This is a genomic window from Selenobaculum gibii, assembly GCF_030273445.1.
Classification (GTDB): domain Bacteria; phylum Bacillota; class Negativicutes; order ICN-92133; family ICN-92133; genus Selenobaculum; species Selenobaculum gibii.
In genome coordinates, this window is record NZ_CP120678.1 from 2,558,329 (window position 1) to 2,615,999 (window position 57,671).

65 protein-coding genes, 9 tRNA genes, 1 pseudogene and 1 riboswitch (2 of these 76 only partly in view) are annotated in these 57,671 nt (G+C 35.0%); of the genes and pseudogenes, 11 read left to right on the plus strand and 64 right to left on the minus strand.

Annotated features, from left to right (window positions below):
* The 7 genes from P3F81_RS12190 to P3F81_RS12220 all read right to left on the minus strand — a co-directional run.
* Positions 1-304 carry the 5' end (the start) of a hypothetical protein gene (locus tag P3F81_RS12190; RefSeq protein ID WP_309320472.1) on the minus strand. Its footprint begins 380 nt before the window's first position, so only the first 304 of its 684 coding nucleotides appear in the window; it begins with the start codon at positions 302-304; the stop codon falls past the left edge of the window.
* Positions 305-307: 3 nt separating this feature from the next.
* Complete coding sequence (locus tag P3F81_RS12195) at positions 308-553, minus strand: AbrB/MazE/SpoVT family DNA-binding domain-containing protein (protein WP_309320473.1); 246 nt, start codon at positions 551-553, stop codon at positions 308-310.
* Complete coding sequence (locus P3F81_RS12200; RefSeq protein ID WP_309320474.1) at positions 553-1,236, minus strand: hypothetical protein; 684 nt, start codon at positions 1,234-1,236, stop codon at positions 553-555. The genes P3F81_RS12195 and P3F81_RS12200 overlap by 1 nt, the downstream gene beginning before the upstream one ends.
* 115 nt (positions 1,237-1,351) lie before the next feature.
* The gene (locus P3F81_RS12205) at positions 1,352-2,287 is read right to left on the minus strand and encodes an AAA family ATPase (protein WP_309320475.1); all 936 of its coding nucleotides are present in this window, start codon (positions 2,285-2,287) and stop codon (positions 1,352-1,354) included.
* Between the two features lies 1 nt (position 2,288).
* On the minus strand, positions 2,289-4,253 hold the full coding sequence (locus P3F81_RS12210; RefSeq protein ID WP_309320476.1) for a DNA-binding domain-containing protein: 1,965 nt from the start codon (positions 4,251-4,253) through the stop codon (positions 2,289-2,291).
* Positions 4,254-4,358: 105 nt separating this feature from the next.
* Positions 4,359-4,850: a hypothetical protein gene (locus tag P3F81_RS12215; RefSeq protein WP_309320477.1), complete on the minus strand. Its 492-nt coding sequence runs from the start codon at positions 4,848-4,850 to the stop codon at positions 4,359-4,361.
* Positions 4,851-4,956: 106 nt separating this feature from the next.
* Complete coding sequence (locus P3F81_RS12220; RefSeq protein WP_309320479.1) at positions 4,957-5,154, minus strand: helix-turn-helix domain-containing protein; 198 nt, start codon at positions 5,152-5,154, stop codon at positions 4,957-4,959.
* Positions 5,155-5,256: 102 nt separating this feature from the next.
* Here P3F81_RS12220 and P3F81_RS12225 point away from each other — a divergent pair, with 102 nt between their 5' ends.
* Both P3F81_RS12225 and P3F81_RS12230 read left to right on the plus strand, forming a co-directional pair.
* Positions 5,257-5,916: a hypothetical protein gene (locus P3F81_RS12225; protein ID WP_309320480.1), complete on the plus strand. Its 660-nt coding sequence runs from the start codon at positions 5,257-5,259 to the stop codon at positions 5,914-5,916.
* Between the two features lie 290 nt (positions 5,917-6,206).
* The gene (locus P3F81_RS12230) at positions 6,207-6,905 is read left to right on the plus strand and encodes a DUF2441 domain-containing protein (protein WP_309320481.1); all 699 of its coding nucleotides are present in this window, start codon (positions 6,207-6,209) and stop codon (positions 6,903-6,905) included.
* Between the two features lie 10 nt (positions 6,906-6,915).
* Here P3F81_RS12230 and P3F81_RS12235 read toward each other — a convergent pair whose 3' ends face one another.
* A complete protein-coding gene (locus tag P3F81_RS12235) occupies positions 6,916-7,077 on the minus strand; it encodes a hypothetical protein (RefSeq protein ID WP_309320482.1) in 162 nt (53 codons plus the stop codon).
* 260 nt (positions 7,078-7,337) lie between these two features.
* On the opposite strand from P3F81_RS12235, the gene P3F81_RS12240 reads away from it, so the two are divergent.
* Positions 7,338-7,748 carry a helix-turn-helix domain-containing protein gene (locus P3F81_RS12240; protein ID WP_309320483.1) on the plus strand — a complete coding sequence of 137 codons (411 nt, stop codon included), beginning with the start codon at positions 7,338-7,340 and terminating at the stop codon, positions 7,746-7,748.
* 347 nt (positions 7,749-8,095) lie between these two features.
* On the opposite strand, the gene P3F81_RS12245 is transcribed toward P3F81_RS12240, so the two are convergent.
* Together P3F81_RS12245 and P3F81_RS12250 are read right to left on the minus strand one after the other, a co-directional pair.
* Positions 8,096-10,243, minus strand: a complete 2,148-nt coding sequence (locus P3F81_RS12245) for an isopeptide-forming domain-containing fimbrial protein (RefSeq protein WP_309320484.1) — start codon at positions 10,241-10,243, stop codon at positions 8,096-8,098.
* A 364-nt stretch (positions 10,244-10,607) separates the two neighbouring features.
* A complete protein-coding gene (locus tag P3F81_RS12250) occupies positions 10,608-12,053 on the minus strand; it encodes an NAD(P)/FAD-dependent oxidoreductase (RefSeq protein WP_147669536.1) in 1,446 nt (481 codons plus the stop codon).
* A gap of 722 nt (positions 12,054-12,775) precedes the next feature.
* Between P3F81_RS12250 and P3F81_RS12255 the strand changes: the two genes are divergently transcribed.
* Positions 12,776-13,372, plus strand: a complete 597-nt coding sequence (locus P3F81_RS12255) for a nitroreductase family protein (protein WP_147669535.1) — start codon at positions 12,776-12,778, stop codon at positions 13,370-13,372.
* Between the two features lie 463 nt (positions 13,373-13,835).
* On the opposite strand, the gene P3F81_RS12260 is transcribed toward P3F81_RS12255, so the two are convergent.
* The 24 genes from P3F81_RS12260 to P3F81_RS12375 form a co-directional block, all read right to left on the minus strand.
* Positions 13,836-14,534: an HIRAN domain-containing protein gene (locus P3F81_RS12260; RefSeq protein WP_147669534.1), complete on the minus strand. Its 699-nt coding sequence runs from the start codon at positions 14,532-14,534 to the stop codon at positions 13,836-13,838.
* Positions 14,535-14,536: 2 nt separating this feature from the next.
* The gene (locus P3F81_RS12265) at positions 14,537-14,785 is read right to left on the minus strand and encodes a hypothetical protein (RefSeq protein ID WP_147669533.1); all 249 of its coding nucleotides are present in this window, start codon (positions 14,783-14,785) and stop codon (positions 14,537-14,539) included.
* 151 nt (positions 14,786-14,936) lie between these two features.
* On the minus strand, positions 14,937-15,557 hold the full coding sequence (locus P3F81_RS12270) for an ERF family protein (RefSeq protein WP_147669532.1): 621 nt from the start codon (positions 15,555-15,557) through the stop codon (positions 14,937-14,939).
* Between the two features lie 15 nt (positions 15,558-15,572).
* Positions 15,573-16,307, minus strand: coding sequence for a DUF1281 family ferredoxin-like fold protein (locus P3F81_RS12275; protein WP_147669531.1), 735 nt, complete (start codon positions 16,305-16,307; stop codon positions 15,573-15,575).
* 88 nt (positions 16,308-16,395) lie between these two features.
* On the minus strand, positions 16,396-16,581 hold the full coding sequence (locus P3F81_RS12280) for a hypothetical protein (RefSeq protein ID WP_147669530.1): 186 nt from the start codon (positions 16,579-16,581) through the stop codon (positions 16,396-16,398).
* Positions 16,581-16,889, minus strand: a complete 309-nt coding sequence (locus tag P3F81_RS12285; protein ID WP_147669529.1) for a hypothetical protein — start codon at positions 16,887-16,889, stop codon at positions 16,581-16,583. Before P3F81_RS12285 ends, P3F81_RS12280 begins: the two co-directional genes overlap by 1 nt.
* A 44-nt stretch (positions 16,890-16,933) precedes the next feature.
* Positions 16,934-17,206: a hypothetical protein gene (locus tag P3F81_RS12290; protein ID WP_147669528.1), complete on the minus strand. Its 273-nt coding sequence runs from the start codon at positions 17,204-17,206 to the stop codon at positions 16,934-16,936.
* A 78-nt stretch (positions 17,207-17,284) separates the two neighbouring features.
* Positions 17,285-17,848, minus strand: coding sequence for an ATPase (locus P3F81_RS12295; protein ID WP_147669527.1), 564 nt, complete (start codon positions 17,846-17,848; stop codon positions 17,285-17,287).
* Positions 17,832-18,029: a hypothetical protein gene (locus P3F81_RS12300; RefSeq protein WP_147669526.1), complete on the minus strand. Its 198-nt coding sequence runs from the start codon at positions 18,027-18,029 to the stop codon at positions 17,832-17,834. Before P3F81_RS12300 ends, P3F81_RS12295 begins: the two co-directional genes overlap by 17 nt.
* A 93-nt stretch (positions 18,030-18,122) precedes the next feature.
* Complete coding sequence (locus P3F81_RS12305) at positions 18,123-19,265, minus strand: DUF932 domain-containing protein (protein WP_147669525.1); 1,143 nt, start codon at positions 19,263-19,265, stop codon at positions 18,123-18,125.
* Positions 19,266-19,379: 114 nt separating this feature from the next.
* Entirely contained in the window at positions 19,380-19,784 is a 405-nt protein-coding gene (locus tag P3F81_RS12310; RefSeq protein ID WP_147669524.1) for a PH domain-containing protein, read from the minus strand.
* Between the two features lie 37 nt (positions 19,785-19,821).
* A complete protein-coding gene (locus P3F81_RS12315) occupies positions 19,822-20,025 on the minus strand; it encodes a hypothetical protein (RefSeq protein WP_147669523.1) in 204 nt (67 codons plus the stop codon).
* Between the two features lie 38 nt (positions 20,026-20,063).
* Complete coding sequence (locus P3F81_RS12320) at positions 20,064-20,276, minus strand: hypothetical protein (RefSeq protein WP_147669522.1); 213 nt, start codon at positions 20,274-20,276, stop codon at positions 20,064-20,066.
* A gap of 71 nt (positions 20,277-20,347) precedes the next feature.
* Entirely contained in the window at positions 20,348-21,301 is a 954-nt protein-coding gene (locus tag P3F81_RS12325) for a hypothetical protein (RefSeq protein ID WP_147669521.1), read from the minus strand.
* A 34-nt stretch (positions 21,302-21,335) separates the two neighbouring features.
* On the minus strand, positions 21,336-21,941 hold the full coding sequence (locus tag P3F81_RS12330) for a zinc ribbon domain-containing protein (protein WP_147669520.1): 606 nt from the start codon (positions 21,939-21,941) through the stop codon (positions 21,336-21,338).
* 47 nt (positions 21,942-21,988) lie between these two features.
* Positions 21,989-22,234, minus strand: a complete 246-nt coding sequence (locus tag P3F81_RS12335) for a helix-turn-helix domain-containing protein (protein WP_147669519.1) — start codon at positions 22,232-22,234, stop codon at positions 21,989-21,991.
* A 156-nt stretch (positions 22,235-22,390) separates the two neighbouring features.
* Positions 22,391-23,002, minus strand: a complete 612-nt coding sequence (gene radC / locus P3F81_RS12340; protein WP_147669518.1) for a RadC family protein — start codon at positions 23,000-23,002, stop codon at positions 22,391-22,393.
* Between the two features lie 148 nt (positions 23,003-23,150).
* Positions 23,151-24,149 (minus strand): permease, encoded by a 999-nt coding sequence (locus tag P3F81_RS12345; RefSeq protein ID WP_147669517.1) that lies wholly within the window; start codon positions 24,147-24,149, stop codon positions 23,151-23,153.
* Between the two features lie 110 nt (positions 24,150-24,259).
* Positions 24,260-24,658, minus strand: coding sequence for an arsenate reductase ArsC (locus tag P3F81_RS12350; protein WP_147669516.1), 399 nt, complete (start codon positions 24,656-24,658; stop codon positions 24,260-24,262).
* Between the two features lie 26 nt (positions 24,659-24,684).
* Complete coding sequence (locus P3F81_RS12355) at positions 24,685-24,999, minus strand: ArsR/SmtB family transcription factor (RefSeq protein ID WP_147669515.1); 315 nt, start codon at positions 24,997-24,999, stop codon at positions 24,685-24,687.
* A gap of 121 nt (positions 25,000-25,120) precedes the next feature.
* Positions 25,121-26,875: an arsenical pump-driving ATPase gene (arsA, locus tag P3F81_RS12360; protein WP_147669514.1), complete on the minus strand. Its 1,755-nt coding sequence runs from the start codon at positions 26,873-26,875 to the stop codon at positions 25,121-25,123.
* Positions 26,876-26,896: 21 nt separating this feature from the next.
* Positions 26,897-27,277, minus strand: a complete 381-nt coding sequence (gene arsD, locus P3F81_RS12365; protein ID WP_147669513.1) for an arsenite efflux transporter metallochaperone ArsD — start codon at positions 27,275-27,277, stop codon at positions 26,897-26,899.
* Positions 27,278-27,497: 220 nt separating this feature from the next.
* Positions 27,498-27,788: an ArsR/SmtB family transcription factor gene (locus P3F81_RS12370; RefSeq protein WP_147669512.1), complete on the minus strand. Its 291-nt coding sequence runs from the start codon at positions 27,786-27,788 to the stop codon at positions 27,498-27,500.
* A 29-nt stretch (positions 27,789-27,817) separates the two neighbouring features.
* Positions 27,818-28,321 (minus strand): GNAT family N-acetyltransferase, encoded by a 504-nt coding sequence (locus tag P3F81_RS12375; RefSeq protein WP_147669511.1) that lies wholly within the window; start codon positions 28,319-28,321, stop codon positions 27,818-27,820.
* Between the two features lie 328 nt (positions 28,322-28,649).
* Here P3F81_RS12375 and P3F81_RS12380 point away from each other — a divergent pair, with 328 nt between their 5' ends.
* Both P3F81_RS12380 and P3F81_RS12385 read left to right on the plus strand, forming a co-directional pair.
* Entirely contained in the window at positions 28,650-28,775 is a 126-nt protein-coding gene (locus tag P3F81_RS12380) for a helix-turn-helix domain-containing protein (protein ID WP_147669510.1), read from the plus strand.
* Between the two features lie 153 nt (positions 28,776-28,928).
* Complete coding sequence (locus tag P3F81_RS12385; RefSeq protein ID WP_147669509.1) at positions 28,929-29,123, plus strand: helix-turn-helix domain-containing protein; 195 nt, start codon at positions 28,929-28,931, stop codon at positions 29,121-29,123.
* A 31-nt stretch (positions 29,124-29,154) separates the two neighbouring features.
* On the opposite strand, the gene P3F81_RS12390 is transcribed toward P3F81_RS12385, so the two are convergent.
* From P3F81_RS12390 to P3F81_RS12405, 4 genes are all read right to left on the minus strand, one after another.
* A complete protein-coding gene (locus P3F81_RS12390; RefSeq protein WP_147669508.1) occupies positions 29,155-30,378 on the minus strand; it encodes a tyrosine-type recombinase/integrase in 1,224 nt (407 codons plus the stop codon).
* A 68-nt stretch (positions 30,379-30,446) separates the two neighbouring features.
* Positions 30,447-30,674, minus strand: a complete 228-nt coding sequence (locus tag P3F81_RS12395; RefSeq protein WP_147669507.1) for a helix-turn-helix domain-containing protein — start codon at positions 30,672-30,674, stop codon at positions 30,447-30,449.
* A gap of 51 nt (positions 30,675-30,725) precedes the next feature.
* A complete protein-coding gene (locus P3F81_RS12400) occupies positions 30,726-31,238 on the minus strand; it encodes a relaxase/mobilization nuclease domain-containing protein (RefSeq protein ID WP_309320485.1) in 513 nt (170 codons plus the stop codon).
* Complete coding sequence (locus P3F81_RS12405) at positions 31,198-31,608, minus strand: plasmid mobilization protein (protein ID WP_147669505.1); 411 nt, start codon at positions 31,606-31,608, stop codon at positions 31,198-31,200. The genes P3F81_RS12400 and P3F81_RS12405 overlap by 41 nt, the downstream gene beginning before the upstream one ends.
* Positions 31,609-32,076: 468 nt before the next feature.
* On the opposite strand from P3F81_RS12405, the gene P3F81_RS12410 reads away from it, so the two are divergent.
* Positions 32,077-34,197 (plus strand): hypothetical protein, encoded by a 2,121-nt coding sequence (locus P3F81_RS12410; protein ID WP_147669504.1) that lies wholly within the window; start codon positions 32,077-32,079, stop codon positions 34,195-34,197.
* A gap of 58 nt (positions 34,198-34,255) precedes the next feature.
* On the opposite strand, the gene P3F81_RS12415 is transcribed toward P3F81_RS12410, so the two are convergent.
* Both P3F81_RS12415 and P3F81_RS12420 read right to left on the minus strand, forming a co-directional pair.
* Positions 34,256-34,329, minus strand: a tRNA-Gly gene (locus tag P3F81_RS12415).
* A 109-nt stretch (positions 34,330-34,438) separates the two neighbouring features.
* Complete coding sequence (locus tag P3F81_RS12420; protein WP_147669503.1) at positions 34,439-35,665, minus strand: L-lactate MFS transporter; 1,227 nt, start codon at positions 35,663-35,665, stop codon at positions 34,439-34,441.
* Positions 35,666-35,747: 82 nt separating this feature from the next.
* Positions 35,748-35,830, minus strand: a riboswitch (ZMP/ZTP riboswitch).
* Between the two features lie 264 nt (positions 35,831-36,094).
* Here P3F81_RS12420 and P3F81_RS12425 point away from each other — a divergent pair.
* The gene (locus P3F81_RS12425; RefSeq protein ID WP_177504585.1) at positions 36,095-36,235 is read left to right on the plus strand and encodes a hypothetical protein; all 141 of its coding nucleotides are present in this window, start codon (positions 36,095-36,097) and stop codon (positions 36,233-36,235) included.
* A gap of 62 nt (positions 36,236-36,297) precedes the next feature.
* Here the strand turns inward: P3F81_RS12425 and P3F81_RS12430 are convergent, their stop codons facing one another.
* From P3F81_RS12430 to P3F81_RS12510, 17 genes and pseudogenes are all read right to left on the minus strand, one after another.
* On the minus strand, positions 36,298-36,534 hold the full coding sequence (locus P3F81_RS12430; protein WP_147669502.1) for a DUF2164 family protein: 237 nt from the start codon (positions 36,532-36,534) through the stop codon (positions 36,298-36,300).
* An 81-nt stretch (positions 36,535-36,615) separates the two neighbouring features.
* Positions 36,616-36,691 (minus strand) — tRNA-Val (locus P3F81_RS12435).
* A gap of 9 nt (positions 36,692-36,700) precedes the next feature.
* Positions 36,701-36,775, minus strand: a tRNA-Glu gene (locus tag P3F81_RS12440).
* Positions 36,776-36,779: 4 nt separating this feature from the next.
* A tRNA-Lys gene (locus P3F81_RS12445) sits at positions 36,780-36,855 on the minus strand.
* 12 nt (positions 36,856-36,867) lie between these two features.
* Positions 36,868-36,943: transfer RNA gene (locus tag P3F81_RS12450), tRNA-Phe, on the minus strand.
* 4 nt (positions 36,944-36,947) lie between these two features.
* Positions 36,948-37,024, minus strand: a tRNA-Asp gene (locus P3F81_RS12455).
* Between the two features lie 18 nt (positions 37,025-37,042).
* Positions 37,043-37,118: transfer RNA gene (locus tag P3F81_RS12460), tRNA-Val, on the minus strand.
* A gap of 9 nt (positions 37,119-37,127) precedes the next feature.
* A tRNA-Glu gene (locus tag P3F81_RS12465) sits at positions 37,128-37,202 on the minus strand.
* Between the two features lie 4 nt (positions 37,203-37,206).
* A tRNA-Lys gene (locus tag P3F81_RS12470) sits at positions 37,207-37,282 on the minus strand.
* A 130-nt stretch (positions 37,283-37,412) separates the two neighbouring features.
* The gene (locus P3F81_RS12475) at positions 37,413-38,696 is read right to left on the minus strand and encodes an adenylosuccinate synthase (RefSeq protein ID WP_147669501.1); all 1,284 of its coding nucleotides are present in this window, start codon (positions 38,694-38,696) and stop codon (positions 37,413-37,415) included.
* Between the two features lie 40 nt (positions 38,697-38,736).
* Positions 38,737-40,029: an adenylosuccinate lyase gene (gene purB, locus P3F81_RS12480; protein WP_147669500.1), complete on the minus strand. Its 1,293-nt coding sequence runs from the start codon at positions 40,027-40,029 to the stop codon at positions 38,737-38,739.
* A 287-nt stretch (positions 40,030-40,316) separates the two neighbouring features.
* Complete coding sequence (dnaB, locus tag P3F81_RS12485) at positions 40,317-41,648, minus strand: replicative DNA helicase (protein WP_147669499.1); 1,332 nt, start codon at positions 41,646-41,648, stop codon at positions 40,317-40,319.
* 81 nt (positions 41,649-41,729) lie between these two features.
* A complete protein-coding gene (gene lonC, locus P3F81_RS12490) occupies positions 41,730-43,661 on the minus strand; it encodes a Lon family ATP-dependent protease (protein WP_147669498.1) in 1,932 nt (643 codons plus the stop codon).
* 13 nt (positions 43,662-43,674) lie between these two features.
* Positions 43,675-44,121 (minus strand): 50S ribosomal protein L9, encoded by a 447-nt coding sequence (rplI, locus tag P3F81_RS12495; RefSeq protein WP_147669497.1) that lies wholly within the window; start codon positions 44,119-44,121, stop codon positions 43,675-43,677.
* A pseudogene (locus P3F81_RS12500) lies at positions 44,072-46,106 on the minus strand (DHH family phosphoesterase). Before P3F81_RS12500 ends, rplI begins: the two are co-directional and overlap by 50 nt.
* A gap of 53 nt (positions 46,107-46,159) precedes the next feature.
* Positions 46,160-47,113, minus strand: a complete 954-nt coding sequence (locus P3F81_RS12505; protein WP_147669495.1) for a YybS family protein — start codon at positions 47,111-47,113, stop codon at positions 46,160-46,162.
* A 4-nt stretch (positions 47,114-47,117) separates the two neighbouring features.
* Entirely contained in the window at positions 47,118-47,420 is a 303-nt protein-coding gene (locus P3F81_RS12510; RefSeq protein ID WP_147669494.1) for a MazG-like family protein, read from the minus strand.
* A 165-nt stretch (positions 47,421-47,585) separates the two neighbouring features.
* On the opposite strand from P3F81_RS12510, the gene P3F81_RS12515 reads away from it, so the two are divergent.
* Positions 47,586-48,092: a flavin reductase family protein gene (locus P3F81_RS12515; protein ID WP_147669493.1), complete on the plus strand. Its 507-nt coding sequence runs from the start codon at positions 47,586-47,588 to the stop codon at positions 48,090-48,092.
* Positions 48,093-48,626: 534 nt separating this feature from the next.
* Positions 48,627-50,663, plus strand: a complete 2,037-nt coding sequence (locus P3F81_RS12520; protein ID WP_147669492.1) for an OPT family oligopeptide transporter — start codon at positions 48,627-48,629, stop codon at positions 50,661-50,663.
* 115 nt (positions 50,664-50,778) lie between these two features.
* On the opposite strand, the gene rpsR is transcribed toward P3F81_RS12520, so the two are convergent.
* The 4 genes from rpsR to P3F81_RS12540 all read right to left on the minus strand — a co-directional run bounded on the left by rpsR (position 50,779) and on the right by P3F81_RS12540 (position 53,261).
* Positions 50,779-51,009 (minus strand): 30S ribosomal protein S18, encoded by a 231-nt coding sequence (rpsR, locus tag P3F81_RS12525; RefSeq protein ID WP_147669491.1) that lies wholly within the window; start codon positions 51,007-51,009, stop codon positions 50,779-50,781.
* Positions 51,010-51,024: 15 nt separating this feature from the next.
* Positions 51,025-51,432, minus strand: coding sequence for a single-stranded DNA-binding protein (locus tag P3F81_RS12530; protein ID WP_147669490.1), 408 nt, complete (start codon positions 51,430-51,432; stop codon positions 51,025-51,027).
* Between the two features lie 24 nt (positions 51,433-51,456).
* Positions 51,457-51,741 (minus strand): 30S ribosomal protein S6, encoded by a 285-nt coding sequence (gene rpsF / locus P3F81_RS12535; protein WP_147669489.1) that lies wholly within the window; start codon positions 51,739-51,741, stop codon positions 51,457-51,459.
* Between the two features lie 155 nt (positions 51,742-51,896).
* Positions 51,897-53,261, minus strand: a complete 1,365-nt coding sequence (locus P3F81_RS12540) for an MFS transporter (protein WP_147669488.1) — start codon at positions 53,259-53,261, stop codon at positions 51,897-51,899.
* A gap of 388 nt (positions 53,262-53,649) precedes the next feature.
* Here P3F81_RS12540 and P3F81_RS12545 point away from each other — a divergent pair, with 388 nt between their 5' ends.
* Positions 53,650-55,005, plus strand: coding sequence for a YjiH family protein (locus tag P3F81_RS12545; RefSeq protein WP_147669487.1), 1,356 nt, complete (start codon positions 53,650-53,652; stop codon positions 55,003-55,005).
* 149 nt (positions 55,006-55,154) lie between these two features.
* On the opposite strand, the gene P3F81_RS12550 is transcribed toward P3F81_RS12545, so the two are convergent.
* The 3 genes from P3F81_RS12550 to ychF form a co-directional block, all read right to left on the minus strand.
* Complete coding sequence (locus P3F81_RS12550; protein WP_147669486.1) at positions 55,155-55,460, minus strand: flagellin; 306 nt, start codon at positions 55,458-55,460, stop codon at positions 55,155-55,157.
* The gene (locus tag P3F81_RS12555; RefSeq protein ID WP_147669485.1) at positions 55,414-56,646 is read right to left on the minus strand and encodes an Nramp family divalent metal transporter; all 1,233 of its coding nucleotides are present in this window, start codon (positions 56,644-56,646) and stop codon (positions 55,414-55,416) included. The genes P3F81_RS12550 and P3F81_RS12555 overlap by 47 nt, the downstream gene beginning before the upstream one ends.
* Positions 56,647-56,996: 350 nt before the next feature.
* A protein-coding gene (gene ychF, locus P3F81_RS12560) for a redox-regulated ATPase YchF (RefSeq protein ID WP_147669484.1) crosses the window boundary here: on the minus strand, positions 56,997-57,671 show its 3' portion. Its footprint extends 432 nt past the window's final position; only the last 675 of its 1,107 coding nucleotides appear in the window; the start codon falls outside the window, past its right edge — the gene reads right to left on this strand; its stop codon occupies positions 56,997-56,999.

The following is a 57,671-nucleotide window of genomic DNA, read 5'->3' on the forward strand; positions in this document are numbered from 1 at the left end:
CAGCTAAGGTCGAATCCGTGTCATTATCCAAAACATTTTTAAGTTTTTCGTAATTATCCACTTCAAATTTAGTCTTATACGATACTTCGCAACTGCCAGAATCAGAAGCAAATTTGACATATTTGATATTTTTATTCTCAATATCTGCAATTGCTTTGCTCTGAAGCTTTGCTTTCACCATATCCAGCATTTTTTTATGATTTTTGTTCACTCCATCAAGCATAATTGCTACATTAACTAACTTCTCTACATCTTCACATTGATTTATATAGTCAGAAAAACTCTCAACGTTAGTAAAATCCATACCCTACGCCTCCCATACTTTCAATAATTCAAGCGTACATTTACGGCAAAGATACCGACCTTGATACATTTTCACATTATCACTGCATCCACAAAAAATGCAATTACCTTCCGTCCGCTTCATGACGATGCTCCCCTCGTCATTCACGCTCACATTAAATTTGTCCCCTGCTTCCATTCCATAATCACGGCGAAGAGCAGCAGGAACGGAAATCCCGCCTGCTCTCGTCATTTTTTTATTGAAATCCATCAATATTCCTCCTCTTCGCTAGCATATTCAAGTACTATATTATGGTCATCGAGAACCAATTTAGCCCCTGTTGTATAAAGCTTAAATAAAGTTGCTTCAACTCCATATAATCCACCCATGATTGTACGATTGTTAAACTCACAATCTCTAATCCTAACACTTGTAACTATACCCTCTTTATTTACAGTTAACCTATATTTGCATCTATATTCCTCAACATCTTCTTTTGGATCGAAACAAATAAATATTAAGATACCATTAGGGTCTGAGCAATGGAAAGACATCTCTTTTCCCCAATAATCATCGTCATATTCTGTAACATGATCTTTCATTTCTCTAATGATCTCCGATAACTTATATTCAGTTTTGGTATCGCATAACAAAGCATTCATTTCATTCTTTATTTTTTCGATTCCACATATACTAACCTCTTCTTGTAAATAATCGTTAATTGCGTTCATCACCATTACGTTGTAACTACTAATATTTAATTCTTCTAAATTAATATTAAGTTTTTCTTTAATTTTAGACTCTAAATCTTTACTAAAATCACTATAGGAAGAAAATAGATCAGAAACAACACTCGAAATTGTTTCCTTTAGTCTTTTTTCAACAACTTCTTCAAGATACCCGTCGGCTTCAATTTTAGCCAATTTATCATTTACGATTTTATTTAAATCCATTAATAATCCCCCTTCTACTTGAATAGCAACCTTTTCACCCAACCAATAAATCCTTTTCGCCTAGCTCCCATATGCAAATTTTCTATACTATAGCCGTTTTTCGTAAGTTTCTTCATCATACGCTGATAATCACTTTCTTAGCTGAACGTATATGCTCAATTGCTATAGCTTCCTTACATTGATTTGCAATTGTCCAAGCAAAAAGAAATAATTTGACCATGATTCTAAATGCCCCAATAGAATTTGCCACCTTGTAAAGCTCGTTTAAACAATCTTCGTCAAGCTCAACTCCATTTTGCAATACAATTGCCTTTACATCTTCCATTTTTACCTTCATATCTAACGCAATTCGTACTGCACGACTGAAAAATTGACCAGTGATTGTTTTATTTCGTTCTGTAATACTTTCCATAATTGCAGGATTTCCAACTAAAACAAGTGGACATTTCGTTGCATCATAGATACGTCTAAGCGTTTCAAGTCCATCTAAGCGTAAAAAATGTGCTTCATCAATGAGAATCGGTCTATTTGTATTTTTAAGAATAGCAATAATGTTCTTTTCAAGGCTTTTATTACGACCTTCAGCTTTTTTATTGAGAGCTTCCAATATTTCTTCCATCACATCACGACCACTGCGAATATTAGGACTTGCAGTGAAAAATAAGCTATTAGGATTTTCCGCAACCCATTTATTTATCGTCACTGTTTTTCCAATGCCTGGCGCACCGTAGATTACAATTACATCATTTCTATCATTTGCATATTGAAGACCAAACCACATTTCTTTCATCACTGCCGTCACTACGCGTTCAGGTTCTTTTACCGAAAACACTGCTTCTTTACGTGTTTCCTCAATTCCAAGCACTGCCATAATCTTTTTCGCTACATTTTCAACGCGTCCATGGTATTTATTTGCTAAGAAACTAGATAATGAACCGCCTGAAATTCCTGCCATCTTAGCAAATTTCTCCTGAGAAATTTCTTTATGCATATCTAAATAAGCATTCACTTTTTCTATGATGATAGAAATATCTAACTCTTGATTTTCCATACTAAAAATCCCCTTTCCGCTTTTCTATTTTTGCCTTTGCCATAATCTCAAATGGATTTATATCATCCGTTCCTGTCGCTTTCATTGCCCGAACTGCCTCTCTACCTGCTTGCGGTAATGGAACCATTTCAACAACTTTATTTGGTGTAACATCAGCAGCAATATTGCCATATAGCTTGTAAAGTTCAGTAATATCAGCCGGTGCAAGCGGTTTTACTTTCTTTGTCGCTTGATAAGACGGATGATTTAACACTGCTTTTTTCTCAATTGCTTTACGTGCCATTTCCGCGCCCAATACTTCTTTATCTGCATTAATCGCAGCTATCGCCTCAATTCTATTTGCTTCACCCAAATATTCATCCTTCGTTGTATATAACCAAATCTTACTTAAATCTTCCTCACGATACCGCACGTAAACAGCTTGTCCTTTTTTGAGAATCGAATCTTTTAAGTAGTATTCACTACCTTTGAAGGCAACACCGTTACGTCCAATCTTGAATGGATTCGTTGATTTCATGAAAAATAACCGCATTACACTTGGATCAGCTGTACGCATTGGAAGTCGCGTCCGCATAAAGGTTGCATCTGGACATTCCCCTTCACGCCCTTTACCTTGCGAAACCTGTTTATTTAGTACGTTTTTCGCCCAATCATTAAAGATTTGCTTGAACTCATCCAAGCTAACTCCGTATTTTTTCGGCTGTTTGAGTTTCTTTTCTAAATCGTCAGGACGCTCTTTTGCATTACGTCCGCAATAGGTCGGAAAAGGCTTGGAAAACCATTCGACAACGTTTCTAAATTCACGTTCAACTACTTTCGCCCTTGCATTTTCAACTATGGCAAAATGCGTTTTTACTTTTAGTCGTTCCATGAGCGTTGCCGTTCGTTTCCCTTCTTCGATCAGCAATTCCTTATCTTCTTCGGTTAGCTTTTTCCCCCGATTGCCCCGGCCTGCAAATTTATGCGAACAATAATCACGTCCGTTATCTATATAGATATCTCGTGGCAAGCCAATCGCTGGATCAAGTGCAGCATTTGCAAAAGCTGCAATAATTTCATCCGTGCATGGGGAAAGATTTACCGTCCAGCCAACTAGCTTCCGACTTCTCATATCCATCCAAGCCGTCAGCCAAGGTCTTGTCCATTTTGGCTTTTCAACTGAACCTGTATTAATAAATAAATCAAACACATGATGATCACCGACAAAAACCTCACCTGCTGAAATGCTTTCATAGTCACGCTGCGTATATGCTTGGCTGTTATCATAGAAGTTCTTTTCTCCGAAGCGTTTGAGTCTGCGAACCGCTTCGGGAATATCCTGCTTTGCCATGCGTGCTACCGTCTTCAAAGAAGGAATCTCCCAGCTTTCTTTTTTCGCTTCAAGTTCAAGTAACCGATAACAAAAACCAATACTAGGTCTTGTTAGTTGTAGATACTGTCCGCAGAAAAAATCCCATGCGTTAGCATCTATTGCCCGTTGCTCTTTTCGCTTGCCGTAGCCTGTGAGTAGTCCCATCAAGCCATCTTTTTTATATTGACGACCCCAATTATACAGCGTTGATTTAGATATCACTTCATCTGGATGCGCTTCGTTCCACACCGTTACAAAGTTGTCCGTCAATACCGTTTTCTTACCAGCCACGGCGATATATGCTTCATATTGCTTTAGAATTTGATATCTACGATTTGCTATATCTCGTTGCCACTGCGCCGCAGTATCATATTCGTTTGATACTACGCGTTCTGGTTCATCAATTAGCTTATTAGCTACCATATACTTAGTTTGTGCTTCAAGTTTCAAGCTAGATAGTGCTATTTTAGCTATTTGTCCGCTTTTTCCACCCCGTACCCCCTCAACATATTGAACATTTTCATATTTTCCTGACGAAATATTCTTTTGAACAGCCCGCTCGCTTATCCCAAGTAATTCAGCAGTTTCAGCTGTATTTAAAAAGTATTCAGCCATTTACAGCACGTCCTTTAACAAAAGACTGCCGAATATAAGCTTTACCGTCCATGATATACTTGATTTTCTTTATTCCGTTGATAATAGAACAAACCATGATTACTTTCACTGTACATCACCCCGCAAACCATTCCATTCATTTGTAAGTTGACGCTTCTTTTTTTGTATCGCCTTTTCTGCCTGGGACAATCGCCCAAGTTCTAATAGATAGATTTCATCTGATTTCACCATTCGTCCACCCGATGCAGAAACTAAGATATCCAGCATGGTATAGTCCTTCGTTATCTTGCAAAAAATCGGGAAGTATTCGGCAGGCATCCGATACCCTTCTTTTGATTCTGCCGTATAGGCATTTAGCATACTTTCTGTTATCTCCATGCCCAAGTATTCTGACATTCTCCCTGCAATTTCATATCGCTTTAACCCGCAGTTTTTAATTGCTTCTGAAATTGCATCCTTTATCCGTAAGCCCAACGGCTTAGTTTCTTTTTGATAATCTTCTTTAGCAAATTTTTTAGGATTGATTTCTTCAATCATTTCAAATAAATTTAGCTGATTTTCTTTAGCCACATCTATTTTTGTTTTACGTTTTGCCATTTTCAAAACCGCCAATCTAAGGTATACTTTGTTTAAAGTAATTTATTCAATTACTTTATTGTAGTGAATGTAAAGTAACATGCGTCCAAACATACGTACTTTACATTCACGCTACATAAGATGACCAAATTTCATCAATGTCCTTGCCAAGGATTCTAGCAATTTCTTCTTGAATCCGACGGCTCTTCGACCGTCCATGAATAACTTGATGTATCATCACATGAGATACATCAAACTTACGAGCAATAGACATCTGCGTAACCCCCTTTAACCGAAACACCGCCAAAATTTCATTTGCCGTCATACTACCACCTTCTTATTAAAATTTTCTTTGCTATCCACTCTACTCCATCGAACTTTTTATATGCGTACTATTTTCTACCTATAATTATATTTGGAGAATAAAATGAAAACAGAATCAAAACCTACAAAAATTAAACTTCCACCCGTCAGATTAGACGTTGAAACCTTGTTCAACATTGAAGAACTTGCAAATAAATACTACAAAAAAATAACATTCAAATTAGAGAATACAACTCATACATATTCTTTTAACTCCATAACAGAGATAAACTCTATAAAAGACTATCGTTTTCACAACATGTATATCACTTTTGATGAATATCCTCATCCAATATCAATTAATCTTTCTAATTTACATGGTGAAATTATCATCTCTACAGATTCACCCCAAGACTTAGGTACAGCTGCAAAATTGAAAGCATTATTCACCGATACTTCTTCAATATTTATAAAACTTCTTTATCACAATGAAAGTATAATTTTTATACCTCTACTTTTTGCTTGTTTGTCTTTAATTTCTTGTTATCTATTTTTTTCTACACAAACCATAATCTCTATTTCATCATTCGTATACTTACTAACTACGATGATTATCACTATAAAGACTGTAAAATTTCCCAATTATTCTATAATATATATTAGAAAAAAGCCTCTTACTTTTATGCAACTTATAAAAATAGAGAAGAAAACATTAATAATATATTTTATTTTTCCTATAGTAATTGCAGTACTTAGTTTTTTATTGGGCAAACTTTTTAAATAAAATTTTTTAGCATAACTACTATAGCCCAAGAAATAATTATTGATATTAATGGAATAATTATAAAAAAACTAATAAATTCCTCACTGGTTTGTAAATATTTAAAATCTGAACCAATCCAAGAAAAACTACAAGAAACTAACCACATAAAAATTATTTTTTTTAACAAATGTATCACCTTTCCAAAACTTTAACTTACACTTCCATACATTCAACAACCCCCAATTTTTAAACCTACCGCCGACACAAATTTCACTCTAATTTTTTGCCCGTAGATGTAAAAATTCAGAAAGGTGCTGATTGTCATAGAATATATACAAGATAAAGAATTTTTTCATATCAGCGTACCAAAATTTTATTCTCAATTTCCAGAATGGTCTCTTAATGAGACTCGATTTATTGGGAAAACTACTAATCCCTTTTTTTCTTATTATGATAAAACAAGCTATCAAGTTCTAGACAAAACCAAGACTACTGCTTATCCATTTAATAAAATTGCAAATGTAATGAATGAAATTATATCCGGACGAACCCAAATACCACATGATTTACCGAACTTTTATCACTGCAATCCCAATCGCTGTTTTTCTGAACTTTACAGTTATTTCAAAGATTATCTACTCTTAACGAGGGAATGGATATATGAAGAAGTACGGAAAGAATCGTTTCCACATCTACCTTCAAGGCAAAAAGGCCTTTGGGTTATTCCTATAAACGAAAGTCTTAAAGCTTCCTTAACCTTCTGGGAAAAAAACCTAGTCTCTAATGAAAATGCTAAATTTTTAAAATTAAAATTAACTGGAAAATTACACTTAACTAGTGAAGAGTTTCTTTTAAGTGACTCACTATCTTTAGATCAATTTCGACAAACTGCATTTAAATACTGGCTTGGTTGTAATAATCCTAAAAATCCAGAACAATTAGAATGTATTTTTGAAGGTTTTGCCTCTGTAACCCATATCTATGACTCCCTAGAAGAAATTAATTTTTAATATTAATTTCTTAAACACTATGATTATTGTTAGAAATATCTGTCCGTTTTAAAGCTTCTTGAAAAGATATCGATGGTTTATTTTCCATCTCTACTATAACAGGCAGAATCTGTTTTATAACTTCCGCAGTAATCAACGATGCAATTTTTACAATTCTATTTTCTTCTATCACATTATCATCCCTTCGCCTATTATTTTGTGCTATATTCAATTTTCAGTAAGCCAACCCACTTCTCCACTCTGCCGACGCGTATTAAAAATTTTCCGTCCATTTGGACAAGCTTCAGTTATACAATTATTTTTTTCCCTTGCCCTGCACCGTTTCAAAGTTGGGCTTTATGGGAATACTTAACTTATATATTCAACTTACATTTTTATTCTACTCTAATATATGAGTAAAGTCAACTCTTTTATATGAGTGAGGTGATTTATTTGCAAATTACAAATGAAAATAAGATTATAATAGATAGGATTCGTGATTTACGTATAAAAAACGGACTATCCCAAGCTAAATTTGCTCAATTAATTAATGTATCATCTGGCAATGTAGGTTCATGGGAAACATATAAAACTCTCCCCGGTGCTATTGCTTTAAAAAACATTGCTCTAAAATTAGAGTGTTCGTTAGATTGGCTTATATTAGGCAATGAAGAAAAAAAACTTATTTTACCAGAACAAAAAAACGAGGTCATTTTCGACCCCGAGCTAAAGCGTATGATAGACATTTTAAAAGAATTAATGACAAATGAAAATCCACATATGAGAAGTTGGGCAATTATCCAATTTGAAAAAGCCTTCTCCGAAGTTTGTGCAACTTACGACGAAAAAAAACAACACGCTTAATGCTTTTTCTGTACAACAAAATAGACAGACCCGCCCCGCCTATCTTCAATTAATTAAATAATATATTACATAAAAGTAAAAATAAAGTGGTTCGTCAATCAGTCTTGCTAAAAATGACTTTAAATCCTTGTTCTGCCTAGCTTTATCCACATTTTATAAAAGTTCGTCAATAGGTTCGTCAATTGACTTATCGTGTGCGCATGTAGTGTACACGTTTTTTTATTTTAAAAGCCTTTGAAAGCAATTCCGAAGGGCATTTGAAGGTTTTGAAAACGACAACTTTTAAAAAGCCGAAATTATCCCCAAATGTTTTTCAAACGACTTTTTCCAAAACTAACTTGCTGAACTTATCCACACGAAAAAATCCCCATCAAGCTAGATAAAACATGATGTCTCGGGTTATCCCGTTTAATCCCTGTTTTTCCTAAACTAAATGGGGTGTTATATGTAGCTCCTGAGGCACCTGTTGCACCTGAGGCACCTGTTGCTCCTGTTGCTCCTGTTGCTCCTGTTGCTCCTGTTGCACCGGTGGCTCCTGTAGCTCCTGAGGCACCTGTTGCACCTGAGGCACCTGTAGCACCTGAGGCTCCTGTAGCTCCTGTTGCACCTGTAGCTCCTGAGGCTCCTGTTGCACCTGTAGCTCCTGTTGCACCTGTAGCTCCTGAGGCACCTGTTGCTCCTGTTGCTCCTGTTGCACCGGTGGCTCCTGTTGCTCCTGTTGCTCCTACACCTGTAGCACCTGTTGCGCCTGTAGCTCCGGTAGCACCTGTTGCGCCTGTAGCTCCGGTAGCACCTGTTGCTCCTGTCGCACCTATACCTGTAGCGCCTGTAGCTCCGGTAGCACCTGTTGCGCCTGTAGCTCCGGTAGCACCTGTTGCGCCTGTAGCTCCGGTAGCACCTGTTGCGCCTGTAGCTCCGGTAGCACCTGTTGCGCCTGTAGCTCCGGTAGCACCTGTTGCTCCTGTACCCGTTGCACCTGTTGCACCTGTTGCCCCTGTTGCGCCTGTCGGTCCAGTGGGGCAAATTGTACAAATCGAGTTTATAACAATAGTATCAACTGAATTACTTACTGTCGTAATATTTCTAATATTTCCTTCTACATCTCTAAACTTATACTGGAGTGCTCCCGTATTTTCAATACTTGTTCCATTTTCGACATTATCATTGATTGTCGCCCGAAACTTAATTGTAACTGATTTATTCGCCTCAACATCGGCAATTTTAACTCCAGATCCAATTATTCTTTCATCGGCCTGCAAATTATTAACGATCAGAGAATTTTTTTCAATTGTAAGATAGCTTGGAAGTTGATCTTTAAATTCTACGTTTGTCAAAACTTGATTACTTGTGTTTTTAAAAGTAATTGTATATGTTAATACATCTCCTGGTTCGGCAACTACTTTGCTTACCTTTTTATCAATACTTATAACCGGGGTCCCTTCTAATTCATAAAGTCTTATATCATCAATTAAATAATCATTCCCATTCGCTGGTCCACCTTCACTAATAAAGCTTACTGTTAAGGATTTATGATCACCACTATTAAACATTGCTCCCACCTGCTTCCATGTTGGAATTTTCGTTGTACCTAAATCGTTATTTAATAACTGATCGAACAATGCAGTTGCTCCCTCTACCAATACACGTAATTGTGGTAACACCTGCCCCTGCCTTGAATCAACATTCATCACCCATGTTGAAAATACATAATCGGTATTTGGCCTAACATTAACATTTGCGGTAAATATATATTGCTTTGGATAACTTCCATTGACAATCATCATTCGCCCATTTTCATCCCCAGTAGTATGGTCAGCAACATTAAACCAGGTACGAAAATTTGTATTTGTTATTATATTAGCAATTGAATATTGCCCATCTGTCGGATACCCAGTTTGATAACGAACATAACTAAAGTTTGTTTGAAAATCATTATATGGAGGATTTAAAGTTGGTTGACTAGTTTGCACCGCTGTCCCATTTGCTAATGCCCCAAAGGATCCATTACTACCCGCTTTAATTAAATTATCACCAATTGTTACATAATGATTTAAATCTAATTCAATATCCTGCGCAGGTGCATCGACAAATTGAATGTTTGTAACATTACTAAAAGCAACCGATACATAAACAGTATTTGGAGATAGAGAATTTACCCGATTCGCTTCACTTGGCGGCGATGTTATAGTTGCTATTGCAGGATCAGCTGGCGTAACTATAATCTTCTGCGCATTGCCCCAATCTCCACTGGTAGATATCGTTCCCATATAACTAGCAGCTTCTACCACACGGTACTTTCCTTGTGGTACAGAAGTAAATTTGAATTTTCCCGAACTATCTGTTTTTACAACGATTCCCTTCCCCTCAAACGTACCGATGACAGTTTTAGTCCCCTCAACTTGCAATGCAACAGGTATATTTTTTATTGGCTGATTTCCCGATAATTGACTGGGCTGACTATTGATGTTAAACACAATACTCCCTGATATATCCATATGCCCTCCTAAAAAATTATTTAATTTACTAAGATTTCTTTAATGAAATTTAGAAATTTAGAAATAATCAATAGTATATTTCTATGTGCTTCTTTACATAATACAAGAACTCAAAATCATAGCATAATACAATATATGAATTGCAATAAAATTATGGAACGCTATAATATCGTCTTCTTACAAGTAAAGCGTTTTCAATTACTTATATAACCGCTTTATTTACTTTACATAATTTATATAAATCTACATAAAAACAGCCCTCACGCTAATTCCGTGAAGGCTGTCTTTATGTGTAACTTTTTAATCATTAAAACTCTATTTTCTTTTTATAATATCACCGTATTTATTAATATAAAAATTCTATTTAATGAATTTTCGTTATATCTAAACGCTTTACTCTTGTTACTATTTCTTCGAATCTATTTACCCTGCCTTTTATTTCATCAGGTTCTACATTAAGCTCACGAGCAAGAATTTTTCTTACTCTCGGACCACAAAATGCTCCTTGACATGGCCCAAAACCAGCTCTAGTTCGCCGTGCCACACCATCTAAGGTATTTACTGGTAACCCTCGATGAAGCGCATCCATAATTTCCGCTTCCGTTACAGATTCACACCGACATATGATATGCAGATTAGGATCTTTGGAATCTATACTTCCTTTAAAATCAGCAGTTTTTTTCTTTATAATTGGGGCCCGATAGGAACGAAACTCTGTTTTTGGTAGCAAGTTTAATCCACTTACTTTTAAAATTTCTACTACTTTTAATGCGATAGCTGGTGATGAAGTTAATCCTGGAGAATCTATTCCAATAAGATTAATAAATCTTTTTACCCTGCTCTCCTCAATTACCCAATCCTTTTTATTCGATTTAGGTCTATTCCCCGCAAATGATTTTAATGCCCTTTTTAAAGATATCTCAGGTACCGATTTTTTCGCTAATTCAGCAATATGAATTAAAGCATCCTCATCTGTACTTAAATCTTCTTTGTCGTTAATTTCTTCAGCATTTGGTCCAATTAAAAGATTTCCATGATACGTAGATGTCACTAAAATTCCCTTTCCTAATTTGGTTGGGACTTGGAATATGACCGCATTCGCTAAATTATTCTGTGTTTTATCTAAAATAATATACTGTCCTCTTGAAGCATGAATGTCGTATTCATCTATTCCAGCCATTTTAGCAATAGCATCACTATAAATTCCCGCTGAATTAATTACATACTGGCTTTTTATTATTTCCTTTTGGTTTATTTCAACTTCAAAATATTCTTCTTTTTGTACTATCTTCGTTACTTCACTATTTAATTTTATCTCTACGCCATTAGCAATAGCATTTTCAGCCAAGGCAATAACAAATTCATAAGGCGATGTTACACCCGCATTTTCACAGTATAATGCTTTTGTTACCGTTTCACTTAAATGAGGTTCCATTTGCCTTGCCTTGTCTCCATCTATAATCTCTAGCCCTTCGACTCCATTTTTTATCCCTTTATGATATATCTCATCTAATTTTTCATTTTCTTCCTCATTAAATGCCAAAACAAAAGAACCCGTTTTTCGATAACCGAAGTTTAGTTCTTTTTCCATTTGTTCATACATTCGATTGCCCTTTACACATAGCTCGGCTTTTATCGTTCCAGGTTCATCTGAATATCCACCATGTACAATTCCACTATTTGCTTTAGAACAACCACAGCCAACATCTCCCAATTTTTCAATTACACATACTTTTAGTTCATACTTTGCCAATTCACGTGCAATATTTGTTCCAACTACACCTGCACCAATAACACAAATATCATACATCTAAAAACCTCCCTATATTTTTATATTTTGATGAAGTAATCCTGAATTCCGTGGAATTTCAACTCTATATGAATCTTATTCATATCTATCCGGAGCTTAGCGTTTCTAAATTCCCTTTTATAGAAGATAGTAATTCTATCAACAGAGAAATAAAATCTTTGCTTTTGTCAGAATTGCTATTACGTTAGATAAGTGGGGCAATCATTAGCTAAACGCGAAATATAAAATATTCATTTTATATTTTGTCCAAGATAAACATTAATTTGCAATTGATATCCACGATATTCTGTTATTTTCCCTTACATAATAATCAACTTCTCTTTATCTTAGATTATCATAATATTTAACATTTTTAAAGGCAAAATATTTTCACCTAATTTTCATACTTCCTTTTTTTATTTAGCGACAAAGAAAGAAATTTATATAATAATCATTCTAAATCTTTATTGAAAATATATTATTGAGGGATTACGCTTATCTAGCGCCATTGATAGTGCAATTTATGTCCATACAAACCAAATTTAAAAGCAATAAAAGATTATTTTTTATCCGTACAAATCATCCTTTTTGCAATTGTTATATTTCATCAAAGAATTCTTTTATTGAAAGACTCATATTTTTACTTAAGTTAACAAAATACAAGGTTTGACAGAAAAATTTCTCTGTTATATATTTAAAGCGTAAATAGTAAGTATGATTAAATGAAGAAAGAAGGCATTAAAATGAAGTGTTTTCAGGAATCGGTTATTCACCGTCGTACAAACTATGCATTAGGAAAATCAATTCCAGTATTGCCATCGCAAATTATTGCTGTAGTAGAGCGTATGACCCGAGAGGTTCCATCAGCTTTCAATATGCAATCGGCACGTGTGATAGTGGCTATGGGAAAACATCACAAAAAAATTTGGCAGATAACAAAGGAAACATTGAAGAAAATTGTTTCTCCAGAAAGTTTCTCAGCAACAGAAACTAAGATCGATGGTTTTTCGTCTGCCTATGGCACGGTGCTTTTCTTTGAAGAAATGAACATCATAAAAGATATGCAGGAAAAGTTTGCAGCTTATGCGGATAATTTTCCGGTTTGGGCACAACAAGCGAATGGAATGCTGCAATTTTCCATTTGGACAGCTCTTGACGATATCGGAATTGGCGTAAATCTTCAACATTACAATCCATTAATTGATGCTGAGATTAAAGAATATTTTACTGTACCGGATAGTTGGAAACTCATTGCACAGATGCCTTTTGGAGAAATAAAACAGCCTCCAATGCCAATAGAAAAAATCTCTATAAGTGAACGGGTAAAAGTATTTAGTTAATATTTCAACAAGCCATTATTTAAACATTTTTATTATAACCATTAAAAAGAGTTGCAAAAACAGCAACTCTTAATTTTTTAAAGAAAATCCTCGGAATTGGGCTGTTCTCTATCTTTTGAGAAGCTGATGCTCTATTCAACCCACATTCTCCACGATAGTGCAGACACGCAAAAAAGCCCTCACAGAACGTGAGGGCTTGTATTCTCTATGGAGCGGGCGAAGGGAATCGAACCCTCGTATTCAGCTTGGGAAAACTATTATTTTAAAAATCACTATTTTAATAACATTTAAATAAAGATGCTATAGCCCTTGATATATCAAGGGCTATAGCTTATTGAGCAGTTACTTTACATTCCATTTATTTTCCAATATTTTATTATTTTATGCCTTATTTTTTATCATTTTTACCGCGATAAGGTGCAAATAAGGTGCAGCACCTCATTTACTATTTTAAATAAAACGATTATTCTATCCCATCCTTTTTTATCGTTATTTTAACTTTAATACAATCCGCATTGTAGTTATTCTCCACAACTTGGCAGATAACATTCTTATTTTTAACCAATAAGTAACTGATATCCTTAGATAAATATCTCGGCAGATAACCGAATAATTGATTACTTTGTGTTAATACTTGCACTGCATATTCATCATATTGATTATTAGGTTCCATTTTAAAAATTAAAATATCTCCTTTTAATACTCTTATCGCCTGACTACAATGTTCTAAATCACCTTTGCAACCTAAATGAAAACTTGTTCCCGCTATATATACGTCGCGCTTCTGCTCAGCATCATCTAGTATTGGATCAATAAATTCTAATTTATCAATAGGAAGTCTAGCCCCACTCTTCTTTAAAAGCTCATATGCATTATATTCTTGCAAATTATACTTTTTTAAAATTTTATCAATTCCTTTACGCTTAGGATCAGGCAGTCGACTAGCAAATACCGAAAATAAAGCTTCACTTTCATATATTTTATCTATATCAGGGAACTCAATTAAAGGTTCAAACCCAGCTAACATTGCTAATTTAATCTCATGTCCATATTGAAATCTATATTTTGCATTTTTTGATAATTCAGCAACAGTATATCTTCTTTTGCTTTCTTGCTCTTTCCAAATCAGATATAAATAATCACGACCATCTTTTAAAGACAATGCTAATCCTCCTCTCCTTTATCTAGTTGATACATTAGCTTGACCTTTTCTGCTAAAAATTTCTTTATTAGGATCTTTTTATTATTGTTTAATATATCTTTTGGATATTTACTTAAAATTTTATTTACCGTCGTTTCATTTATTTCTACTTTTATTAGCTCTACAAAACCCGCTATCTCTTTATTATAATTCTTCCATATATAAGATAATACTTCGTAATGTCTCGGAGTCCTTTTTGCTTTTTTATCCAATCGTAGAATAGACCTTGGGTTTGTATCCACTAAAGACTTATTATTCATAATACCATTTAAAATTTTATTAACAATCGCGGCTATTAATAAACTTGCTATTTACTAATAATCTATGTCCATAAAAACGCATCCTTTAAAACCACTACAATGACTATGCAACAACCCTTCCATTATTTAATTTTTGACACTTCATACAAAGCGGTACACCATGTTTACTTAGCGAATATTTATAAACCTTCTCCGTCAGTTTATCTTTACATTTTTTGCAGAGATATTCATTAGCTACAACATTATTCGTTGCGGCTTTATTTTTTGTCGATTTTACCCTATTCTCTTCATGTATTACATTAGATTCATCCGTATTACTATCTGCTTCTGGATCATCGCCGGTAGCAATGGCAAAACTCATCATATACGCATATTTAATTCCTGCTGTTTGTGCTTTCATTATTGCTTTATCTCCTGAATCTTGACCACTTCCAAGTCCTATAAAGCTAACAGTTTCCCCACTATCCCCATCTACCAGCATGACGTCTACTTTTACTGTGGCTAAATGCTCAATACTTCCTTTTACCGTTGTTACTTCATCCATTCTCAGTAATTCAGATAATACAACGGAACATAGATTCTGTTTTACTAAGGCTTGATTTATTTTTTCTAATACATCAGCACTTGTTGCATAGGAATAATTATGAAAGGTATTTCTGCCTTTCTTTTCTATATAGGACACTTCTTTCATGATTTCTACTAGTTTTTTTGCAATCTTTTGCATAATATAAGACCACCTCTACTTGCAAAGCTTGCATTCATCACATTTTCTACGGAAATATTGTCCATCATCATCTACATCAATACATTCTGTCTCTCCCCAGCATTTTTCATAGATTTGATAGGCTTCGGAACTAAATCCTTCTACGGTATCTGGTTCAATTATTTCACCTGCTAAATAAGTTTGCTTACCTGTATTTGCTCCTATATCTTCATCTGCCCATAGGTGATGAATTGTTATCGTCGGAAACATTGCAGATAGCTTCATCATTACAGGAAACGGTGCAGTCCATGCAGTATCAAAGTCTATTTCATTTTCGTTAATTTTCTCTGCTACCATTGCATTCCACTTGGTTCCCCACATTTTTCTAGACCAGTCATACCAATCTTTATATCCGTATTTTTCGACGTTTTTATATACTTGCTCACCTAAAGATAAATTTAAATAATAATTTTTTTGCAGATATTCTTCAAATCCTGTATCGGATAAATTTTCTTTATTTGCTTCACATTGATTAACGTACCTTTGATAAAGTCTTGTAAGATTATCTGACATTTTTTTAGATTTTAAATAAACGATATAATCATAAGATACTTCACTACTAGAGCCACTTTCTATATTTAAATTTTCGGGCATAGGGATAATAGTATTAAAATCAAAATCAGCTTCTTTCGTTTTTACTGTTTTAAATAGTTTTTCAATGGTTTGACTATCACCGGTAAAAGTTAAGATATTTTTCACATAGTTTGGCATTCTTTTTTCCTCCTAAATATAGAAAACTCCTGTAACTGATAATAGCTACAGGAGTTTAATTTTGTTTTAATTTTGTTTTTATTTTGCTTTAATTTACTTTTCCATATAAATCATCTACATAATAAAGGCAGGTAATCGGATTAAATATTGCTGTACAGGTTATTCCTTCATATTCAGCAATATATTTATTTCCGTCTACCTGCCTAATTAATGTTGCGACTGCAAAATCTCGTTTACTATGGATAAAGGCTCTTACTTTTTGATTTTCTTTCATCAGCCTACTTTCCTTTCTTTCGTTGGTAACTCATAGGATTGGTTTGAATCTAACAAGATTTTCTCTAAGTAGCTAAATTCAACAGCAATGCTGCCAACATATTCTGTATCTATTTTTTCAATATCCGTATGGGATAACATTGCATAAATGCTATCTGTTAATTCTTTTATTTGAGCGTAGCTTAATGTAAGTAATAATTCTGTATTTTTTGATTTATTGTTTAGCATAATGCCAATAGATTGCTTGTTTTGCATAAGTTTTGCCTGTACTTCACTATAGGTCATAACTACATTGATAGTGCAACACATAATAGATCCTCCTTTTGCTTTAAATTTAATTTTTTTTAATTATTTTAGGCAATAGAATCATCCCCTAATCTATATTGACGTTTATATTCGTCAAGTTCACTTATTTCAAAGATTCCATGACACCAATCTAAACAGGTACGTAAATCTTTAAAGTTTTCAACGAAACATTCTCCTTCGGTGTTGTCAATGCCAATAAACATGCCTTGATAACGGTAGTAAAAACATTGACGAGGAATAAATTTTCTTTGGATCCATCTTTGCATTAATTTTTGTGCTTTGTGGTGGCTGATTTTCATTATGTCCATCATATCTGCCATTACACTCTCTCCTTATCTTGCAATGAAATAGAAAAAGCAGATAGACTCTATATTCAGCCTATCTGCCTTTATGGAAATTTATTTTAAATTTAATTTTACTAAATCTTCTATATTATTTCTATCCCAAAATTCATTTTCCCAATAAGAGTATTGATCTTTACGCTTTTTTAAAATCCTAAAAGGTGTATCAGAATTATCGTATACATGACATATATCACAAACTTTTAACAACTCTGGCAGTAAATTCATGCACCGTTCATAACGTTTAATAATTTTATCTGTTGCTACATCATGCCCACCAGATGCTTTTCTTGATTTTACTCGTAATACATTAATATTATAATCTGCCGTTAAAACATAAATGCATCGAATGAAAAACCCTTGCTGTTTTGCTATCTTTAACATATCCAATTTTCTTTCTGTTGATAATACTGTTTCAAAAGTAAAGCTTTTACTTTCAGAAATAAATTGATATCTCATTTTATCCGCTAATTGTGCAGCTTCTAAATCCGTGCAATGGTTTGTTCTTTTTATATCATCTGCATTTACATAGGGCTCTATAATATTCGCCATTTTTGTTATTGTACTTTTTCCGCTACCATTTGGTCCTGCAAATACAATAATTTCAGGCTTTTTCAACATATTCTTTTCTCCCGTCAGGATATTCTAAATACGGTGCTTTTTTCGCAAAATCATATTTTGCGATTGGTAAACCTTTAATTTTTTTTATTTCATTTTCGATTCTAACCGCTTCTTGAAATCGCTTCGTCAATTCTTCATCCGAAAGACCACAAGTGGAATCTAATTCATTTTGCCGTATCATAATAATCCCCCTTTGTTATAAGTATATGTAAATATATTGATTTTTACAAGCTATTTCATGACTATCATATTTTATAAAAATTTCCCTTCCTCCTTATCTTGCAATAGAAAGTACATTTTTATTTTTCATCGGTGTGACGTTTTTCATGGAGTGAACTATATCATTATTAACTTTATGGTAATCTGCTGCTACCAATTGATTCTTTATCGGTAATGCAAGTAGTTCTCCGCCTAATCTTTCTAATTCTGTAGCACGGTTATAATCTTCTATATCTTGGCTAGATCTTGTGATTGCATTGATTAAACCAAATCTTGAGTTATCTCCTGCCATAATAAAATGTCTTAGTATACTGCCTCGTTCATTTTGATTGAGTATATATTTATCTGCTAATATTTCTACCGTTTTAATCGGATCATCACCTGTAGATTCTTGTTTTGTTTGACGAAGCTTATCTACAGATAACATAAATTTCGCTTCATCTACGGCACATCTTACGGTATCTTGGACTTTCATAAAGAAGGCTTTATCATCGGCTTCTAAGGTTTCATCTCGATAGATTTCATAGGCAAATTCTTCGCTTTCTACCTGCTTCCCTACATGGTATCTCTTTTGCGCATAATCTTTGACAATTAAGCCATTTTTACAAACTAAGCGGTAAATTAATGGCTCTACTTTTAAACTACCTAAGCCAACTTCGCTATTTGAAATAACAATCCCAGCTTGTACTACGTCGTTTACTGCAACTTCGGCTTTTAGCTTTTTGTTAATTACCTTGATATACATGTGAGTATCGGTAATATCTGCGGAAACGATTTCTCCCCCTTTCATTTCTTTAATAATCGGCAGTACTGCTTCGGCTAATTCTAGGTTATCTAATCTACGGTAACGGTCGGATAAAAAGGCTCTGATATTCGTATCTAAGGTACGAAGCATTCTGCGTTCACCATTTTTGTTAAACCAGCTATTAATATTTTCATCTAATAGCGATGGATATTCCAGTCGCATTTTCTGATAATACTTCAATGGAATCTGTAATCGACTGGCAATTTGCTGATGGGCGAGGTCATTAACATTAAAGATTTGATTTGTATTTCCTAGGTCTACATCTAATTGGCTTTGTCCGTGGTCGTTGGTGGTAATCATAAGGCTACGGGTATCGGCAATAAAATCTTTTCTTGCCATGCGTTGACGTTCTAATTCTTTGCATAATTCGATTAATGTTTTTCCTTGTTTCATGGTAAATTCCTCATTTCTTTATTATTTTATTGTGAATAAGTGGATTACTTTGTTGATAAATACCCATAAAAATAGCGGATAAGCTTTTTATTGCTTATCCGCTAAAATTTATATCTATTGCATTTCATATAAAATGTGTTTTACCTCATTTATTTTTTCTTTTTTTACTACAATTGTATAAGTATCTTTAAGTGTACTTATATGTATTACATTGTCATGATTTCCTGCATAGTTTATTGACTGAATATTTTTTATTGGAAATTCATGTACTAATGTTCCCAAAAGTCTCTTTAATAAAATAATAATTCTCTTATCCGTTACAATTAACATATCATCACTAAACAGGCATACTGCCAATGGGTCTTTTGTATATGTAGCAAAATCAAGAAATAATATCTTTTCTTTTTCAAATAAAATTTTTTCAGCCTTAGGAAGTCCTCCATATTTTAATATTTTGTTAATTTCTATATCTGAATAATTTAATTCTTCTAGTTGATATTTAATCATTTCTTTTAACATAAAATCATTTTCCTTTTATATAAAATTAATTCTCTTCTTATTTATCAATATTAAAATAATTTGCAAACCAAACACTATCCCAATGACTTGCTACCATCCATAAACAAATTAATGTTATCCCTATGCGTACAGGCTTAGGAAACTTTGCCCCTGCCCACATTAAAATAATACCTACTGGTGGGATTATAATAAGCATTAATATAATAAACCACGTTGAGTAGTACCACTTTTTCTTTTCCATAACTACACATCTCCATTTTACTAAAATATAATTTCACTTTATGAACTTTGCTTTCCTACCCCACATATTCTTAAAATAATTGCAAGTGGGATAGTAATCCAGCCTAAAATAAATGCCATTATGATTTTTTCTAATATAAATTTTTGCAGATTAAATACATATGCTGTTTGCATTTTTAAAAGATTATGTTTCAAATAAGAATTTGCCATTGCTCCTGCCCAAATATAAATTCCAACAATAATTAAATCCATTATTTCCTCACTCTTTCACTATGTAACATTAGAGCTAAAATATTATGTTATGAACTGCATTGTTTTGCAGATCATTGAATACCTTCATCAATACAATCAAACGCGCCTTTATTATCATCCCATTCTAAACGATAAACTTGTTTCTTCGTTCTTACGCCATCTTGCTGATAAGTCAAATACAACCTCCCATTTATAGCACTAATCCACGGTTCACCATTAACCGTATTCTCGTAACTATCTGAACTAACATAAATATTCCAGCTATTATTTTTTTCATCATATCCCATTAGTAATGAATTTTTCATCATATCAACGATAAAAAATTCTCGTTGCGAATGATTTTCTTTGATTCTAAAAATTCGATATCCTTGTTCATTAGAAATTCTTTGATTATATACACTACTTTCATCTTTAGTAATGGTAAGGAAATCATCGGTATTGGTTATTTTTCTTACTGCAACACCTATTTTGTGATTGTTCACTATATACTGACGTTCATCTACATTTTTTTGATTTACATTTAAGGAATCGTCATTTAAAACTTCAAATAAGTTTTCCACAAGATTTGCTGATTTCTTATTTTCTTGTTTCTCACTAGACTTTTTTAAATCAGTAGGCAGTTGCTTGTTTTCATATGCAGCAAAAACCGTAGAAATTAAAGCACTATTTATTAATTCAATCTGTGGAACATCATTAAAGGATAATGCTCCTGCCTCAAAAGTGTCATCAGTATGAAGAATAAACTGTTCTCTAACATTCACGTCTGCATTTCTAAATTGACATCCACCGGAAAACTCAACAACTTCTGTTCCATCATCACTTTTGAAGTATTTCCATTGTGGATTCGAAAAGAATGCATCATATGCATCGCCTATTTTTATATTGGGATAATCGTGAAAATGACCATCTCTTATTATATTAGTACGTGGATCCATGCTTGTTATCATATTTGCTTTACCACCACAACCTACTATTACTAGACAAAATACAATTAAGCACAATAAACTTATCGTCCGTTTTTGCAAGCGAATCCCTTCTTTCTTACTCTTAAAATTAGAATTAATCAATTCTGATATCTATATTTGAATTAATTCTTTTTAGATGTTTCGTTAATTCTTTTACTTCATCCATAACTGTTGCGCTACAGGAAAAAGCAATCTGTCCTACTTTGGAAAAAATGACAACCTTTTTTTGTTTTATGAAAAGCAGCGCCATAATTGCTAGTATAGCTGCCACCAAGTTTCCGCCTGCTACTGTTGCAAGTAATCCAACAACCCCCAGTATAACCCATTTCCAAGAAAAAACTTTTTCTACAGATACTCCAGTGATATCATTAACGCTTAAATCTAAATTTTTCTTTGAATATTTTATAAACATAACCTCGTTATGTTGTCTTGAAGATAGGTCATTCCCTTTAATGGTTATACAGGTACGTTCCCTTTTCGGCATTACCCAAAGAAATACAAATCCTTCTTTATCGAATTTATACTCTTTTACTTCTTGGACTTCTAGTGAATTTAAATTGTCTACACTTGAATCCAACTCATTTTCCCTGATTTCTTCTATCACACTATTTACATTCCCCTTTTCAACTTTCCTAGCTCCACACTTCGCACAAAAATTCATATCCTCAGCTATTTCTTTTCCGCAATTCTCACAAAACATCTTCTCATTTTCCTTTCCACATATCAATTTTCAATGCTAAATTCACATCATTTATTAGATAAATCTTTAAACTTAAATAATTCCTCAATTTTTATTTCTAAAGCATCCGCTATTGCCATAAGCACAGGTAATGAAACAGCATTTTTTACTAATCCACGCTCAATTTGGGATAAATAACAACTACTAATGCTTACCTGTTCTGCTAATTTTGTTTGTGTTAATTTTCTATATCTCCGATAGTAGCAAACATTTAACCCTATTTGACGCATTTGCTCTTTATATGCTGATTTCATTGTAAAATTTTCTCACCTCACTCCATCTAAATTATCTCATAATTTGGCATTTATTCGCTTTAGAGAATAGTTATAATACTTTAACTACACCTTATATTTTTCAGTTTTTAAAATTATTTTTTTAATTACTAATAAAAACAGCAACTAAAATTTTTATTAGTTGCTGCCCATTAAATCTTGCTCCTTAAAGCTAAAATATGTATTTTTACCAATTATCACATGGTCGAGAACTTTGATATTTACAATATCTCCTGCTTTTACGACAACTTCTGTCATCCGTTTATCTTCCGCACTTGGGGACGGTTCTGAACTAGGATGATTATGGACTAAGATAATATGACTTGCCATGAGTTTTATTGCCGGGGAAAAGATTTCTCTAGGTGATGCTAAACTCGCATTGATTGTGCCTTTAGATATAAGTCTTTGACCAATAATATGATTTTTTGTGTTTAGCATAAGTATGCGAAATTCTTCTTGCTGTAAATCTTCCATATCGCTAAAATAGTCTGCAATATCTTGTGGTGATGAGATTTTTGTAATTTGTTTAGATTGCCCCTTTTGCACACGTGATAAAAGCTCTTTAATACATGCTAATTTGTGTAGCTTACTTTGTCCTAATCCTTTTGTATTTTTTGCATCTACCGCTGATGTGTGCATGACAACACCATATATCGTTTGATATTCTGCAATAAGCTGATTTGCCGTAGATTCTTGGATGAAGGTACTTAACAATTCTTCATCTGACAATTTTTCTAAATCTGATTCCATTTTTTAAATCCTCCCCAAAATAGAATTGGCACTAGCTAAATCAATAGCTAGTGCCTTTATGTATGTTCCTATGTTCCTTTGCAAGGGCTCCTCGTTATATGCGAAGGCTTGCAAGTTATTCATGGTTATAATATATAATTGAAACAGTTTATAATAACGACGATGAAAAAGCATTGAAAAAATATCCAATGATCAAGATTCCCACTGCTACAATTCCAACAAATACCCCTAATAATTTAGGTTTAAGCACATTACTAAGCATAATAATAGATGGCAAAGATAATGCTGTAACTGCCATCATAAAGGCAAGTATCGTACCTGCTGGTACTCCTGCTAAATAAAGAGCTTCAGCTATCGGCAATGTTCCAAAAATATCAGCATAAATCGGCACACCAATCATTGTTACAATCAACACCCCAAATGGATTATCATCGCCAAGAACCGCTAGTATCATCTCTTGTGGTACCCAATTATGAATCAATGCACCTACCCCAACCCCAACTAAGATATATTGATAAACATTCTTTACGATTAACATCGTATCCGTTTTCGCATACTCAAGGCGTTGTCGTTGATTAAACTCTTCTGATTCACTATATAACTCACGAACCGGCTGCGTATATTCTCTCATTTCTTGATCAAGTTTCAACATACTAATCAAAATTCCACCAATCACAGCTAAAACCAAACCAACCACTACATACGCAATCGAGAAGTTCACCCCAAAGAACGACATTAACATCAGCATTGATGCTAAATCAACGAGTGGCGAAGAAATCAAAAATGAAAACGTCAGCCCCATCGGAAGTCCCGCTCTAGTAAAGCCAATAAAAATTGGTACACTTGAACAAGAACAAAATGGCGTAACTGTACCTAATAAAGCTGCGATAATATTTCCTGTAATACCATCAAATTTAGACAAAATCTTCTTTGTCCGTTCTGGTGGAAAATACGATTGAATATACGTGATCATAAAAATCAGAGTAAATAGCAGCAGCATGATCTTGATTGTATCATAAATAAAGAAATGTACACTCCCCCACAACGGTTCCATAACATCAAGACCTAAGTTGCTTATCATGATATTGCTAATAAAATTTGCTAGCCACTTCATGCCTAGCACTTGTTCAATAAAAAAATCAAACATGAAATTACCTCCTAAGTAACACATCAAAAAAATTTGTTTTGTAAATTCAAATTAAAAGCGCGTTTTTACGCGCACCTTTATATTCACTTTTCTTGGTTTAGCAATTATTTTTATAACTTCTCTAATTTTATTTTTGCAACCAATTCTTCAATTTTCAATTTAATCAAGTTTCTTGTTTTTCGAAATTCCTCATCACCTTTACCCGATGGATCATCTAAGCCCCAATCTTCACGATGACTGCATTTTACCATCGGACAATTTACATTACACCCCATTGTAATCACAATATCCACTTCTGGAATATCCGTTAATAGCTTTGAACGTTGACTAATCTCCATATCAATACCTATTTCCTTCATGATGCGTACTGCATCTTGGTTAATCTGGGGTTTTGTTTCCGTACCAGCCGAAAAACTTTCCATAACTTCTAACCCCAATACTTTTCCAAATGCCTCTGCCATCTGCGACCTACAAGAATTATGTACACAAATAAAAGCTACTTTTTTCATTTCTGACACTCCCCATTTTATTGCGATTAATCATTACACTTAACCGTATTTCCTAGCTTACTAAAGCCATATTGTGAATCAACATCCTCTAATAATTGCACTAAAAACGGATATTTATCGTAAATATGCCCAGCGATTTGATAATACACCCATTGTCCTTTTTTTTCTGCATAAATTAAACCAAGCAATCGTAATCTATTTAACTGCTTCGATGTCGCCGACTGGGATATTTTAAGCAAATTTTCAATCTCACATGCACATTTACTGCCATTTCGCAAATAGCATAAAATTGCTAATCTATTGGCATCCGCTAAACCTTTTAATATATCAACATATTCCATCCGTAATTCACCTACTACAATAACAGTTTCTCCACTATAATCACTATTTGTAAATTTATTATATCATATTACTAAGCAAAAATTAGATGTACAAAATATTGCACATCTAATTTTTTCATTACTACTCATGAATCAATTCTACTAATTTATCCCCTTTGATTTCTTCCCCTTTCCAAGGAATCACAATAAAATTTCCACATGCTATTTCATCTACTTTATTAATCCAAGGAATTTCACCAGTAGCCTTTGCTTTTAGAAGTGGACTTTGTGTATTTGATTTTAACATACTAGAATTGATTGCCCACCATTTATTATGGATGCCTGCACGTTTCAAATCTGCTTGCAAACGCATTGCTTCATAAACAGGTGTAGCTTCCGGCAAAGTTACAATCACGACTGCAGTTTCCGCTTCATCACGCAATCTTGGCAAGAGATTCTTTACAGATTCCGGCATATCACCATGCGTTCTTTCGACTTCTTTGTGATAGCTTTGCGTAGCATCTAATAGTAATAACGTATGTCCCGTTGGTGCAGTATCAATCACAATAATTTCATCATCTGCTTTTTCTACAATGTCAGCGAAAGCACGGAATACTGCAATTTCTTGTGTACACGGTGAGCGCAAATCTTCTTCAACATAAGCGATATCATCTTCGGTCATCGTTTCTCGCGCCTTATTCAATACTTCCTCTTGATATTTTTTCAATTCCAGCTTTTCATCAATCTTGCTTACAGTAATCCCTAAACCATCTTTTATGACAAATTTTAAATGATCAGCTGGATCCGTCGTCGTTAAATGTACCTTTTCCCCTTTACTTGCCAAACCAATCGCAATCGACGCTGCAAGTGTTGTCTTGCCTACACCACCTTTACCCATCGTAAAAATAACGCGTTTTTTCGATGCATGCAAGTCGCCAATTAAATCTTTTACCGTTTTTAATTGAGGCGTATTTAACTTATAATCATTTACCTCTAAAGAATCTTTCGTTAGCATCATTCTAATATTTTGAATTCCCGTCAAATTATATGACCGAAGCGGAATACTATACGTTGCAAGATCTGCTATCTCAACTGGAATACTTTGCATTGCCCTTTGTTGTTTTTTGTATAAAGCATCCGCAACTTCATCATTTTCTACATCCAATTCTAGCACACCATTAATAACTAGAATTTGATTTTCTACCCCTAATTCTTTTAACTCTTTAGAGGCACGTGCTGCCTCTTGCAATGGTGCATAATCAGGGCGGGTTACTAATACAAGCGTTGTTTTATCACTATTAGCAAGCATTTTTACTGCTTCTTTATAAATTTCTTTTCTATCTTCTAGCCCTGCTAATTGCCCCAAACAAGATGCGCCATGCGTACTTTCACTGATAAAATTACTCCACGCCGATGGCAATTGTAACATTCTAAGCGTATGCCCCGTCGGTGCTGTATCAAAAATTATATAATCGTATTCTTTTTGCATTTTTTTATCTGTAATAAAATTAGAAAACTCATTAAATGCTGCAATTTCTACTGTACATGAACCAGATAATTGTTCCTCCATATTTTTTATTACACTATCGGGTAACTTACCTTTATATGGTTCAATTACTGAATCACGGTATTCACGTGCAGCCTCTTCTGGATTTAAGTTTGCTACAACTAAATTTGGATTTTCACTAATTGCTGTCCCTTTACTAGATAAATCCATACCAAATACATCTTGTAAATTAGATGCTGGATCAGTGCTAACTAAAAAAACTTTTTCACCATTATCTGCTAAAGTCATTGCTGTCGCACAAGCCGTAGATGTTTTTCCAACACCGCCTTTACCTGTGAAAAACAAATATTTAGTAAAATTTATTGCATCCACCCTAAATTGTTTATCCATACAAACGCCTCCTATTTATTTTTAACAACAACCATTGCCACCACAGCATCCACCTAATTTTTTATGTTTCATTTTTGGCATTTTGGAAAATTCTTCTTTTGCAAGTCCAGTCCATGCCGCAAATTCATCATTCGTTGGATACGCACGGCTTTTCACAACTTCTCCATTTACAAGGGTAATAGGCAATATTTTTTCATTATGTTCACGTAATAATTCATTGACTTTTGTATTCATGATAAAAGCTTGCGGATTACTAGATAATCCATACCGTATAATCTTTATCCCTTTCTTCTCAATGTTGTTAATCACCGTTGCTACTCTAAGCAATTCTTTATCAATACTAGGACCACATATCCCTGTTGAACAACACATTGCAGGATCAAATATTTCAATTTTACTCATAGCAAAAACTCCTTTTTATATTAGCTACACGCTAATTTATTTTCACCTTGTATATGACTATATTACAATATATTCATATACAGGATAAACTGTTCCGATTTATATTTTTTCAAATCAAATTTATTTTATACATTATTAAATCAAATTATTTTGATATATTTTTCAAAAAATATAAATCGAATAAACTTATATTTTTATCATATCAACTTTTTTTGATTTGTCAAGAATTATTTAAAAATAACTCCGAAATAAAGTCACACGCAAATATTTTTTGAAATGAATTTATACAAATACTATAAAAGTTCCATTTTCCTTCTGGATGTATAGAGATCAAACCTGCATCTAATAACATTTTTAAGTGGTATGATAATTTACTTTGACTCATCCCTGTTTTTTCAGTCAACTCACATACGCAAACTCGTTCTTTACTTTTGATTATTCTAAGTAACTCTATCCTTAACGGCTCTGATAAAGCTTTAAAAATTAAAACTTGTTCTTCTAAACTTTTCATCGTCAATCTCCAAAATATCTTTCTTGTTTTTATTTAATACCAATTACAGTACTTCTTCGTTCCATAAGAACGACATCATGCCATTTTCCTGTACTTTTCATTTTAGCAAGTTTCTCACGTATACCAATTTTTTTAAACCCACACTTTTCATGTAGGAAAATACTTGCTTCATTTTCTTTTATAATCGCAGAATATAGTGACCAAAATCCTTGTTTTTCTGATTCTAATACCAAATAATTCAATAGAAATGCACCCATTCCTTTTCCCCTAAAAACCTCATCAATATATAAGCTAACTTCACCAACACCTTGGTAGCAGCAACGTGATGATGCTGGACTAATTGCCACCCATCCTTCAACTTCACCCTGTACAATTGCTACAAAACGACATGCTATCGTGTGTCCAGAGTTCCAGGTTTCCCACTCTGGTGCATCCGTCTGGAAAGTTGCCAAATTGCTATGTATCCCTTGTAAATAAATTTTTTTTACTCTTTCCCAATGATTTTCTGTCATTTTTTCTATTAAGTACTGCATTACTACTCTCCCCTTTTTAGTAGTTTATTATGAAAATCTCAATTTTAAACTATTTAATATTCTAGAAATATTATAGTTTTCTTTTTATTATATACTATACCCATTCTTCTTTATAGAAATATTTCCGGTCCCCATGCCAAGAAGGCGTTAAGACAAAAATTCTTAACGCCTGAATCTATATCTAAATCAATTTTCCGAAATTGCATTATTACTGGTGAATGCGAGGAGAATCAAACTTCTGTCCAATAAAATTTAATATAATTAGTCCTGTCCCTCCTTAAAATAACCTAACATAATATTAAATAACAATGTTAGGTGGTGAATAATCATGTATAATCAACAGCTATTAATGCACGCATCTGATGCAGCTAGTCTTTTAGGCTGTAGCAGTCAAGTGATTTATCAATTGATACAACGTGGCGAATTAAAAGCATTTAAAGCAGGCAGAGCATGAAAAATATCTTCTTCATCCGTTATTGATTATGCAAACTCCAGATTAAACAAGTAAAATTTGTTTTAATTATTTAAATTTGAATCTGATTGCTCAATACTTTCTTAATGATGTATTAACATCATATTAATAAATCATTGTGGAGGTACATTAATCATGTTTAATCAATATGAAGATTTAGTAACTGTAGAAGAACTTACTGAAATGCTAAACATCGGTAAAAATTCAGCTTACAAACTCCTAGCTTCTGGCAACCTAAAAGCATTTCGCATCAATCGCATTTGGAAAATTCCAAGACAATCTGTAACAGACTATGTTTATGCCCAAACAAAATCTCCCGCAACCAATTAGGGTTGCGGGATTTTTTGCCCTAATATTCAACTTATTTACTTCTTCCTATATCACTGTCCCTTAACTGTGCAATTTGATTAGATAAGATAGCCGTTGCTTCTTTGCGTTTTTCATCCAAATCATGAAGATATATTGACGTTGTCCTAATATTCGTGTGTCCCAACATTGTCTGAACTGTTGTTAATGCAGCTCCATTATTAAGCGCATACGTAGCTGCCATATGCCTTAGAGAATGTACAGTAATATGAGCAAGTCCACTTTCACCTATAATTGAATTCATCCAATTAGGCAAGCAAGTAGGAGTAACTGGAACCAGCTCTCCGTTTCTTCTCCTTACCGCCAAAAATACGTACCCATTTGGATTCTCATAATTATGTTCCAATAAATATTTCTCTTGAGTTTCACGGTGTTTTTCTAATAATGATAGCGTGTAATCATCAATATACAATTTACGTTCAGATTTTTCCGTCTTAGGTTTTGACACCTCATTCAAGCTACTTTTAATGTATTTTGTAGATTTATTTATATAAATTGATTTTTCTTCCCAGTCAATACAATCCCAAGTAAGAGCACTAAATTCCCCTTTTCTTGTTCCGGTAATCAATGCAATATAAAACATTGCCTTATGCTTTACTACCCGTGCTGTCTCTGGTAAAGATTCAATAATTTGAAGAAACATTTTTAACTGTTGTTCATTCCATATTGGCAACCTATGATAATTAGGTTTAGGAAGGTCACTTTTAGCGATTTGTTGGCAGGGATTTTTGTCTATGTACTTCCATTCAACCGCTTTATTTAAGATTAAATTCAGAAGTTTAAAATGCTTATGTATACTTGTCGCAGATAATTTACCCCCTTGTTTGTTGCTTCGCCTATTGATATTAGGCTGCTTTAAATTTTCTATAAAATCTAAAATCCTATCTGTTGATAGCTTTTTTAGTGGAATTCCATAAAAAGCTGGCAACAACCTATTTTTCAATAAATCATTATGATTTGCAGCTGTGGTCAATCCTAGCTTTGCATTATGTTTTTCTTTCCATATTTCCACAAACTTTCCGAAAGTAATTTTTCCACCATCATCAATTTTAGGCTTATTTGCGACCTCTAAATAAAATTTATCTAGCTCTTTCTGTGCGGCTCTTCTAGAAGTCGCCATAATTCTTTTTGTGTGCCTTTTTTGCTTTCCATTAATGTATCCACCTGAAATTCTAAGCTCCCATTTATTATTGCCATAATCAATAATTGAACCTGCCATTTTGCTCCCTCCAAAATAAAAAAGCGAAGCATCTGATTAAGACTGCTCCGCTTCTTTTATCTATTTTTTTAATTCATTGTCACTTTTACCCATGATGGTGTACTAAAATTTTTTTCAGCCCACTTCTCTAATTCTTTTAAGGAATAAACATACGCCTTTCCCATTTTTACTGCTGGTAAATATCCTTCCCGCGTCATTTTTAATACACGCGAATATTTTAGTTTATCTTCGAAAAATACCTCTACAACTTCTCTTGCCGTGAGAAATCTATCTTTAACTATCTGGTCTTTGCTCATTGCTACACCTCCTGTTTTACTGGTATGTATAGACTCTTTTAATTTTTTACATCAACAATACTTCATTCGTATTGGCTTTAAATGAGCCAATTCTAAAGATTCATTTATTTTGCATTTTATTTCATAAATGTAACTCCTGTTTACATTAACCCTTGATCCCTCTATATAGTCAATATTATTTGCGATATAGTGCACATGTAATATATCTGTATCTGTATGAACAGCCATTAAAACCTGATAATTTCCTCTAAATGTTGCAATCATATCGCATACATCTATTGCTACATCCATAAAATCAACTTCGGTAACTTCATCTGTTTCTTCTACACTTAAAATAAAGTGGTTATATGCTTTACCATTGCTCTGATTAAAAACTTTCTTTACTAACATCATTTCTTTATACGTATTAAAACAACTTACATTTGTTCCATAAATTAAATTTTCACTAGTTGCACAAAAATTTTCGATGTAATTAACTTTTCTGTGTAAAGATAGATAGTCGTTCTCTTTTTGATTTATTACTTTAAAAATTGCCATTTTTATCAACGATCCTTTCAATTGCACAATTAGCTCTGTCTTGATTGGCAACTAAATCCGCGCGCATTAAATCAATTACTGTTTGTGCATTCATTAAAACCCGTTTAACTTGTTCACTATCCATACCGTCCTTATAAAATTGCTGTTCTAAACCTACCATTTGACGTTCCAGATAATCAAGCTTTGATTGCACTCTATGATAATACTGATTCATTGTATTATGTAAAGAAGCTATATCTTTGCATATCGTTTTTCCATCTTCATAAACTACTACCTCATTACGTGTTATCAAACTACGTACAATTGCACTTACCGTCATTCCACTATCTTTCACCTTTTTGTCTAGTTCCATTTGTTCCCGTTCTGATACTCTTACCTGAATTGTTTTTTCTCTCATTTGATTCACCTCAAAATAAAAAATGATAAACCTTTTATTGGTTTATCATTGTGTTAGCATTGTATTAATTTTGTACTACAGCTTCTATCTTGGATATATATTTTCCCCCACATCCTAGAAATACTTTTGCTTCAAGTCTCTTAGTATATAATACTTCTGCATATTCCCTATATATATTACTTATATTTATTATATTGTTATAAATATTTTTATTTTAAATAATTATAATAACCTTTTTTTTGATTATTTTTCCTATGTCCAACAACTATATAATAGTTTTAATGGCGTATAACTTAGCGTAAACAATAGCGTAATATTTTTAATTCATGCTTTTTTATAATATAGAGCTGTTCTTTAACCATGGATAATCATTAATATATTTTTAAAATTAGGCTATCCGTTAAAGGACACGTTATAAATTTAGCGAAATTATAGCTTTAATAATATTTATGGAAAGTGGGTATCAAGTTGAATATGAATCAATCTATTAATATCAAATTAAATCCAGATATTTTTGAGCAAGATATTAAGCGAATATCAGAGGAAGAAACTCAAATAAATATCAAATTTAGCAATCCGTCCCGCTTAATTAACCAATTAGATAAAATTTTTAAGAATGAACAAGAAAAAGTAAGAAAAGAGGATTCCATTCAGAAACACCTGAATACTTTTAGTAATTATGTATTAAAGATATGTAACGTTTCACAAAATAACATAAATAGTGCATTGGGACATTTTAACATTTACAGCTCCCCTTCAAGTATTTTGACTGACAAAAAATCAAATAATAAAAATTCAACTGAATCTTTATCGACTGAACCAAATCCTTTAACCTCTTCTAATCCATCAACGGATAGTTGTAATCCTAATTCAATTTCTCAAGATAATATGATTTATAAATATAATACGTCTTTGCAAAAAGGATTATCTGAAATTAAAAATAATATTAAAAATTTAATTGATAAGAATACTTATCGTATACAACCCCCTATATGCCTTTGCTGGCAAAAACAATATGCAAACTGTCTTGAATGCATTTTACATAAATTTGAATTAGACTTTGTTATCCTTGATAAAACAATTATTTATTTCACTTCACAAAATGGCTCTTTACTCGTTTCTGGTAAAGATTTTAATAAATTATGCAAACACATTTCTAACTACTTTAACTCATCTCCTGACGACCTTAAATCATTATTACAACTACACTTCGCGCATCAAAATAATATTATTCCTGAAAAAAAGTACAAGGCTTCTATCCTCTATGGTTGCACTATAAATATGATTCACTATCAACTTGTCGATAGATTAATTAATCTTTATTACTCTACTCAAGTCATTAACAGTACTTCCAATGCACAAGAACGACAAAAAGAATATAAAAAATATTACCTTAAGCTTTTATATAAACATTTTTCTATTCCTGAAACAAACCTAACCTTAATTTCCAATATTTTTCAAATGAAATATCAACGTATACTAAAAGAATATCAAAATTCAACAAATCCCTTTTCAAAACTAATATTATTATTTTTTAATATCAGTAAAGGAAATACTAACATCATTGATAAAATCGCAATTATGTTAACCAAAATATATTTAGGTAAAAGTTACTTAAACGAGATAAACAACACATCGTCTAATTTTACAATTATCTTCTCTAAAAATATTTCCTTTATAAATAACTTTTTAAAAGATATTTTTTTATATCCACTTTCTACTATATCAAACGCACCTTTTATACAAAAAGAATTAGAACCTCTAGCATTTTCTTCAGACAAACGTAAACCATTTTGTCATCTAACAGAATACCCAGCTTCATACTTAAGCAATAAAGTTAATATCGGAGAACTTCTTAAAGATAAGCTTATGGGAAACATTGTTAATATTGATGCAAGTTCCACTGAAGCAGAGGTTCAAACATTTAGTAATCTTATTAATTCTAAAACTATAAAATATCAAGATGAGCATTTCTCTACTATTAATTATCAAAGTCCTGCACATTATATTAGAATATGTCAAGATTTATCATCTGTCGGCTTTAATACAGCTACAACAAGCCTTCAATACGATACTATTGATTGTACAGGGAATTTAGAAAACGCAGTTTATGAAAAATTAGATTCATATGAATTATTTTTTCTAGTTACTGGTTTTTTAAACTATGGACTTGATCTACTTTATAATGAAACCATTCCACAAAAGAAAATAATTAATCATAAAGAAGAAATTGATAAATTTATTAGTGAATACTGTGAAGAAGATTCTTCGGATAATAATACTTTTACAGAAATATTTTATCAAAAATATACTAAATGGTTTAATATGAAAATTCCATTGGAGCAAGAAATATCCAAAACCGATTTTATCAAATATATTAAAGCCAAATATAATGATCGCTATAAGAAAATTGAAGGTAAACATAATGGTCAACGAAAAAGTGCTAATGGAATAAAGAATTTACTCTTACATGAAGATAAAGTCGATGAATTTATCAAAAACTATCACGCAGAACCTTTTTCAAAAGAAAATTTTATTGAATATTTTCAAATTATACTAAACTCATATTTCCCTATAAGGTGCAAATAAGGTGCAGACACATAAAAATAGCCCTCACGACAACTGCCGTGAGGGCTTATATTCTCTATGGAGCGGGCGAAGGGAATCGAACCCTCGTATTCAGCTTGGGAAGCTGATGTTCTACCATTGAACTACGCCCGCCTATTTAACACTTATTAAGTTTACCACTTTTCTTTAGAAAATTCAATTAAATCTTATTGTTTTTGCAATATTTAAGATGTTACCAAGCTTGTTTAAATATTTCTTAGCTTCACGCCGTTTTTACAACTGTATTAGCTGATTTTGCAGCTATATGTTTTCCTTTATATTTTAATATCAATGCAATAAAGGCATTTACGAAAAAACAAACAACGAAAAAATATAAAATTGTGCTATAGCCATTTGTCGTTTCACGAAACAAAGAAACTAATGATGGACCGACTACCCCTGCAATTCCCCATGCAGTAAGAATGCGCCCATGAATTGCACTCAGCTGCTTAGTTCCAAAAATATCACTAAGATATGCTGGCATGCAGGAAAAACCTCCTCCATAGCAGCTGATAATCAAGAGAATCAAACCTTGAAAAACAAGTGCATCTGTAGTTAGAGCCAGCCTCCAAAAGGCTATCATTTGAATAAAAAAGAATAAAACATAGGTGAACCCTCTTCCAATATAATCAGAAACAGTAGACCAAACAATACGCCCAAGTCCATTCACTAATCCAATCACACCAACAATAGCAGCAGCCTCAGCGGCCGACATTTGTACAACCTCTTGCGCCATTGGAGATGCTACCGCTAAAAGGCCAATACCACAAGTAATATTCACAAAAAAAATCCACCAAAGTGCGCTAAATTGCCATGTTTTTAATGCTTCATTTGCCATAAATCCATGGACATTGCAATGAATTTTATTTTTTATTACGATCTCATTCTCAACAGGCGGTTTTAAATATAATGCTGAAGCGCCCATAACTAGCATATAAACAAAGCCTAAAATTAAAAAATTATAAACCAAGCCATACGTTGCCGTTAAATGCTGCATGACTGGCCCTGCAATTAAGCTGGCAAATCCAAATCCCATAATTGCAAGCCCGGTGGCAAATCCACGGTTATTCGGAAAATATTTTACAAGTGTCGATACTGGTGTGATATATCCCACACCCAAACCTATCCCGCCAATTACACCATAGAATAAATACAAAAGCATCAATGATTGTTGATAAAAGGCAAAGGCAGTACCAAACATCCCTAATCCAAAAAAGCACATTGAAACAAGACCACTTTTTTTCGGTCCATATTTTTCTACGAAATCACCTAAAAATCCAGCCGAAAGCCCCAAAAATAAAATAGCTAAAGAAAATGCCCATGTCGTTTCTTTTAAAGAAAATCCCATCTCCTGCATAATCGGACGCGTAAGAACGCTCCATGCATAAACACTTCCAATGCAGATGTGGATACCAATAGCGGCTAAAGCAATTAACCAACGATTTCTCATAAAATCAACCATCCTTCCTTTAATTAACACTAAAGATTTTAGAGAAATCTACCCAAACGACAAAAAACCGCCTGAGCATCATTCTCTTTGCCCAGACGGTCGGCTTTCATTGCTATGCAGTTCACGTGGTCACTTCCACTATATCCGTCAGTTCTGCACGGCATATTCATTTATATAGGAATTATAACAAGCATAAATTATACTGTCAATAAAAATAAATTTAATTAAAACTATATAATAAACCAACTGAAAATGCACAAACTAAAATTAATAAACTTTTAAGCTGTTACTAGTAGTTTTAACAAAACAATATTTTGTATACAGCAGTATTTCATTAAAAATATTTTGTATACATTTTGTAATCCCATTTACTAATTTTAAAAGGAATATATAATATAACTATAGTATATACGAAAGGTTGTGTCCTCTATGAAACAAGAAAAAGTTTCCTCTTGCCAGTATTGTTTTGAAGGTAAATGTTATGCCAATGCAGCTGTATCCCCCGAAGAATACGATTGCTATCAACCACAATGTCGCGATTGTAAATCTCAAACAAAAAAAGAAGCTTAATTTCCGATAAGCTTTATACGTAAAATATTAAAGAACGCAATTTTTATTGCGTTCTTTTTATTTCAACGTTTCTTTTTATATTCAAGTAAAAATAAATCTTCAATCTTATCTGTCATCAAGGCATGACAATCTGCAAGCGCTTGTTCATAAACGAACTCACCTATTTCTTCTAACATAAAATCAAGGTAAAATTGTGCTTTAAAATCACTTAATCTCGTCCCTGTTTCTTCTAAAAAAAATTCTCTAATCCTTTCCAAAGCTTCCTTATTTCTCTGTTTATCTAATTTAAAATCGGCCATATTATCAATCCTTTTATTTAGATAGCCCTATTGGATAAAAAAATAAACTCTATTCTAAATCGAATAGAGTATATAAGCTTATGGTGGGCGATAACAGGATCGAACTGCTGACATCCTGCTTGTAAGGCAGGCGCTCTCCCAGCTGAGCTAATCGCCCATGGAAAAATGGTGACCCGTACGAGATTCGAACTCGTGAAGCCGCCGTGAAAGGGCGGTGTCTTAACCGCTTGACCAACGGGCCACAATGGTGATCCACCCGCGACTCGAACGCGGGACACCCTGATTAAAAGTCAGGTGCTCTACCGACTGAGCTAGTGGATCAAAAAATTTAAATGGTGGCTCCGAGTGGAATCGAACCACTGACACGAGGATTTTCAGTCCTCTGCTCTACCGACTGAGCTACAGAGCCAAAATGGCGACCCGAAGGGGACTTGAACCCCTGACCTCCGCCGTGACAGGGCGGCATTCTAACCAACTAAACTACCGGGCCAAAAAACAAAAAGGTGAGTGGTGGGCGATAACAGGATCGAACTGCTGACATCCTGCTTGTAAGGCAGGCGCTCTCCCAGCTGAGCTAATCGCCCATATGAAATTGGTGACCCGTACGAGATTCGAACTCGTGAAGCCGCCGTGAAAGGGCGGTGTCTTAACCGCTTGACCAACGGGCCACAATGGTGATCCACCCGCGACTCGAACGCGGGACACCCTGATTAAAAGTCAGGTGCTCTACCGACTGAGCTAGTGGATCGTATTACTCACAAGACAATATTATAATGCAGATAAATATGCTTGTCAACATTTTTTTTGAAAATAAGGAATGGATAAGATTACCTTCCCATTCCCTATTTCATACACATTTAGATCTATCTGAACTAAACTTAAAACACTTCTTTTAATACAATTGTTTGCTCGCGACCTGGACCAACAGAAACAATACCAATCTTAATTCCTGTTACCTCTGCCATGCGTTCAATATATTTACGAGCTTTTTCAGGTAATTCATCATAGGATTGAGTGCCAGAAATATCTGTCATCCAACCTTCAAATGTTTCATATATAGGCTCAACTTCCCCTAATACTTTTAAGCTTGCAGGCATTTCATCTAGAATTTCGCCTTTATATTTATATCCTACACACATTTTGATTTTATCAAATGTATCTAAGATATCTAAACGCGTGATTGCCATATAGTCAATGCCACTTAATTGACCTGCGTAGCGAACTACACATGCATCAAACCATCCACAACGACGGGAACGCCCCGTAACTGTGCCAAATTCACGACCACATTCACGAATTTTTTCACCATATTCATTTAATTGTTCAGTTGGGAATGGGCCTTCACCAACACGCGTCGTGTAAGCTTTTACTACACCGACCACTGTATTAATTTTATTAGGACCAATGCCTGCCCCTACAGATACACCACCTGAAATCGGATGCGAAGATGTAACATAAGGGTAAGTACCATGGTCAAGATCAAGCATAGTTGCTTGCGCGCCCTCAAATAGTACTTTTTTGCCCGCATTTAATTCTTTATTTAGTAAAGAAGACGTATCGACTACATGTTTACGTAAACGATCTGCATAGCCAAGATACTCTTTTTTCACTGTTTCAAAGTCAAAACCTTCATGGTTATAAACAGCTTTTAATAATTTATTTTTAATCGCAAGATTTGTTTTTAGTTTTGCACTGAATTCTTCTTCATCCATTAAATCAACAATACGAATTCCTATGCGATCATCTTTATCGATATAACACGGACCAATCCCGCGTTTTGTCGTACCAATCTTTTTATCGCCACGAGCTTCCTCGAATAGCTCATCAATCGCTTTATGATATGGCATAATGACATGGGCACGGTTTGAAATTCGGATATCATCAATGGATACACCTTTTGCTACCATTCCGTCCATTTCTTCAAGCAATACCCCAGGATCAATAACTACGCCATTGGCGATTACGCATTTTTTCCCTTTATATAGAATACCCGATGGCAATAAACGTAATTTAAATTCTTTTCCTTTTACAACAACAGTATGACCTGCATTGCTGCCACCTTGATAACGAACGACAACATCAGCTTTTTCAGCTAAATAGTCAACGATTTTACCTTTACCTTCATCGCCCCATTGGGTTCCCATTACGACAACTGATGACATAATATACACCTCTTTATTAAGCCCACAAAAGCAGCTTTTATTATAGACCGAAACGAGCCATGATAGTATCTACATAGCGTAAGTAGTAAGAATACTCAAAGCAAGCCTCAATTTCTTCGTGAGACAAGTATTTTTTAATATCTTCATCGTTAAATACATTTGTTTTGAAATCTTGGCCTTCCATCCATTTCGCCATTGCATTTCTTTGTACCCATTTATATGCATCTTCACGAAGTACACCTTTACTTACAATCGCAAGCAATAAGCGTTGACTGAAAATAAGTCCGCCAGTTTTTTCAATATTTGCTTTCATTGCATCTGGATATACCAATAATTTATCCACAATATTTGTGAATTTGCGTAAGCAATAATCCACAGTAATTGTGCTGTCTGGTAAAATTACACGTTCTACGGAAGAATGCGTAATATCACGTTCATGCCATAAAGATACGTTCTCTAAAGATGCAAGTGCGTTACCACGAACGATACGAGCAAGCCCTGCTACGCGTTCGCAAGTAATTGGGTTACGTTTATGCGGCATTGCTGAAGAACCCTTTTGGCCTGGGCTGAAGTATTCTTCAACTTCACGGATGTCTGTTCTTTGCAAGTTACGAACTTCTGTCGCAAATTTTTCAAGTGAACTTGCCACGATAGCAAGAGATGTCATATATTCGGCATGGCGATCTCTTTGAATAACTTGTGTAGCTAGATTAGCTGCTTTAATACCCATTTTTTCACAAACGTATTTTTCGATGAATGGATCAATGTTTGCATACGTTCCAACAGCACCAGAAATTTTGCCTACTGCAACGCTTTCTCTTGCTGCTTTTACACGTACAATATTACGTTCCACTTCATCTAACCAAAGTGCAAATTTTAATCCTAATGTCATTGGCTCAGCATGAATCCCATGTGTTCTGCCAATGCAAACTGTATATTTGTGTTCCGCCGCACGACGTTTTAATACATCACGGAATTTTTCTAAATCTTCAATAATGATATCAGCAGAGCGTTTCATCATTACCCCAAGTGCTGTATCTTTAACATCACTTGAAGTCAACCCTTTGTGTATGTATTTTGAATCGTCGCCTACATATTCAGCCACATTTGTTAAAAATGCAATAATATCATGATTTGTTACTTTTTCAATTTCTTTCACTCTATCAAGATCGAAAGTCGCTTTCTCTCTAATATTTTTTACCGCTTCTTTAGGAATTTGACCAAGTTCGGCCATAGCTTCACAAGCAGCAATTTCAATATCAAGCATTACTTCAAATTCATGTTGTAGAGTCCAGATAGCACCCATCTCAGGGTTGGTATAACGTTCAATCATTCCTCAATATCCTCCTCAATATATCACTGACATTTCTATGCCACGTGAATGCAAAATGTATCAACAAATAGTATTGCCCAAACACAAAAAAACAACGCAAATAGGCATAAAATTTACGCCTGCATTTGTGTCTCTAAATTTATTCTCTTCTTATCCTTGATTATCATAGCATTTATTTGCAAGTAGTGTCAAATACTTATTAGTCTGTAATGACAAAAGCCCTATTTCTAGAACAAATATCCACATTCATTGGATTTTCTTTGAAATAGGGTCCCTTTAGCCTAGATTTAATTTTGCAAACGAGACAAATCACAGAATTTTGTAAAGTGTTTATGGAAGAATAATTGCACCGTATCTACAGGCCCATTACGATGTTTCGCTATGATAATATCAGTAATATTTTTATTTTCCGTATCAGGATCATAGTAATCTTCGCGATATAAAAATGCCACAATATCCGCATCTTGCTCTAGAGATCCTGATTCACGCAAGTCACTGAGCATCGGTTTTTTTACTTGTCGGGATTCAACGCTACGACTAAGCTGTGAAAGCGCAATCACTGGAACATTAAGCTCACGCGCCAACGCTTTAAGAGAACGTGAAATTTCGGAAATTTCTTGTTGTCTGTTATCCGAACCTTTACTGCCACTGCCCTGCATCAATTGTAAATAGTCAATGATAATCAACTGTAAATCATGCTCAATTTTTAATCTTCGAGCTTTCGAACGCATCTCCATAACAGTAATTCCTGGCGTATCATCAATAAAAATTGGTGAAGATGCCAATTTATCTGCCGCACCAATCAGTTTCGTCCAATCGCGGTCTTCTAAATCCCCAACTCTAAGCCGTTGTGAATCAATCGGCGCTTCAGAACAAATCATACGTTGAACAAGCTGCTCTTTCGACATTTCAAGCGAGAAAAAAGCAACAGCCTTCTTCTCCCTGATCCCAACATGCGAAGCAATATTTAATGTAAATGCCGTTTTCCCCATACTCGGACGTGCCGCAATTAAGATTAAATCAGAAGGTTGAAGCCCTGATGTTAATTTGTCTAAATCTTTAAAGCCCGTAGAAAGACCTGTGATTCCCCCTTTAGAATCATACAGTTGCTCAATCTTACTAAAGGTATCTAAGACAATTTTTTTGATTGGCGTAAAATCCCCATTAATTTTTCTTTCCGATACTTCAAGGATTTTTTTCTCCGCTTTATCGAGAATATCGGCGACCTCTTCACTATCCTCATAACCCATCCCCGCAATTTCAGTTGCCGAATTAATTAGTTGCCGAAGCAGTGCTTTTTCCTCAACAATCTTTCCATGATAGGTTACATTTGCCGCCGTCGGTACGCTATTGGCAAGTGAGGTAACATAGGCTATGCCTCCAACCTTTTCCAGCTGGTCATTTTTTCGCAAAAGTTCGATTACTGTAACTAAATCAACAGCTTCATTTTTATTAAATAACTCAAGCATTACATCAAAAATAATTCGATGTGCTTCGCGATAAAAGTCTGCCCCTTTTACAAATTCAGCAACTTTTGAAATTGCTTCTTTTTCAATCAACATTGCGCCTAAGACGGCCTGCTCCGCTTCAATATTTTGTGGTGGAACGCGTTCAATCATCCAAAATCCCCCTTTCTACACCCAATGGCAAGAAAATGATATGCAAGAAAATCAATCCATGATTTTCTGCATATCATTTCACTATTTTTCAAAAAGTATATTTAATGCTTCCTCAGCAGTTTCAACACCGTGAATCTCAAGACCAAGATGTCCTTTAGGAATGTCTTTTTCATTTTCTTTTGGGATAACAAGCGTAGTAATTCCCGCCTGCTTTGCACCATAAGCTTTTTCAAAAACTCCGCCTACGGGGCGAACTCTGCCCTGAATAGATATTTCACCTGTAACAGCCACCTCTTGGCGAATTGGTTTTTCTTCCAAAGCTGAAATCAATGCCGCTAAAATTGCCGTTCCAGCAGAAGGGCCGTCAATATTACCTCCGCCAATAACATTAACATGCACGTCATAATCGCTTAAATCTCTTCCCGTAGTCTTTCGTACTACCGCAGCTGCGTTAAAAACAGAATCTTTTGCCATACTTCCAGCAGTCTGATTAAAACGAATTGTGCCTTTTCCTTTTTCATGCGCCGGAAAAGCTACAGCTTCAATCTCAATCACTGAACCTAGAAATCCAGATACACCTAATCCAAATACCTTTCCTACTTCAGCTTGTTTTGAGGATTTATTGTTTACAAATGGTGATAGGCGGCTTACTTGAACCACTTTATAAATATCGTCCTTTATAATCGTCACATTGCTCATTGCAGTATGATTGCCCCGCTGAAGTGCAAGACTATATGCATCTGCCAAGATGTTAATCGCTTTACGACCTTCAATCGTATATTCACTAATCAAAGCAGCTATTTCCGGGGAAATATTTACTTCTAACTTTTCAGCAGCATTGAGCACAATTTTTTGAATATGCTGTGGTGTTAGCGGCTCAAAGTAAATTTCAGCACATCTTGAACGAAGCGCCGGATTTATATATCCAGCTTCGCGCGTAGTTGCACCAATCAAAACAAAGTCCGCCGGTGCACCCTCCTCAAACAATTTTCTGATATACTTCGGCACATTTTCATCACTTGGATCATAATAAGCCGAATCAAAATATGCCCTTTTATCTTCAAGCACTTTTAATAATTTGTTTTGCAGCATTGCATCCATTTCGCCAATTTCATCAATGAATAGGATACCACCATGGGCCTCAGTAACTAATCCCGGTTTTGGTTCAGGAACACCCGTTTCAGCCAAATCACGTTTTGCCCCCTGATAAATCGGGTCATGGACTGAACCCATAAGCGGATTTGTCATATCCCGAGGATCCCAGCGAAGTGTTGTGCCATCTGTTTCAACAAACGGTGCCTCCTTCTCGAAAGGCGTAAACTTCGTTTGAATAGCTTCCTCTAATACTAATCTCGCAGCTGTCGTCTTCCCTACACCAGGTGGACCATACAAAATGAGATGCTGTGGATATGGTGAACTAAGTTTTGCCCGAAGTGATTCTATCGCCCGCTCTTGTCCAACAACTTCAGCTAAGCTACTCGGACGAAGTAACTCCATTACTGATTTTGTCAGTTTTCTTTCATCCATTGCTTCTAAATCTGCATAACGCTTTAACGTCTGGGCATTTTCTACTGATGCATTTTCCTCTTTAAGGACTTGCATCTTAATTTCTTTTACATACTCTTGATGACGTTCGTCCATCTTGTCGGAAATCTTTTTCTCAATCTTTTCCTCGACCGTCCGTCGCGCCATAATATCTGCAATTTCTTCTTCTAATCCCTCAAGGATTTTTGGAATCTCCTCATCCTCCGGTAATTTATCTAAAGTCGGATTCTCATATACTAGTTTTTCTAAAGCGAGAATCCGCTCTTTTATATCGTCTGAACGCATTTGTTCTAATGCGTCAAGCTTACCGGCTCTAAGCACTAGCTTATCCGAACCCAAAATAGCTGCAAGCAATCCATAAATTGCTGCTACTTGCCTACTTAATTGATCATCCTCTTTGATTGCTTTAATCTCTTCTTCTTTCGGCGGATTCATTTTGCCAATAAGTTTATCAAAAAACTCTTTCATTAATTGCCTCTTTCTAGCCTGCGATGATATGAACCTTAATCTTACTTGTAATCTCCGGATGAACCTTGATTACAGCTTCATAGTCGCCCAATCCCTTAATCGTATCTTTCACTTCAATTTTTCTCTTATCAATATCAATATTATGATTTTTCTTTAATGCATCTGCAATATCTTTACCAGTCACAGACCCAAATAATTTTCCACCTTCACCAATTTTTACTGGAATGGAAACTTCAATTTTACTTAATTGTGCTGCCATTAACTTTGCTTCATCAGTCGCTTGCTGTTGCTTGCGTTCTTCCGAACGTTTTTGTTGATTTACCGCATTTAAGTTTGTTACAGTCGCTTCAATTGCATATTTTTTTGGCAATAGAAAGTTTCTTCCATATCCTTCTGAGACTTCAATAACGTCACCTTTTTTGCCAACTTTTTTTACGTCTTGTTGTAAAATTACTTTCATTTGTGTTCACTCTCCTCAATATATTTACTGCTGATTTCTACGACTTTCGCCTTTAAGTCTTCTAACTCAGCATCTTTTACCTGTGCTCCAGCTACGTTTTGATGACCGCCACCGCCGATTTGTTCCATAATCACTTGGACATTGAATTCTCCAGTCGAACGAGCACTCACCCCAACACCGCCGCCTTCAAGCGGAAATAAAACAATGCTCATGCGCACATCCTCAATCCTAAGCATTGCATCAGCAACCTGTGCTGATGTAATCTGTGCATTTTGTGTAGACGGGCAAATAGTAACAATTAAGCCCCCCTTATACATTTGTGCATTCCCAATTGCATTCGCATGAGCGATAACACTTTCATAATCACTTCTAAATAAATGTCGAACTACTGATGGATCTGCACCGCATCGTCTTAAATGTGCTGCCGCATCAAAGGTACGAACGCCCGCCTGCACTGTAAAGTTTTTCGTATCAACCACAATCCCGGAATAAAGCGCCGTTGCATCCATACGCGTTAATTCTAAATCGTCACTAAAATACATCAATAATTCTGTCACCAATTCGCTCGTTGACGACGATGATGGCTCAATATAAATAAGCAACGGACTATTAATAAAGCTTTCTGAACGACGATGATGGTCAATCACAATAATATTCTCTATGCGATCCAATAACGCTGGTGCTGCTGTCATTTGTGGAATATGTGTATCGACAACAATGAGCAGCGGATTCGCCGCCATTAAAGCAACTGCCTCTCCTGCATGAATAAATAAATCATCATATTCTTCATACTCTTTTAAGATATCCGTAAACTTTTGCACGCCTGTCGTAATATCACTAAGGACAACATATGTCTTTTTACCTAAATATTTCGACATCCGCGCTACCCCTAGCGCTGCTCCAAAACTATCAAAATCCTCGTTATGATGTCCCATAACGAGAACTAAATCAGCACTGCCAATAATTTCATTCATCGCGTGCGATACTACACGCGCTTTTACACGTGTATGTTTTTCCACAGCTTTTGCTTTACCACCAAAGAAATGCATTTTCCCTTCGAGGTTCACCGCGATTTGGTCACCACCACGTCCCAATGCTAAGTCTAGTCCAGCCTGTGCCAAATCGCCTAACTCCGCTAAATTAACTTCATTTTCTTCCTCAACTGCAATCCCCATGCTAAGTGTTACAGGGAATTTATTTGCACCATGAATCGCACGCACTTTATCTAAAATATCACATTTCTCATCAATCATTTTATTTAAAGCGCGACGATCAAGAACAGCTACATACATGTCCTGTGCAATCCGCTTGATAAAACCACCAATACTAACAATCCATTCATCCAGCAATTGATTCAATTCTACAAGAATTTCCGTTCGTTCAGCTTCATTCAGCCCTTGTAAAACTTCATCATGATTATCAATTTGTACGTAGGCAATTACCTTTTTGCCCATTTCGTACTTATGCTTCATGTTTGCTTCAGCTGTAATATCATTTACATACAGCACCATTAACCCATGACTATCCTCAAAGCTAATAATTGGACGATGTTTTACCTCATAAGTTTTTTTGCCCTCTGAAAAGAAAAATTGTCCTTCCATATCCCAAAACTTATTGATATCAAGGTTTTCCCAATAATTTTTTACATCTATGCCGATTTCCGGTTTTTCCCCGAGCCATCGGGCAAACTCATCATTTACCCATTGCAAACGACCTTGATAATTCAATACCATAATCGCTAATGGCAGATTATCTATCGCATAATTCGATAACTCATTGATATTTTTTACTACATTATTGTAGTAATCCTCTAATGCTCTTTCCCTATCCTGACAGCGTTCTCGTCCATAAACAAATAGTAACGCCAATAGTATGAATCCAAAAGCGCCTACATAAATATTATATAACATCAATACCAGCGAAAATGCAAAAATTACAAATAAATGGATTCGAATATCTACCCAAGTAGATGATCTCCGAGGCATCAACTCCACCTCCTATACCAACATTCATTTATCCAATAACTAATTCTCATTCTTTATGAATCACGTTTTTGAAAACGCGTCCGATAATCAAATAATATATCAAATAACCCTACAATTGACAACATTTGTGCAAAGATTCCATTAAGTAGGATTAATATTAGTATAAAACCCCTTAAAGCTTTTGACAAATTATATTTACAAGTTGCGTAGCAGAGTAGGGAAATTCCTTGCAGCAAAGTTAATATCGTCATTAAAAGCCATAAATTCATAGAAACCTGATTTAACAATGTCAGTTCATACTTAGTACTCCAATACATCCCAATCAGTGCAATCGCATAGAAATAAACCACCCACTTTGGAAAGCGCCAATCCTTAAACGGCAACAGTCGTGGTGTGTCTTGAATATTAAGCCGTCTAAGAAGCATCCCCGTCGCTGCGAAATTAAGATACCCTTCAATAAAGCTAAATGCAACAATTGCGCCAGGCATAAGAACTTTTGTCAAAGCCATAATATCTTGCATCATCTTTTCCATTTCAGCCAATTGCTGCTCATTCATCCCGGAACTGCGATAAAATTCAACTGCATCGCGAAATACTTCATCAACACCGTTTCCAAAAGGATTAATATCCATAAAATAAAACATGGATGCTATCATAATTACTTTAGCTACTACGGAAGCAATACTTGCTGATAAAATTGCTTTTACTGGGCTAAATTTATGTCTAAATGCATAGACTAAAGCCATTCCAACCAAAACAAATCCTGGAAGAAGAAACAATGAGTAAATCGGCGACATCAATAAAGCGACTAATATACTTACAACAACTGCTGTAAGCAAACTAATTCTAGTGCCATGCCTGATTCCTAAAATAATGATAGGCAGTGGACAAAGTATTTTTGCAACAATACCAAGAATCGGCAACATTGATGCTAATGCCATAAGCACAGATACCCCTGCCAGAATTCCGCCTTCTACCATAGGCGTCAATTTAAATCTATTTTGCATTCCTTCACCTCTTCAAATGTCTTTCCAGCTTCGAAAAATCACCAAAACGCTCTTCAATCGCTGCATTTTTTCTACAGCAATCCTGTACTTTCTCTTTAACAGCCTCGTCTAATTCTAGAAAATTTATACCTAAACGTCTCCCCAGCACATAGCCCATGACAATTAAAGATGCCAGGGAATCCTTAATTGCTGTTTCACGATGATTTGCCATCGCTTTATATAATGAACCAACCGTAATCAATAATTCACTTTTCAGCTCTTCAATTAACCGCATAACTCTAACAATATCTGATTCTTGGGAAAACAAGCCAAGCCCCCCTTTGGAAACCTATCTGTGTAATATTCTAACCAAAATGGTCATCTTCCTGCTTCTGTATGACTTTTACCAAAATAATCATCATGATTTATTATCAGACTTCATATTTTTTGTTATAATAAAAAGAAAAAATTTTACGTATAAAGGGGTATCCATATGACATTTAAAGAAATTCAAGCGGAAGACTTCGTTTATAGTACATTTAAAACAATTGGGAAAGACTGGCTTTTAGTAACAGCCGAAAAAGATGGTAAAGCAAATACGATGACAGCATCCTGGGGTGGTCTTGGTGTAATGTGGGGAAAAAATGTTGCCTACGTTGTCATTCGCCCACAACGCTATACAAAAGAATTTATTGACGGCGCAGATACGCTATCCCTTACCGTTTTCGATGAAAATTATCGTAAAATGCTCAGCTACTGTGGCAGCGTATCAGGAAGAGATGAAGATAAAATCGCAAAATCCGGGTTAACTGTCGCGCATGAAAACAACACTCCATATTTTAATGAAGCAAAAATAGCTTTACTCTGCAAAAAACTTTATGCACAAGAATTTAAACCAGAATGTTTTATCGATCAAGAAAGTAAAGAAAAATGGTACCCTGGTGCTGATTATCATACAATGTACATTGTTGAAATCGAAAAAATCTTAGTACAAGAATAAAGTAGACTTAATTCACGCGGAGTTTTTACTCCATCTGAATTCTCGTCACACTTATCCGTGGACTTAGCACAGATTAGTCATTGGATAGTTTTTTTATAAGGTGGGGTGGTTACAAGGGGCAACCACCTCACCTTATTTTTCTTTTGGACTCCACAGTGGATAATCATTGCGTAACAGATAACGATTATACAAAATTACAATGCCAACTAACAATAAAATCCCCGGGATCAACAAAGTTATCCACAAAAACCTGTGTTTAAGTTGTGGATAACTTTGTTTTTTACCTCGCCTATTATTATTTTAACAAATTCATCTTGTTCCTTCTATTTTACATACAGTTTTTCTTTATCTTGTACATCAAATTTATCACGCTATCTTCCTCCTATGATCCTTAGTTTTCTGTCAAAATACAAAATACAGTATTCCTCTGAACATTATCCTTCTGTAACGGACATTTTTATTGACTAAATATTCATCTTGTCATAAAATACCCTATGTACCAATAGATATAATTTAAAAAGGGAGATTGACAACATGAAACAACCTGATTTTATGAGTCATGATCTACATTTGCCAGAATTGACCCTCCGTGGTATGCTACTCGGTTTGCTTATTACGGTTATATTCACGGCTTCTAATGTTTATCTTGGCTTAAAGGTGGGTCTCACATTCTCATCCTCAATTCCAGCCGCTGTAATTTCAATGGCTATTTTAAGAATGTATAAGGACTCAAACGTATTAGAAAATAACTTAGTACAAACGCAAGCATCCGCTGCGGGAACGCTTTCAGCGATTATTTTTATTCTTCCAGGCCTTTTAATGCTCGGATACTGGCAAGGATTCCCGTTCATTCAAACGCTTTTCATATGCGCTTGTGGTGGATGTCTAGGAGTATTATTTACGATCCCTTTACGCAGAGCCATGGTCGTAAACTCCGAATTACCATACCCAGAAGGTTTAGCTGCGGCTGAAATCCTAAAAGTAGGCAGCAATAGCGAAAGTTCGGCCACAAATAAAGGCGGACTTAAAGACATCCTTTCTGGTGGTATAGTCGCTGCAATTATTGCATTATGTTCCAATGGATTCCGGGTTCTTTCCGCTGAAGTAAGCTATTGGCTTTCTTTCGGTGCAGCAACAACACAAATTCCTTTAGGCTTTTCTTCTGCACTACTTGGTGCTGGTTATCTAATCGGAATTGCAAGCGGTATTGCAATTCTATCTGGCTTAGTACTTGCATGGCTTGTATTTGTTCCTTATCTTACTTCTACATTGCCAATACCTGACGGGCAAAGTGTTTCCTCCTTCGCTTCCTATGTTTGGGCAAAGAAAGTTCGTTTTATCGGCGCTGGTACAATTGGTATCGCCGCAATCTGGACATTACTTACTTTCACAAAACCAATTATCGATGCGATTAAATTATCTATTAAAGCAATGAAAGAAAATCAAGGCTCCTCTGATACTCATCGTATGGATACAGATATGTCCCCAAAATCTATTGCTATCGTATTCATTGTTATATTAATCGGATTATTAATGACTTTCTATTCTTTTATCGCCGATGCTAATTTGTCGACAGAGCTTACGCTCACTTATGTCATTGTAGGCGTTATTATTGCAATCGGCATGGGATTTTTTGTCGCTGCAACTTGCGGTTATATGGCTGGATTAATTGGAACTTCTGCCAGCCCGATTTCTGGTATTGGAATCTTAGGTATTATTGTTTCCTCTCTTGTCGTTCTTGGAATCGGAACTTCAGCAAGCTTATTTGATACAGTTGCAGGTACAAAATTTGCTACAGCGTTAGCAATTTTTATTACAAGCGTTATCGTAGCAATCGCTGCTATTTCCAATGACAACTTACAAGATTTAAAAACTGGCTATCTTGTTGGTGCAACACCTTGGAAACAACAGGTTGCACTTCTTATCGGTAGCGTTGCCGGTGCGTTTGCAATCGCACCAGTATTAAATCTTCTTTATGAAGCCTATGGTTTTGCCGGTGCAATGCCACGTGTAGGAATGGATGAGGCACAAGCATTATCTGCTCCACAGGCAACCTTAATGACAACGATTGCCCAAGGTATTTTTAGCCATAACTTAGAATGGGATTACATCCTATTTGGCGCATTGGTTGGTATCGTAGCGATTATCATTAACTATATTTTAAAGAAAACAACAGCAACACTTTCCCTTCCTCCACTTGCTATAGGGATGGGTATTTATTTACCTCCAACACTTGAAATGCCTCTTGTTCTTGGATCAGTTCTCGGCTATTTCATGCACCGTTATTTACGCAAACGCGCTGAGCACCGCAGTCCAAATAACATAGAAGAAGATGTGGAAAACTGTAACCGTCACGGCGTGCTTTTCGCCTCTGGATTAATTGTAGGCGAAAGCTTAATGGGCGTTATTATTGCCGTTATTATTGTATTCTCCGTAACCTCCGGTGGTGGAGATGCACCACTTGCATTAGTTGGTAACGATTTTGGAAAAACTGCTGATATACTTGGACTACTTGCATTTATTGCAGTAATCATAATGTTTATCAAGCGTATTGTTTCAGAAAATAAGTAAAGTACGACAAAGAGGCTGCATGGAAATTATCCATGCAGCCTCTTTTATTTATCTTTTCTCACAAAGGATATATAGACATAAAAAAGAGAGCCTACGAGAGCTCTCTTTAAAAATCTTATTCAGCAGTAAATGGCAATAATGCAATGTTACGTGCACGTTTAATTGCTACAGTTACTTGACGTTGATGTTTTGCACAGTTACCAGAAATACGACGAGGTAAAATTTTACCACGTTCTGTAACATAACGGCGTAATTTTGGAACATCTTTATAATCGATAGCTTCTACTTTATCGACACAGAAACTACAAACTTTCTTTTTAGGTTTTCTTCCTCTTTCGCGTCTCACCGAACATACCTCCTTTTAAAATGGTATCTCTTCGTCAGGGAAGACTTCACTACCAAAGGAATTAGCACCGCCCGTTGCAGATGCTCCATAGCCATCTTCTGTTCTAGCCTGCTTACTGCCTAAAAACTCGATGTTTTGAGCAATAACTTCCGTAACGTAACGTTTTTGACCTGTTTTGTCTTCATAGTTACGAATTTGAATACGACCTTCAACCAGAATTTGACTACCTTTGATAAGATTATTGCCACAAATTTCGGCTAACTTTTCCCATGCAACGATAGGAATAAAATCAGCTGTATTGTTTTGCCCGCCACCGCCAAAGCGATTTACCGCAAGAGCAAATGAAGCCGTAGCTTTCCCACTTTGTGTATATCTCACTTCAGGATCACGTGCAAGACGTCCAACTAATATAACCTTATTCATGGTTTTCTCTCCCCCTGGTATATATTATTCTTCTTCTTTAACAATCATATGTTTCAAGATTTCATCAGTAATCTTCATTACACGGTCAACCTCAGCAACAACTGCAGGCTCTGCTGTAATGTAGAATAAGCAATAGTAACCGTCTGCTGTATCTTTAATTTCATACGCTAGACGTTTTTTGCCCCAACGATCAATCTTGTCAACTGTACCACCATTAGTAGCAATTATGTTCTCGAATTTTTCGATAACAGCATTCGTTGCTTCTTCTTCAAGTGGTTTAACAATGAATATGACTTCGTACTTTCTCACGAAATCACCTCCCTCTCTGGACTAATGGCTCCTAAAACGGAGCAGGGAAGGTCCAAAAATAAGTATTTTGAAACCTAACTGTCTTACGACTCATGTATTATATCACTTTCGATATACCTTTTGCAAGGGAATTTGGACAACTTATAAAACTTTTTCTATTGATTTTGCTTACCGCGTGCTAGAGATGCACCCACACCTAACGTACAAAGTATAGTAAAAATAACGAATGCAATTTTTGTTCCATACAATAATTCTTCTAAATATCTACTATCTTGCACATCAAGTGTATAAATGGAAAATACTGCTGTTACGATTGCAATGCTCATTGCCTGCCCTACCAATCTCATACATGATAATGCGGATGCCGCTACTCCATAGTATTGCGGTGAAACAGCCCCCATGATTGCATTATTATTTGGGGAAGAAAATAACGCAAAACCTATCCCAATTATGACAAATACAATACAAAGTATCCAATAAGGTGTATCCATCCCTAAAAAAATAAAAATTCCCAATCCAATCGCATTTAATCCCATACCGATAGATGCAACAATGCGTGGGTCAATTCGATCTGAAAGCGAGCCTGCCATCGGAGAAAACATCGCCATAAGTACTGGCTGAATCAATAAAATTAAACCAGCATGATAAGAATCCAATCCACGAATTACTTGTAAATATAAAGATAATACAAACCCTATCGCAAATGTCGCACTGTAATTTATCATCGCTGCCAAATTAGACATAGCAAAAATAGTATTGCCTTTAAATAAGTTTACATCGAAGATTGGCTCTGCACACCGCATTTGATAACGTATAAATAAAAATAAGAAAATAATCCCCACAATTAAATAATAGATTGCTGCCGGGTTGCTAAACAATGCTGAAAAACCATACAAAACTGCCGGGCTGGCAATCACATAGTAAAGGCTGCCTTTTTTATCAAAATAAGCATCTTTTTCCCCATACCATTCCATCTTTACATATTTAATTGCTGGCAAACTTATCACAAGCAGAATAAATGTTGTAACGTGAAAAATCATATGCCAACCAAAATAATGGGTGATGAACCCCCCCAACATAGGGCCAAGCGATAAGCCAATATAAGTCGATGCCGCAGATAAACCAATCACTTTGCCTCGTTCATTTTTTTCATGTACTGAAATAATCATCGCCATTCCCGTACTAAATAGCATTGACGATGCTAACCCCTGCCCAATACGAAATAAAATCAAACTTTCCACCGACCAAGAAAAACTGCATAAGCAGGTGAAAATCGCCATGAAAAAAACACCTAATGTATATATGCGTTTACGTCCTTTAATATCAGCAATTCTTCCAATAGGAAGCAAAATAGATACCGATGCAAGTATATAAGAGGACACTACCCAACTAAGCGAAGCGGGATTTACCCCAAATGTATCCCCCATTGCTGGTACCGCAAGATTGATTGCGCTTCCCATAAACGGCACGACGAACGAAGTCGCTAATACCGCCATTAACACTAATTTTTTTTCTGCCATCCATACCACTCCTGTCCACAGGAAAGATTATGTATTTCTCTTGAATTCTTTTAATATACCATATTTACTTCATCTACAACAGCTATATTTCTTTAAAATCATCCCATACAAAAAATTCATCCAATAACTAATCTATTTACCCAGAAAAATAAGAGCTTCACACAAGACCAAAGATCTTTCTTCACGGCGTTATAACCTTCTATCTTATATCATTAAGCACATCCTAGAACAACTAAAGTCAACCTAATATCCATGTGGATTAAATAATCTATCTAAATCAAGTTTTCCTTTATAATTCGACAAATAAATCAGATAGTAGTAAAATATTGATTATTACTGCGTTGTATACAGTATTCATCCTAAAATTATAAAGAGAAAGAGGGCTTTCATGAAAAGTTTAACTACCTTAAGAAATCCAGACAATTTAAAAGCACTGATAAAATTTATTTTATTCTCTGGATTTGGTCTATTTATGTTTATGTTCCCTATGCCTGGACAAGAATCCTTTGCTACGCCAATTAGTTTAATTACAGATTTAACTGATCAATATTTACAAAAAACTACCCCCTATCTTTTACTGCTCATTATAACGATTGCAGTACTTGGGATTTTTATCGCTAAGTTGTTTCGTCCAACAATCTTAACAGAAAAGCTTTGGTTAAAAGACCTTTTCTTCGTCGATAATTGGATTATGATTACAAAAATAATTGCTCTTATTGTTACCCTATGTGTAATGTTTGATATTGGTCCGGAAATTATTCGCAGTGAAGATAATGGCGCGACTATGGTCGGACTTGCAAAAACTTTAATTGCAATTGCAATTACGCTGAGTTTTATTCTCCCTTTTTTGACGGATTGCGGAATTATGGAGTTTGTTGGCGTTTTACTAAAACCTTTGATTCGCCCTTTGTTTCATGTTCCTGGTAGAGCTTCAGTTGACTTGATTGCCTCTTGGCTTGCTTCTTCGAATACAGCTGTTTTAATTACTGCAAACCAGTATAATAGCAACTACTATACAAAACGTGAAGCTGCAACGATTATGACAAACTTTTCTCTCGTATCCATCCCCTTTTGTCTAGTTGTAGCACAAACACTTAACCTTGCACATATTTTCCCGCTTCTTTATTTAACGATTACAGGTATCGGTATTTTCCTAGCAATCATTGGCGTACGCTTATACCCACTAAAAAATATTGCTGATACGTATTGTCACGGAGCTGGTGAAAAGTTAAACGAAGAAGTCCCTGAAGATACGAAATTATTTCATTGGGCACTGTCTGCTGCAATTGATCGGGCAAAAAACTTTCGTTTAAGTAAAGCCTTTTGTGATGGACTAAAAATGACAATTGGAATTGTTCTCGATATCATTCCAATCGTCGTCGCTTGGGGCACTATTGGGTCTTTATTAGTAAACTGTACACCAATTTTCTATTGGCTCTCTTATCCAATGGGATTATACCTTCAACTGCTCGGCGTATCTGAGGCATTTACCATTGCACCTGCCACATTAGTAGGATTTATTGATATGTTTATTCCCGCTCTTATTATGCCGAGTGATCTAAGTGAGCAAGGGAAATTTATCGTTGGTGTATTATCACTTGTTCAAATCATCTATATGACAGAAGTAGGCAGTATTATCGTAAAAAGTAATGTCGGGTTGGGAATAAAACATTTATTTATTATTTTTTTGCAGAGAACAATCATTGCTATACCTATCGTCGTATTGATATCCAAATTAATATAAACAAAAAAAGACTACATGAATGCAAATGACTTATCATTTTTCTCATGTAGTCTTTTCTATTGGAAATTCCTCTAATAGCAGCACTACTGTAGCAATGCCAAAACACCATTTCTGTCTTGATTGCGCTGTGCCATCATCAGTATATTTACTTAGTTTAATACGTTTGTCTGATTTAAGTCCACTATTTCCTTCGCAAAATCAGTATCTTGTATTACTAATTGAGCTGACAAAGTATTCTCTTTTGTTGTCGTGTAGTTATTCACACTATATTGCAGTGCTTGCTGTTTTGCACCGATTTTTGCTTGTTGGTAAATCGCATTTTTCATAGCACTATCAACAATGTCTAAATCAGATTTTATCCCTTCCCGCGTGCTTAAATTAATAAGTACTTCGCCATGTTGACCGGTTTTAGAATAGTAATTCCTTAAGAAGAAGAATATTAAGGATTGCGACAATAACCCCTATACTGCACAACACAATTTTAGTCCACGTGCTATTTACATACTTGCCCATCACCTTATAAGAAGAAGTCAAATAAACCTGTATACCAATCGTCCATGGTAATTGAACGCTCAATGCCATTTGCGAATAAATTAATCCTTCAAATGGATTATCAATCAGAAAAATCACCAATACAGACAAAATATAAGTGAGAAAAACTCCAGTATAAGAATGCTGGTCTTTGATATTATAAGGTTCCTTAAACATTCCGGCAAAAATGCTGCCACCCGCTATTCCAGCTGTCGTTGTAGAAGCAATCCCCGCGAGAAATAACGCAATAGCGAATAAAATCGCCGCACCATCTCCCAGTAGAGGTTTTAGCATGTCCTGAGCTTGCTGCAATTCATCAACTGAAACTTGATGGCTGAAAAACACCGCAGCGGCAATGAGAATCATCGCACTATTAATTGCCCAGCCAATTCCCATCGACAATAAAGTATCAACGAATTCATATTTTAACTGTTTTTTTATTACTGTCTCATCTTCTAAATTCCACTGACGACTCTGTATAATTTCCGAATGAAGAAATAAATTATGCGGCATAACAACCGCCCCTAATACACTCATGATAATAAGCATCGCACCATCAGGAATCGACGGTACTACCCAACCTACAGCGGCTTGTCCCCAATCAATTTGAACAAAACTGAGTTCAATCAAAAAAGATAATCCAATTAACGATACAAATCCAATAATTAATTTTTCCAATTTTTGATATGCATTAGACCAAAGCAGCCAGCTACAAAAAACAGCAGTTAATACTGCACCAATTTTAATTGGGATCCCGAATAACATCGCTAATGCAATCGCGCCGCCGAGCACTTCGGCCAATGATGTTGCTATTGCCGCTATAACCGCCGATAGCAAAACTGGACGTGCCAGCCATGCTGGCAAATAAATCGAAGCGGCTTCCGATAAACATAACCCAGTAACAATCCCCAGATGCGCAACATTATGCTGCAGTATAATTAACATAATTGTCGATAATGTCACCATCCACAACAATTGATAACCATAATCAGCACCCGCAGCCATATTAGATGCCCAGTTTCCAGGGTCAATAAATCCTACCGTAATTAAAATACCAGGACCGATATAGCGCAAAAATTCTCGCGCTTTCTGACTTTGTTCATGAGTCATAGAAAAGCAAGAAAAAAATTTATGAAAGATAATAATCAACTCCTTTTATTCTATTTTAAAATTTAACACAAATCGCCATACTTTATCTAAAAATTTTTAGCTAGATGATTACTAATTTTATTTTAACTGATTATTATAATTATACCACGATAAAAGAATATCCTATGACGATTTCTTCAAAATTTCACTTTACTACTTTTAAGCTTTACTTGAAAACCTATCCATCACGCAAAGCTTTTATTTTACACCTTGTTAGATGGATATTTTTATTTATTTTGTATATAACTCTTCCCGATATCCCAAAAACAAACCCACCCAGCCTAAATATTATTTAAGCTGGGCGGGTTATTTTATACGTTAAAGCGGAAATATGTTACATCTCCATCTTTCATGATATATTCTTTTCCTTCAAGCCTCACTTGCCCTTTTTCCCGTGCTGCATTTTGACTTCCTGCCGCAATGAGGTCATCATAAGAAACAATCTCGGCACGGATGAAGCCACGTTCAATATCACTATGAATTTTACCCCCAGCAGCCGGCGCTTTTGTTCCGTTCGTAATTGTCCAAGCATGAACTTCCTGTACACCTGCTGTTAAAAAAGTAATTAATCCAAGCAATTTAAAGGACGCTTTAATTAATTTATCCAAGCCAGATTCAGTTAACCCAAGCTCTGCTAAGAAATCTTTTGCATCCGTTTCATCTAGTTCAGCAATTTCAGATTCCACCTTTGCCGATACTACAATTACTTCCGCTTTTTCATGCGCTGCATATTCTTTTACTTTTTGCACATATTGATTTTCAACATCCGCCGTTGCAACTTCATCTTCCGCAACATTTGCTACAAATAAAGTTGGTTTTAATGTAAGCAAATTTAAATCACGAACGAGTAAAAGCTCATCTTCTGTCATTTCCACACGACGTGCCGGCAATGCTTCTCCTAGCACTTCCTTTACGCGGTTTAATAAATCTAATTCTTCACGCGCTTTTTTATCGCCGCTTTTCGCTAACTTCTGTAAACGCTCCAT

Coding starts and splice junctions, on each gene's coding strand:
- P3F81_RS12195 (WP_309320473.1), bottom strand. CDS start 553: ATGGATTTCAATAAAAAAATGACGAGAGCAGGCGGGATTTCCGTTCCT.
- P3F81_RS12200 (WP_309320474.1), bottom strand. CDS start 1,236: ATGGATTTAAATAAAATCGTAAATGATAAATTGGCTAAAATTGAAGCC.
- P3F81_RS12205 (WP_309320475.1), bottom strand. CDS start 2,287: ATGGAAAATCAAGAGTTAGATATTTCTATCATCATAGAAAAAGTGAAT.
- P3F81_RS12210 (WP_309320476.1), bottom strand. CDS start 4,253: ATGGCTGAATACTTTTTAAATACAGCTGAAACTGCTGAATTACTTGGG.
- P3F81_RS12215 (WP_309320477.1), bottom strand. CDS start 4,850: ATGGCAAAACGTAAAACAAAAATAGATGTGGCTAAAGAAAATCAGCTA.
- P3F81_RS12220 (WP_309320479.1), bottom strand. CDS start 5,154: ATGACGGCAAATGAAATTTTGGCGGTGTTTCGGTTAAAGGGGGTTACG.
- P3F81_RS12225 (WP_309320480.1), top strand. CDS start 5,257: ATGAAAACAGAATCAAAACCTACAAAAATTAAACTTCCACCCGTCAGA.
- P3F81_RS12245 (WP_309320484.1), bottom strand. CDS start 10,243: ATGGATATATCAGGGAGTATTGTGTTTAACATCAATAGTCAGCCCAGT.
- P3F81_RS12250 (WP_147669536.1), bottom strand. CDS start 12,053: ATGTATGATATTTGTGTTATTGGTGCAGGTGTAGTTGGAACAAATATT.
- P3F81_RS12255 (WP_147669535.1), top strand. CDS start 12,776: ATGAAGTGTTTTCAGGAATCGGTTATTCACCGTCGTACAAACTATGCA.
- P3F81_RS12270 (WP_147669532.1), bottom strand. CDS start 15,557: ATGCAAAAGATTGCAAAAAAACTAGTAGAAATCATGAAAGAAGTGTCC.
- P3F81_RS12275 (WP_147669531.1), bottom strand. CDS start 16,307: ATGCCAAACTATGTGAAAAATATCTTAACTTTTACCGGTGATAGTCAA.
- P3F81_RS12280 (WP_147669530.1), bottom strand. CDS start 16,581: ATGAAAGAAAATCAAAAAGTAAGAGCCTTTATCCATAGTAAACGAGAT.
- P3F81_RS12285 (WP_147669529.1), bottom strand. CDS start 16,889: ATGTGTTGCACTATCAATGTAGTTATGACCTATAGTGAAGTACAGGCA.
- P3F81_RS12290 (WP_147669528.1), bottom strand. CDS start 17,206: ATGGCAGATATGATGGACATAATGAAAATCAGCCACCACAAAGCACAA.
- P3F81_RS12295 (WP_147669527.1), bottom strand. CDS start 17,848: ATGTTGAAAAAGCCTGAAATTATTGTATTTGCAGGACCAAATGGTAGC.
- P3F81_RS12300 (WP_147669526.1), bottom strand. CDS start 18,029: ATGATACGGCAAAATGAATTAGATTCCACTTGTGGTCTTTCGGATGAA.
- P3F81_RS12305 (WP_147669525.1), bottom strand. CDS start 19,265: ATGAAACAAGGAAAAACATTAATCGAATTATGCAAAGAATTAGAACGT.
- P3F81_RS12310 (WP_147669524.1), bottom strand. CDS start 19,784: ATGTTAAAAGAAATGATTAAATATCAACTAGAAGAATTAAATTATTCA.
- P3F81_RS12315 (WP_147669523.1), bottom strand. CDS start 20,025: ATGGAAAAGAAAAAGTGGTACTACTCAACGTGGTTTATTATATTAATG.
- P3F81_RS12320 (WP_147669522.1), bottom strand. CDS start 20,276: ATGGATTTAATTATTGTTGGAATTTATATTTGGGCAGGAGCAATGGCA.
- P3F81_RS12330 (WP_147669520.1), bottom strand. CDS start 21,941: ATGTTTTGTGAGAATTGCGGAAAAGAAATAGCTGAGGATATGAATTTT.
- P3F81_RS12335 (WP_147669519.1), bottom strand. CDS start 22,234: ATGAAATCAGCATATAAAGAGCAAATGCGTCAAATAGGGTTAAATGTT.
- radC (WP_147669518.1), bottom strand. CDS start 23,002: ATGGAATCAGATTTAGAAAAATTGTCAGATGAAGAATTGTTAAGTACC.
- P3F81_RS12345 (WP_147669517.1), bottom strand. CDS start 24,149: ATGTTTGATTTTTTTATTGAACAAGTGCTAGGCATGAAGTGGCTAGCA.
- P3F81_RS12350 (WP_147669516.1), bottom strand. CDS start 24,658: ATGAAAAAAGTAGCTTTTATTTGTGTACATAATTCTTGTAGGTCGCAG.
- P3F81_RS12355 (WP_147669515.1), bottom strand. CDS start 24,999: ATGGAATATGTTGATATATTAAAAGGTTTAGCGGATGCCAATAGATTA.
- arsA (WP_147669514.1), bottom strand. CDS start 26,875: ATGGATAAACAATTTAGGGTGGATGCAATAAATTTTACTAAATATTTG.
- arsD (WP_147669513.1), bottom strand. CDS start 27,277: ATGAGTAAAATTGAAATATTTGATCCTGCAATGTGTTGTTCAACAGGG.
- P3F81_RS12370 (WP_147669512.1), bottom strand. CDS start 27,788: ATGAAAAGTTTAGAAGAACAAGTTTTAATTTTTAAAGCTTTATCAGAG.
- P3F81_RS12375 (WP_147669511.1), bottom strand. CDS start 28,321: ATGCAGTACTTAATAGAAAAAATGACAGAAAATCATTGGGAAAGAGTA.
- P3F81_RS12380 (WP_147669510.1), top strand. CDS start 28,650: ATGTATAATCAACAGCTATTAATGCACGCATCTGATGCAGCTAGTCTT.
- P3F81_RS12385 (WP_147669509.1), top strand. CDS start 28,929: ATGTTTAATCAATATGAAGATTTAGTAACTGTAGAAGAACTTACTGAA.
- P3F81_RS12390 (WP_147669508.1), bottom strand. CDS start 30,378: ATGGCAGGTTCAATTATTGATTATGGCAATAATAAATGGGAGCTTAGA.
- P3F81_RS12395 (WP_147669507.1), bottom strand. CDS start 30,674: ATGAGCAAAGACCAGATAGTTAAAGATAGATTTCTCACGGCAAGAGAA.
- P3F81_RS12405 (WP_147669505.1), bottom strand. CDS start 31,608: ATGAGAGAAAAAACAATTCAGGTAAGAGTATCAGAACGGGAACAAATG.
- P3F81_RS12420 (WP_147669503.1), bottom strand. CDS start 35,665: ATGAGAAATCGTTGGTTAATTGCTTTAGCCGCTATTGGTATCCACATC.
- P3F81_RS12425 (WP_177504585.1), top strand. CDS start 36,095: ATGAAACAAGAAAAAGTTTCCTCTTGCCAGTATTGTTTTGAAGGTAAA.
- P3F81_RS12430 (WP_147669502.1), bottom strand. CDS start 36,534: ATGGCCGATTTTAAATTAGATAAACAGAGAAATAAGGAAGCTTTGGAA.
- P3F81_RS12475 (WP_147669501.1), bottom strand. CDS start 38,696: ATGTCATCAGTTGTCGTAATGGGAACCCAATGGGGCGATGAAGGTAAA.
- purB (WP_147669500.1), bottom strand. CDS start 40,029: ATGATTGAACGTTATACCAACCCTGAGATGGGTGCTATCTGGACTCTA.
- dnaB (WP_147669499.1), bottom strand. CDS start 41,648: ATGATTGAACGCGTTCCACCACAAAATATTGAAGCGGAGCAGGCCGTC.
- lonC (WP_147669498.1), bottom strand. CDS start 43,661: ATGAAAGAGTTTTTTGATAAACTTATTGGCAAAATGAATCCGCCGAAA.
- rplI (WP_147669497.1), bottom strand. CDS start 44,121: ATGAAAGTAATTTTACAACAAGACGTAAAAAAAGTTGGCAAAAAAGGT.
- P3F81_RS12505 (WP_147669495.1), bottom strand. CDS start 47,113: ATGCAAAATAGATTTAAATTGACGCCTATGGTAGAAGGCGGAATTCTG.
- P3F81_RS12515 (WP_147669493.1), top strand. CDS start 47,586: ATGACATTTAAAGAAATTCAAGCGGAAGACTTCGTTTATAGTACATTT.
- P3F81_RS12520 (WP_147669492.1), top strand. CDS start 48,627: ATGAAACAACCTGATTTTATGAGTCATGATCTACATTTGCCAGAATTG.
- P3F81_RS12530 (WP_147669490.1), bottom strand. CDS start 51,432: ATGAATAAGGTTATATTAGTTGGACGTCTTGCACGTGATCCTGAAGTG.
- P3F81_RS12540 (WP_147669488.1), bottom strand. CDS start 53,261: ATGGCAGAAAAAAAATTAGTGTTAATGGCGGTATTAGCGACTTCGTTC.
- P3F81_RS12545 (WP_147669487.1), top strand. CDS start 53,650: ATGAAAAGTTTAACTACCTTAAGAAATCCAGACAATTTAAAAGCACTG.
- P3F81_RS12555 (WP_147669485.1), bottom strand. CDS start 56,646: ATGACTCATGAACAAAGTCAGAAAGCGCGAGAATTTTTGCGCTATATC.